Consider the following 43,010-nt stretch of genomic DNA (forward strand, 5'->3'; position numbering starts at 1 on the left):
GAGGTTTTTCATTTTCGGTGGCTAAATAATGGATAAGTAAAACTGCCTTACTTTGACTTTCAAAATCCTTAAACTCATTATTTTCCAATAGATTCAACTTTCTAAAAAGCGCGCTTAAAAAAGGGTGCAATAATACCACGCCGGCATTTTTAAAAAAGCTTGGGGTTTCAATAGTTTCAATTTCTACTTTATTTTCATCCTTTGTATATACAGTAGCATCTAATTGGATTTTAGGGTTCTTTTTTAAAGTACTATATAGAAATGGGTATTGATTTTTCTTAGGTCTTGTTACGTTATTCAATTCCTTGATTACTGGATTAAATTCTGGAAGACCTATCAAATTTTCACATATTTCGGTAGTATTCAGCTTTTTTTCATCAATAATTACTTGTTGGAATACCGACTTCCATAACGCTATTTCTAATTTTCTAAAAGGTTCCTTTTTCTTTAAAAGAAGGGTTTTATAAATGGCCTTAAGTTCTTCAAAAAAGACCAATAAATTGGACTGTGCATATCCGGTATAAAGTTCTGTAATCGATTTAAGCTGCTGTGGATCATGTTGAAGCACTAACCTTTTTAAAGCTGTGGGATGCTTTTCCAATAATTTTTTAAGTGCCAGTACCGCATTTGAATTTAGGGCAAGGGTTTCTAAAACAAACTCTATCCAATCGTCTTTTGGCGGTATGGTATACGATGGTAACATGCCCTTTCTAAGCCAATAAAGCCATATATTAAAATAGTGCTCACTTTTAGTTTTTTGGGAATTGACTTTCCATACATCTTCACTTTCAATACTTCCAGATTGCAACTTTTGTTTTTTATTGATAAGTTCTTCCTTTAAAAGACTTATTACTTTTTCAACTATGTTTTTGGTGTTATTTTCACTAAAAGTTACCTCACCCAAATCCAGTTCCAAAGTATCAAAGCGTAATATTTCATCCTCATTAACCATACTATCAAAAAGTTTATTCAACTCGGGAACCATATCTGCCCACACCATATCACTTACTTTTTGTTGCATGGCATATACATTTTTAGAAGTGTTCACTTATATATTAAAAATCTGTTTCCCTATGAGGTGATGGTTCGCCATATATTTACTTTAACAATGTTGTTAATTGATTTAAAACCTTTGGATTTGCAAGTGTTTTTAATGCGTCGCTATGCCATTCATTATTTAATTCCTTAGTTGAAAGTCCGTACTCACTTAAAACTGCAATACTTTGTTTGATACTTTTTAAATCTTCCTTTTTAATAATTGCTTTTTCATCAAGGGTCAGTTTATCAAACAAATGCCATGTAGCATTTTTTAGCAATACTAAAAATGCATCTACATCATTCCCTTTTTTTAAACTATATTGATTAAAGAAGTTCACTAATTGTACATAACCAGCTATGGTAGGTGTATTTTCTAAAAAGAAAATAGTGCGTTCATAACTTTTAGTTTTAAGCATTTTTTCATCTGATGCTGTTTTAACGTTATCCAAATATGCCGGTTTTCTTTGTCTTACTTGAGCTAATATTTCTTTTTTGGTTGGAGGAGCCTTTTTAGCTTCATTTTTAGTTGAAGAAATGCTACGAGTTAATGTTACTGTTACTGGTTGTGCACTGGTATCGGTTACAACATCTCTTACATCATCATAGTTGTTTTCTACAGGGCAATACTTCCAAAAAATAGTACCTGTAGTGTCGGCAGGTAAACAGCATTCACTAGGATCTTTCACTTCTTCACTTTTGCAATTACAGTCCCCTTGTTCTCCAGGAACTGTGGGACAAGCTTCTTCAGATTGAAGTGTTTTGATGCAGTCTGCTAAACGATACATGGGTGAAGCATTGTTTGGATCGCATAAAGGAGCTTCCATATCCTGCATCCAATCGAGCCATTGCATGTAAGCATCTTCAAATTTGCACATATTACGCGGACTTAACCACAGTATATTAAGCCCAACCAATGCGGGAGATTCCTTGTAAAGTAGCTGCTCAAAAGCCAATCTAGATTCTTGGGTTCTAAACTGTTTAGACCATGAAGGCAATGCAACGGTTGCCCAAAACGAATAGGGATCGCTACCTGGTAAATAATAAATGGTATTATCTTTTTGGGCACATGGATCGTCCTTATCCATATCGGGTTGCCATTCTATATCGCAACAATAATCAGGACAAATAGGCAACAAGCAATTACCAAACCTTTGGTTTGTACCGGGTACAGATTGGTCTTTAAACTCATTTTCCGTTCTAGGTCTCAGCAAGATATGTTCCAGTACATGCATTCCCATATCATTTACACATTCTTTGGTTAATTTTATGGCATCCTTAACTTCTTGTAAACTATCATACTGCTGTGGGTGATAAGCCAATTCTTTACTTTTATCTACAATTTGAAATGAATAAGGGCCATTTTCACCCTTCGAAGTACATTCTACAGAATATAATCCACTGGTTATCAATTCACAAAGTTCTCTAAAGGCATTTAATGCCTCTGTGCAACAACTATAACAATTACTACTAATAAATGGAAAAGGTTCATTGCATGCCTGGTTTCCATCTTCTGCTATCACATCATCACAACCACAAGGCTGTAAACCGTTTTCAGTAATTTTCTTATCATTTTCTTTCCAATAAAGCCTATAACAATAGCCATTATCTGATTTATAAACAGGAAAATAATTAGCTAATTGATTTAAAGCATCAACATCTAAATTGGCTTCCTCTAATATTTTAGAAATTCTTTCATCCTTTAACTTTTCTTTCAAGCATAATTTGATAGCTTCTTTAATTTCAGCTTCAGTTTTTGCAGTTTTAGGACATTCTTTTAAACAAGCTCTAATTATTTCCACTAAAGAACACATGGTATCTCTACTTGAATTATTAGTGTCAATGAAAGATACATTGGTATTAAAATGTGAACTCAAACTTGCATTAGATTCCCCTGCGCCAGATTTGTATGAACCATATTTAGTCCAATCCAATTTTTTTAGAACTTCCATCCATTTTTGCATCTGTTCATCCCTTTGGGCTTCAGAACTGTAGTAACAATTATGATTTACCACAAAATAACTTGGGGAAACAATTTTAAACTTCCAGTACTTTTGGTCACAAACTGGGATGTAATTTTTATCGTTGTCTGCTGCATACACAAATTCTCTTACGCCACCAGGAACACAATTTTTGCAATCATCTTTCTTATCAGGAAAAACATCATTCCAAGCCTCTTCTTCTGTTTGAAATTCGCAAAAACTTTCTGCAAGCACCTCAACCAACCCTACATAAAAGCATCCTTTCTCGCAAAGTATTCGGCAGTTATTTGAACTACCAGCAAGTACATAAAAATGTTGGTATGCTAAAAGGGCTTCTTCATAAGTAGTATAACATTCAACGCTGGTCCATAGTAAACTTCCCAAATGTTTTTTCTCACTACAACAGCCACAAATATCTTCACAGTCACCTACCTCATTTTCAGCACACTCACACAATCCTTTAAGCATACCTGGTTGTGGAATAACTACTTCATATTTAAACGTTGTTTTTTCCTCTTCTTCAATTTTATAAATAGGAAATATATCAGCCAATTTTGTATAATACTCTATAATATCGTGCCCTTGTTCTTTTAACTCTTTTATTTTTTCTTCAGGAATTACGGCTATAAATGACGTTTCATCGCATGCTGAATTGGATTCAGAATTTTTATAGATTTCTTCAATACTAATTTTCCCTTCAGTTCCATATTGGGTAGCATCCGTTGCAAACCCAATAATGTTTAAGAATTCATTTTTATAGGCTTCTTCCGCCGCTTCATAATTATCATATCCCAAATAACTTATCAGTACAAATTCATGGTTTTCGTTATCATTAAAGCATATTTGATAGTGATATTTTTTAGGATCTTTTTTAGGGCAAACCACCATATTTTTAGGTGGGCATTGTTTTAAATTAACGGGGGGCACCAGATCACATATCATGGCTTTTATACGTTCTGCTGATGCTCTTTCTGGGCACTTACGGCTTATAGCTACTGGCGAATTTTTCTTGTAAAAACGCCATTCGAACATGCCGTTTTCATTTTCAGACATTTCACTGGCTACAAATTCTGGGTTCGGTTGTCCTTCATTTGTATATATCGTACTCATATACGCCATAATTGCCGATGCTTTTTCAGCGTCTGCCTTTACATCTTCTTTTTTATATTGAAATGCTATGGGTTGTTTTTCATTGGCGGCATCAAAAAGAGCAAATTCGTAGTCAGCCTCTTTTTTTGAAACTATTAATGAAAAGGTCTGTATTTTTTTAACGAACCCAGTATATGCTTTAGAAGCGCTTTCATAGGTCTTATACGTATCCTTACTAATAAAAATGGGTGAGAACTCACCTTGTGAATTACTGTCACCATATAAAAAGTTATATAATGCTGGAGTAGATTCTACCTTAAATTCGTACAGGTGTTCTTCAAAAACAGGATGGTTGCCTTTTACAGCTTCCGCCACTGCTACCTTATCAAAATCTGCTTTAGATTTTGCTTTGGAAGCGAACTCGGTATCCGATTTTAAAATTTCTTTTTCACCTTCATAAAGCGACCAAACATACCGTCTGGGTTCTTCTTTTATTGCTACAGGAAGTTCGTTGCTTTTAAGAAATTTTGTTACAGAAGTTAATGATCTATTTCTATCCGAAGCTGTTTCAAAATGATCTGGGGGTAAGGCTAAAAAGGAACCGAATTCATCTCTTATAATAAAATTATACTCTGGGTTTCCTTCATCACCAGATAATAGATAATTCTTTTTATTTCCACCAAATTGATAAACCTTATTTATTTCTTTAAGTGCTTCTTTTTTAGAATCATAAACACAGTAACTTACAAAAGGTTGCTGATTAACACCTACGGGAACTTTAAACCCAAACTTATTTTTTATTTTATTGTAATCTGGTTTAGAACTTCTATTATTGAAAATCTTTACGGAATCTTCAATAGCCGTTTCTTTATTAAAATCGGTGGTATTAATTTCGTTTGAAACTGCTATAACGTTGTCTTTTTCACCTTTTAAATAGATTTTAAAAGTATTGTCTTTGCCTTCAATACTTAAATTTTTAGAGGTACTACCCCATGTTTTAGCCTGTCTCCATGCAGCCACTGCTTTATAAGCATCTGGATAAGAATTTACAGAACTAAACAAAATCTTATTGTTTATTTTTAAACTCCAGTTAAGTGCTGTATCATGCTCGGTTACATAAGCATCAAGCGTTTCATTGTTTATTAAATGATCCCATGCTTCCTCATAATCATTAAAAACGGACTTACTTTCTACCTTATCTTTAGATCCTGTATTAAGAAGATGCCATTTCCAACTTATTAATGTATCTATTTTTAAATCGAGTTGGTTAGTATCGAGATAACAATTTTTTCTTTCTATTGGAAGTAATCTGAGCTTATTCTTTTCTTTTGTTGAAGCCGATAGTTTTCGTGAATTGATGGCTTTTATAAATTCATCTCTGGTATCGGTGGCTATTTTTGAAGAAGCCATTTTCGAATTATCGCTTACGGTAACAATGTCGTTTTTATAATTTAGCAACTCCTGATGGTAGTTATATTTAGAAATAACAATATTTTCATCGGCTGCTTGTTCTGAAAATATGCGATGAATTACTGATGAGTTGAAGCCATTCAGATTTTTTTCGAGTTGTTTGTATGTTTCTTCATTGCGAAGTTGGACTAGTAATTTTTCTGCGGCATTGCTTAACGCTTCCCTTGTTTCATAACTTCTATTGCTTCTAAAAAGTATATTTCCTGATGGGTCTTTTAAAAGCAGCTTAAAACATGGTGTGACTTCAAAATTACATAAATTCCGACGCGTATAATTATTAAGTCCGGATAGAAGGGTTGTTCTTTTTTCGAACCCAGAAACGTTATCGGTATTCCATGAAGGTTCCAAATAATTGAATGCTTTTCCTCTATTTCTGCTTACTTCGGCAAATTGGTTTAAATAGGCCGATTGATCGTTTACAGTTTGTTCGTCAAAGTCTTCTTTATTGATTTTTTGACGGTATTTAAGCAAGGTATAGTCTGTAAAATCTTCACCAAATCGTGCTAGAAGATGATCTAAAAACTGTTTTCTTCTGGCTATATATTCGTCCTTATTTTCGGTTAGTTTTTGTATTATGTTTAAATAAGATACAGGATGGTAACTTATTCCAAAATAATGCATATCAGGATCTACACTCTCAGATTTATTAGTAACAAGGTTATAATTTTCCAATATAGACGCAAAAAATGCCACATTATTAGCTTCGTTTTTGGCATCATTTTCAGATTGAAATCTTTTGGTACCCACCAATAAAACATCATTTGGAGATTGAGGGCACAATACGAAAAAGTACCCAAAACGGTCGGACAAAATTTCTATGGTGTAGTTGTCATTAAAAAATGAATCAACCAATTGGTTTATATAAATAGCGCGAATGTTGGAAGAAGAAAAAGTAAACAGGTTTACCAAACCACTTTTACCATTACAATAATTGCCTATGGTTAATTCTGTTCTTGAGTTATTCTTCAACAATTCCAAAGCTTCTTTCCACTGTAAATCATTGGAAACAGTAACAGCAAACTCCAACCCTTCTGTTAAGTTGCTATTTTGTTCATAAAACTTGAGTAATTTATCAATTCCTGGGGCTGTTTCTGTTATTTGAGTGAAATAGGTTTGCTTCTCCTGTAACGTTTTTTCTTGTTCCGGTTTTATTGAAAACAAGGAACCCATGTTTGCCAACTGTGAAGTGTAATTGGCTAAAATCTGGTCATAAAACATGAGGTACCCTTTTAATTGAAGGGCTTGGGTTTTTCTTAATAATGTGGCGTTTTCTGGCAAACCATCATCACCAATACCATACACTACAGGAAAATCGTTTTGTATGGAATAGTAATGATCTAGATCTTCCCGATAGGTGCCAGTTGGTACTTTGGCATCAAGACTATCTGATGGTAATTCGAATTTTTTTGGGAAGGACAGTGTTTTATTAATTTTCGTTTTATCAATTAGTAATAACCCTTCTGAGCTATATAAATCGATGCATGTATTCTCCAAAGAAAAGACAGGTACTTCACCATCACAAATCATGTTTCCTTGAACCCAATCAATAGCATCTACATGCGTTCCTTTTAAACCTTTTATATGTATTTTTTTGATTTTTCGTACGCCTTCAACACTTAGAACCACATGGTACAAATCTGAAAGATGTATCTCTCCTCTTCTCTCTAGCTGCTCAAGCTCATCGGTATCAACAAAACCGTAACTTTCTTTTCTATAAGGTCTTCCTGCAAAAATTTCATCGATAGATTTCCCTTTATCCAACAATCCGTTTAGGGTGTAATAGTTGATTTGAGGCTGAATAAAATTTCGGATTGCCTTGATTATTTCTTTATAAACCACTTCTGGACTAAAACCAGAATTCAGTTCTACTTCGGCGCACACACCAATATCTACAGGCTTTAAAACATTTATTTCAAAAACATCTTCACATAAATTTCTGTATGCTGAAAGTAATTTTTTTACTTCATCAATAAGAACCGCATTGTTTTTAACATCACTTTCCTTTTCAATATAAACGTTGTATAACCCATTAAGTTGAATTTTTAAAAACCCAGGTCTTGGAGGCACTTCATTATCATTATTAAAATTATTACATTTTCTAAATGTGGCATTACCAACCTCATTACAAGAAAGCGTATTGTTGAATGGGTTTACATATAATGATTCATCATTTACAGGTTCCAACCATGCATTTCGAACTCCCGGAAGCTCCAATAATAGTTTTCTATAATCGGTGATGGTTACGGGGTTTATGGTTAATACTTCTAGTGGGGTTAAAAAATTATCATTTCCATGTTGCTCATCTTCATGGGCAATTAAATCTTCAATAGGCAGATTTGTTTTGTAACCAAGATCCATAAGGGCATATACCAAAACCTCAAGTATGGTTATACCGGGATCATGCACATTATGATCGGTCCAAATCTTGCCAGAAAGATTGCCAATATGTTCTAATCCTTCCTTTCTAAGTTCTTTAAAATCCAGAAATTGAGGTAAATCCGGATCGGTCAACTTAATAACGGATGCTTTATTTCCTGATAATTCTGCCATACTGAATTAATTTAGTCTTCATTTAATTAATTACGGGTTCTGGATCTGGTTGAGGTTGCGGGCGTGGTTCTTCACAATCGGCACATGCTTCATCTGATATGGTAACACAAATATCTCCACCTGTAAGTACAGACCTAGCTGTAAGTGGCTTAATAACGGCACCCGTTTGCTCGCAGGGACCTTCTAATTTTATACTATCAATAAAATCTATATAATCTAGCTGTTCCACATACCCAACGATGTCTGAAAAATAGATTACTTGACCAAAAACTATCTTTTCTGAATCGCCCAAAAACCAAGGAGCCAAGAAAAGGGCAATATCTTCTTTTAACTTTTTAGAATAAAAGCTTGACGACTTACCCCTGTACAACCTAACTTTTATTGTTACATCAATATATTCATATCGGGGATTCATAACTTTAATACGCGCAAATGGCGAGGTTCTTTCTTTAAGAAAATCTGCTATTTTTTCAAGTAAACTTACTGGGGCTTTAGGTTCTTGTAAGTTACCTGATTGAAGCTTTGTAAGATCTGGAATTACTGCCACCACGGAATAGCCCGGAGCTACTTCTAGGTCGCGTCTGTAAACATTGGCTGAAAGTCCCATGGTATGGGATATGCATTTTACTTTATATATTTCCGGGAAGCCTTCCAATACTACTTTTTCATAATCTGAAATGGTAATTCCTCTTCCTTTATGTTTTAAATGTTCGCTTACCCGTACATAAAAATGACCCGATGCTTCTGGAAGTCTGCCACCAAAAGAAGGATATAACTGTTCTACTTTTTTTACACTAAAATCGGCTTCTACCAATTTGGCAATACTTTTTGCTTGAAGCGGTTTATCAAGCCTGTTTTTATCACTTAACAAACTAAATCTTGCCGATGTTTTTGCTGCTTGGGTATGTACTCCAATAATTTCTGCAACAGCACTTACGTTTTTAGGAGCTGTAACTTTTATCCAATATAAATTGTCGGGCATGATGGTGTTTCCAATTTTATTAATGGCTTTTGGCACCACAATAGTTACGATGCCCGATATGGTAAAACCATCGGTTTCATCGGAAATAACATCAAAATCGGATAACAATTTTATCCATTTATTATTACTTAAATAATACCAATGTATGTCTGCTCTGTCTTGTTCCGAATCTGCTGTAGCTTCTGCCAATTGAAAGAGTATGGATAAAGTGCCTCCTGGGGTTATATTTTCAATACCTATAAACAAGGTGCCTTCATCATCAAAAAACGGGAACAAAGTTGGGTTTTGTTCTATATCTTCAAATTTAGAGGTGTTTTCGTATGGGTATAGGTGGATGATATCAATGTCTTCTTTAATAGCGTTAGCTGAATAATCAATATATAAGTTTTTTATAATAGGTGTCCAAGGTTCATTAGGGATTAAAGCCTGAAAAGCATCTCCTTTAAGAAAATTAAAAATATTTGACAGTTGTAATGCTTTATCAAAATCTTCAAGTACTTGTTCAACCTTTGAAATTAAATCATTTACTCCATCAGTATCATTAAATAAATCCAATAATTGACTGAAAAAATTAGCAACATCAGTTATAGCTGTTTGTGCAGGCCCGTTGGCTAAGGATGACAATGAATTAAAAATATTTGTTCTTTTACCATTAAAAGTCGCTGCAAAATCTAACACAGCATTAATAACATCGTCAAAATACCCTAATAGATCTGTATTTATAGTATTTCTGATAGTTTCGATATTGGTTTTTACAGAACTTACTGTATCTATCACGTTGGTTTCATTGGTTTCAATAAAATCCAACACTTCATTTACTTTGGTTATCAAATCTTCAGAAACTTCTTTTATCTCATCAATTATGGCATCAATACCTAAGAAATCTAGTATAGGAGTTATGATTGTTTTTTGAGACTCACTTATATAAATGGCATCTGTAAGCTTTTTACCTTGATCTATATAAGCGTAGGCCAACATTTGTCTCGCCAAAACGAAAGGATATTCCTTATGAAGGAAATCTTGATCAGCGAGCGTAAATTTTAAAAATCCATTTAATGAATTCTTATAATTATCAATAGATTGATTATAATCTACATATTTTATAGTGCCGCTATTTTCTATTTCCCATCCATAGATAGCTTTATCACATTCTAATTCACAAAAATCCTCATCAGTTTTGCTAAATAATTCAATTTTTGAAGATGTGTTTAACCATTTTCCATCGTTTAATTTGTCTATTTTAAGTTTAAAAGCATCTTGATCCAATCCAAAATTTTCCAAATTAGGAGGTGATCCCAAATCTTTTACTTTTTTTATATAGGCTTTATAATAATCATTAAAACTTTCTGGTTTGTCTTTCCATTCCAAATTAACCCGAATGCACTTCCACTTTTTAAACAATACCTCTTTGCTGCCAATATAAAAACTGGGGCCTAAAAAGGGATCTGTATCCGCTTCACTACCTTCTTCGTCATTTAATAAATCTACCTGATTCATTGGATTAAAACCTGTTACTTCGGGTCTCATTCCAAATGGAAAAATTTGACTATTTATATCTAATTTACCATCATCATTTTGCACAATCAACTTTTTAACCCCACATACTTTAACATCAATAAATGCATCAATCAATTTTAATTTTTTTAGGAAATTGTATGGAGAAATATATTTATTTACTGATTCAAGTTCATTCTTAATTAAGCAACATTCACTTTGTATGTCGCTATTAGTGTCATGATTAATTTCAAGTGCTTTGTTTAATTCAATTTTAACTAGCGGAAGCGTTTTCTTTAAATCAATCTTTTCCTCTAGCACTTCTTCATTATAAAAAGTTATAGCAGGAACATCTGCTTCCAAGTCAATTTTTAATTCAAACTGCACTTGTCCTGAAGCTGGAAATTCAGCTATTGCAATTGGTGGAACATTAATGGTAATTATAGGTGTTGCTGCAATCCACCCTTCCTCGCCACTAAACCAAACATCGAATAAAGGTACTTTAACCGGTAATGAAGATTGAATACAACTCCCAACTATCTTCCTGTCTCTTTCATCAAAAATTGTTTCACAGCTAATTGTATCTTTTGCACTTAAAAATTCCTCAAGATCGTTAAATTCATAAGGACTTTGTTTTGCTAATAATTGTGCTATAAAATTTTTAGCAGCTACTGATAAAGCGTTTGCACATTCATCTAAAAAATTATTGCTAATAGTATGTGTTATTTGATTTTTTTCGGATAGCTTATCTTTTATATTAGCCAAAACAAAAGAATCTCCTCCGGCTACATCACAATTAAGCAATATTCGAATGCTTCGTTTTCCTTCCTGTAATAATAATACAGGTGATGCCAGCACAAACCCCAATCTCGCTTTTGGATGTTCATCTGCAACATCATTTCCATCTTGAATTAATTTACTATACTTATAACCTAATGTTTTCCAGTTTGCTGGCTCGTCTTTTTTGAATTTTTCTCCTTTACCATCCAATGAATTTGCTATAGGCGCTATATAAAAACCTTCTATAAACGTTTGGCCTGTATTGTCTTTTATAGGATATAATGAGAGTGTTCTTAAATCTTTTATCTGTGCTTTATCCAGAATAATTTCATGGTCTAAACCAAATTGAATGTCCTGTTTGTTTACATCCTTACCATCTTTTAGTAATAAATCTTTGGGCAAAGGATACTCATCCAGATGCTTTGCTACTTCAAATACAATGTGTGCCATATCGGGTACGGCATCCTTAGGAACCATTTTAAGCACTTGTTCATAAAAGAAATCCATGTGGTTTTTCCCCAATTCATTGATATTTCCTTGAAAATGTTTGAACAATTCCAAAAAAGTAAACATTAAAGCTAAATGTGGTTGGTGCTTTTTTTGCAACGATTCTTCAAGCGGATATAAACTTTCTTCAATAAAACCATCGGCAGTTTCAACAATGTCTCTAAAACCGCTCAATATTTGATAAAAAACAGTATTCAATATTTCCGCAGCTTTTAAAAAAGCTTCTTTCTGCCCCTTTTTAACTTTCTGAATACAAACATCTAACGCGTAAATATCATTCACTTTTAATTGCCATGGCTTTGCCATAAAACCATTAAAATCCTTTTTATTAATACATAAAAAAGTTACGGAAGCATTATAAAGACATATAAATGTTTTTAAAGGGGCGACAAATGATGATTTGATAGTGCCCAATAAGGGAATACTGAAACTATTTTGAGCATTTTTAACAGTATTAAACAATGTTGAGGTTGATACTATAAGTTTATTATAAATAAATTCAAATAATGCTTCTAAAGTTTGTTTTGAAGGATTGGTGGTCAATTCATTGCTTAATAGCAAGAATTGGGTTTCTAGATCATCAACCGACGTTTTGCTTAAAATGGCCAATTGAAACGGCAGGCTTTCTTTGAAAAAGGGTGTCCAATTCTTTATTTCTTGGGAAGTTCCGTCTGTATTATAAAAATTAATGTGTCTAGCATAATCGCTAATTAATAACAACCTATCTGCCAATGTTTTGCCATCAATTGGGGCATAATCGGGCATGAGTGCCTGTTTAAGCCTGTTTTTCTGACTTAATCCGCTTCTGTTTTTTAAAGGATGTGATATGTTTGATGTATTTTTCATGGACTTAATAATTCTTTATATCCCTTTATCAGATTCTCTTAAATAAAAATCATACACATAATTATATCTCGTATTTGCTCCTTCAATACGATAATGGACAACAATTTTAAGTAGCCCTTCTATCAGTTCAAATGAAGCTGGATCTGTAATTTCAACCTTTTCAAGTTTTATACGGGGTTCATAATACAAAATGGCTCTTTCAACTAAATCCTTTATAAACCCAATAAAGGAATTATCCATGCTTTCAAATTGATAATCTTTCAGATTGCATCCGTAATCTGGTTGCATCACCCTTTCTCCCAAACTTGTAGACAACAAAATTTCGAGACTTTGTTCTATATCTTTTTCAGCACTTACCGTGCTTACGGTTTTACTTTCTATATCAAAATTTGGCGGAAATGACCATCCTGTTCCTAAATATGCTTTGTCCATTTTTGATTCATTTTAATTAAAATCTCTATCCTCCAATCATAACTGTTGGAAAACCTTGTACTATAACACCACCATGTGCCGTGGTATCCCCTATTCTTGCTGCGGGTTTACCTCCTATAAAAACGGTCCCAGAGCCTTTCACAATAGTATCTGGTGGGCCAACACAAACGCACATATCCCCTATAACTGCTGCTGGTTGCCCGCCAATTAATACTGTTGGTACACTAGGACCGGTAATTGGGCCGCCAACATGTGGTACTGGCCCGTTAAACAATGGGCATGTATGCATATCTGCAATTCTAGCTGCTGGTGGCATATTTATATTTTTTAATTAATATTTACTAAAGAGCCTTTTATTTCGGTAATCCCATCCGATGAGATTTTGGCAGTAGCTCCTTTAACTTCCATACTTGAATCTGCTGAAAGGGCCATTTGCGCTGCACTTAGCGTTAAAGCCATTCCTGCTTTTATATCTATTTTTCCTGTGGCTTCAATTTTTATATCTCCAGGACTCGTCATTTCAATTCCCGAAGGTTTAAAGATGGTTTCATTATCGTTCTGGTCTTTTATGGTTATAGATGTACTGTCTTCATCAAGTTTAATACTATTACCTGCGGGGGTATCAATTGTAATTGTTTTGGTATCATCATTAAAATGTACCCGCATACCAGAACGGGTTACGAACCCTTTTTCATGGTTATCATCTTGAGCGTTTATAGGTGCAGGTTTCGCACTACTATTTAGCATGCCCAATACAATGACCTCTCGGGGATCGTCGTTTAAAAATCCAACTATTACTTCATCGTCTATTTCTGGCAAAAAGAAAGAACCTCTGTTATTTCCTGCATCTAAAGTGGCAATTCTTGCCCATACACCTTTGGCTGAATTATTAATTATGGGCAACCTTACCAAAATTCTGTTTTCACCTTCAGGATCGTCTTGCAACTGTACAACTTTGCCAATCTGTAATCCATTTATTCCCGGAAGCAATCCTGATGCTTTAACATCTACAATATCTTTATGTTCTTTTGAAAAACAATCTGGCTTTAAACCAAATTGCACTTGCGTGTACCAAGAACCATTATAAACATCTTGCCTTACGGCTGATACATAAGCTTTACCTTCAAACCTAGAACCTACCCCCTGTAATTCAATCAATTGCCCTGGTTTTACGTCTCCAAAACCAATAAATTTTGCTCTTCCTTGTATTTTGGATAGCCTGCTTATTTGCATGATTGATTTTGTCCATTCCTGCAATTCTTCTTCTATAGCTTGACCCGTATGCCGTAACTCAAATTTTTCGGGACTTAGAGTTTCTGAAAGTTTTTGACCCGATACATTCCCTGGTTCATTGATAGATACGCTGTCCGTTGTATGGCTAAACATATCCTGACTTGAATAGTCCCATGATTTAGCTTCTACAGATGCCCATTGATTTCTAGCATCCATTTCAGCTTCAAAATCAATAATGGTAGACCCAAATAAAACTGAAATGGCTGGATCGGAATTGGTAACAGGGGCTTTGATATTTATTTTTCCGTCGTCAACTACCACTATTTTCCCGTTTGCTTCTGCTCGTGTTAATAAAAAATCCCAATCGGTGCTATGATGCTGAACCATCTCTAGATGTGAAAGGTTTGTTGCATCAACATCATGTGTTAAAGCGCCATACCTTCCAATAATTTCTTCCATGATTTCACTGTCTTTGAAATTTTCATAGTAGTTATTATGTCTTCCAAGAGTCATTTTCACAGCTTCATCCCTACAATCCAAAATAAGTTCCGTTTCGCCACTTTCTTTTACTTTAATACCGTGTTTGATGATAACCCCCTTAAACAATTGCTTGTTAGTGCTATTACGGCCTATTTTAATACTGATGGTTTTACCTGGCAAAAAGTTTTCTTTTTCACTTATTTCGAAAGATTCATCGGAAGAATCTCCGTCTTTAATTACAATTCTTGCTGTAGGTATTCTGTTAACTTCTTTCAAAATAGAAATTGAAAGCACCTGATAACCGGGATCTACCAATTGATTATCAATAAGTATGTCAAATGTTGCTACATTTTCCGTTTTGTCTGCTACAGGTATTTCTCTTTCTTTCATGTGTTTTTTTGTTTTTTAGAATAAACCCTCTGGGTTATGCGATTTATTTATGGAGGTTTCATGTTGCTGTTTTATCCAATGGTGGAAAAACCAGTTCAACACCTGGTTTAATGGTTCTAAAAGTTGTTAACCCATTAGCCTTAGCTATTTGGGTTACAAACTGTGGGTCTTTGTAAATTTTGCTTGTCATTAAATCCAACCTGTCTCCTCCTTTCACGAGCCTAACGTGTGTAAGATCTGGCGATTGCCTACCTTCTCTGGCTACACGTTCTTTCTGGGCTACATAATTTAAAAAACTGGCACTTACTTTAATTCTTAATGGATCTCCATTAGATTGAAACAACGAATAGTTTAAATCGAGGTTAGACAATATACATGGAAACATAAAATCGCCCCATTGAACCTGCAGAAAGTGTGGTCTATGAATTTCACCGTTCATATTATAAACCGTGTTCATAAAAATTTCTAACTGAGCCTTTACAGAATGATCGTCTCCATTATATTTATAACCTTCAATGGTATTGGTACCATCAAAAATAAAATCGAATTTTAACTCTTCTGGTTTTGTGCCTTTATAGTCCGAATTCGTGCTTTGGTTTCCTTGTCCCTGTTGCTGGTTTAGTTCTACTTTAAAGTTTTGGGTAAAACTTTCTGGATTTATGGGCAAGGAAATAGGGTTTGGACTTATACTGGATTTCGTTTGAAAAGTCTCATCCTCATAAGCATGTATCAATACTTTAATTAATTGGCCTGTTTCTTCCATTATCTTTCTGATTTTTCTTTAAGAATTTCAAAAACCCTATTTACAACTTCATTGATAACCGCTTCCGAACTACCTGAAGAACCGCCATCACCTGAACCCGAACTCCCCGAATTCTTATTATTTACAGTTGCTTTAATTATTAATTCTCTTATTTCTATTGGCATAATTCAAATGTTATCAATTAACTTCTACAAGTTTGAAATAGTTATAATTAAGCTCTAAAGTTTCAATTAAGACTTCGCCTCTTTCCGCATTAAGTTCTCCCACTTTCCAGCTTACCGGCCAAACGTGGGATAGTTCCCATTGAATTAAAACATCATGATTTTCATTTAAAAGCTCCACATTAACCTTACCTACCGGGGTAATAATTAGGTTTTGAAAAGCCTCTTGAAACCATTTTGTAAGACCAGAATCTTTGGGTTTTAGGAGTCCTCTTTTAAGCGTAAGCGTTGTGTATTTGCGCCTTCCAGGAATGTTATGTTCAAACCTGTTTTCGCCTCCTTCCCTAATTGATTCCTTATCTATCTGCACATCCAACCCTGTTACCGATTGAAACTTCATATCGGCTTCATCCTTAGAAGTTGGCAGATTTAGAAACGAGACCCTAAAATGAAAACCAACTATTTGATAATCTGAAGCCATAATATTGATTATTTAGCTTCAAGAATGGTTAATCCTTCATGAACAAGTTCCATAGTTTCAATAGCTACTTCATTGGCATCGGCTTTTAAGTCTGTTGATTGTACTTTACTTGGCCATGCATTTTCCAACACCCAAGTAATGATGGGTTCGTGGCTTTCATTAAGTAATTTAACAGTAACAGAACGTCTGTATCTAGATCCCGTTTGATTTCCTTCTTGGAAATAATAGGTTTTTTGCCATTCCTTAAAGTAATCGAAATCGCCTTCAAACGTTCCTCTTTTAAGCGTGATATTGCTATATTTAGTAAGACCGGGTTGTTTACTTTTATTATACTTTTTGCTGCTTCCCTCTCTATACTCTATCACTTCTGTTTCAAAATCCAGTCCACTAACTTCGGTGAAACCAATTCGAAAATCGCTTCCCCATTCTACCTGAAAGTGAAACTTTGGTAGTGGATAATCTCCTTTTGCTGCCATATTATTTTTTATTTAATTAGTTTTATTTTTTGTTTTACAAAATTGATTACTTGCCACTTTCAGCTGCCTCGGCTGCTTTTATAGCTTCAGTAAGGCTGTTTTTCTGAGATAAAAATTTATCGCTTATTTTCTTACTGTTAATCCAGCTTGTTTCCAAAGATTTGGTCTCATCGATTGCTTTTTCATGATCTTCACCAATTTTAGTGTAATATTTACTAGTATTGATTGGGAATTTAGGCATCGGTTTAGCTTTTTTATCATGGCATGGATATTTAGTAATATCATCGTGGTTGTGTTCTTCTTCTTCTTTTGCTCCACAATGTTCCCCATGCATGTTCTCACCTTTAAAATCTATAAGGATATCATTCAATTTATCCTTTAGTCCATCTTCATCACAGATGTAAGCATCCAAAAGGTCTGCACATTTAAGTGTTTCTATAAGTTTGGTTAAAACGGCGTCCTGCATTTCACAAACCAGAACAATTTTCTGTTCGTAAGCTTCAATGCATTTTATAACTTCTGCTTTATCTTCTTCATCAACACTGGTAAGACATTCTATAATTTTTTTGAAGTCTTTAATTTTATCTTTCAATCCTTTTCTGTTTTCCTCATAAGTGAAAAAGCAATCAAAAATTGTTTTTACAAGACAAATAAGTTTCTCCAAAGCTTCTGTGGTATTTGCTGAATTTTCACAAACTATTTTCACTTGTTCAATAAAAAATTCAAGTTCGTTAACTACAACCTTGGCTTTTTCATCTGCTTTTTTTATGATGTCGTCCCAATTCTTCAGCTTCGTTTCCCAACCTAGTGAGTTCACATATTTTTCTCTGTGTTTTGATGTTATTGCAGCCGCTTCATTGTATTGGTTGCAAACATCTTCCAGTTGTTCTTTCCATTTGTCCAGACAATCCTTAGACCCTGGTTCATCACCTGCTCCATCCTGACAGCAGGTACTATACTTCATGATTTTTGCCATAATTTATACTTTATGTTATTATACAGAGTGTTTAATTTTGATCTACCGATTGACGGTTCTTATCCTTATGCCATCTTTTATCTCTTTCATCTTCGGAATCGTAGTAATTCTTGATGTCTCTACAGAGATCCAAGCATTCACCATCACACTCGACTTCACAAACAAATTTTATAACTGCATCTAAACCTTCAGATTTGGTGTGTTCTGCTTTTTTGTTACAAGTTATTGTGGTAAGCTCTTCAATAATTAAGTTCAATTCTTCTCTGGTAGTTGTTACATCTTTACCTGTAGATATTATATTGGTACCTACACAGTCTTTAAAAGTTTTCATTGCATCTGTTAGCAGTTTGGAAAAATCTTTAAGACTAACGGTATTAGTAAATGTTTGTATTCCAGCAATAGTTACTGCAGATTCAAATGCATTTTGCCCTTTTTCATTGAGTGTTTTGGTTTTATCCATAATATCCTTCAATGCATCGGTTACATCAACTATTTTATCATCTTTTGTTGATTTTCCCGATTTGGGTAAAATTTTATTGGTTATACAATTTTTCATTACACATGCCGCATTATTTGCATCTTCAATTTTAATGCGCATGTCGTTCAAAAGCTTTGAAGAATCCTTAATAAGTTTTTCGATATCATCATCTTTCTTAATGTATTCATCAATACTTTTTTGAATAATCTCTGTTTTTTTATAGTTGCCTATTGCAATAAAACTCATGATGTCCTGATAAATATTGTTGGATTTTTCAGCCTTATCAAGACAGCATATTTTATATCCTTTTGCAATTTCTTTAGACTCCTGCAAAGTGCCATTAGAGATGTACGAGCTATCTGCTGTTTTCTTATCACTCTTAATGACCTTAAGGCTATCACAGATTACCGTTTCGGGGCTTCTTAACCCAGTATTGTCATTACCATTCATATTTGCCATATCTAATATTTTTTATGTTATTATTTACTTGAACAATTATTCAGATAGCATTTTATGGCTAAATTTAAGAATGATAAATTCTGCTGGTCTTACTACTGCCATGCCTATTTCAACTATCATTCTACCTTCCCAAATATCAACCTCATCCATCGTTTCATTTAAGCCCACTTTCACGTAAAAGGCCTGTTCAGGAGTTGTTCCCATAAGCGCTCCAGCTTTCCACTGTTGAACCAAAAAATTGTCGATCATTGATTTAACCCGCGACCATGTGTTTCTATCATTTGGCTCAAAAACGAACTGAATTGTTGCTTTTTTAATAGATTCTTCAGCCATATTAAAGAAGCGTCTAACGGGTACGTATCGCCATTCATTACTATTACCCGCCATGGTACGTGCTCCCCAAACTAAGGCGTTCCCTCTACCAACAAACGATCTGATCACGTTAACTGATTTACCCGCATTCACATCAACATTTAAAGTATCCTGTTGAATATCTGTAATTTTTATTACGGGTTTTATCACATAATCCATATTGACGTTGGCAGGTGCTTTCCATACGCCACGCGAATTATCAACACTGGCATAAATACCTACTATTCCAGGTGATGGTGGCATTTCTAAAGGAAAATTGCGAATGGCATTTTGTGCCTGAAAGTACAAGGCATTGTTGCTTGATTTTAAATCGGCGAGTGTACCACTAAACGACCCTTCAATGGTAACTTTTGCGTCTCCAACACCCTCTCCTCCATAATAAAAATCTAGAATGGTTTCTAAATTTGGAAAATAAGTGGCTCCATATTTTATAGTATCTTCAACTGACGATGTGTTATCACGCATGGTTTGGATATTTGCCAATAAATCGGGTTGTGTTGGGTCTTGCCATATATCCATGACGGTAAAACGGTCTCTTAATTTTTCACACATGGACATAGACGCTCCAAAAAGATTATAAAAATCTACAGAAAGCTCCAACCCTTGGGCATCAGGATACACATACAAGGTAATTTCATCAACCTTTTCAGTAGCGTTGAGTGCGGTTGATAAATCTACAAAAGTTACTAAACCCGAAGCAGGATAGCCACCTGCAGAAACTATCCAACAGGGTCCACCGCCATTAGCAAAAAACATTTGTAATGCATAATGCATATTGAACTTCGATCTGTTTTCTATAGATGCTAAAACAGATGTTGGATTGTTAGGATCCCCAGCTACAGTAACCTTAAGTCCTGTTTCTTCAAAAGGCTTACCAAAAAAACGTTCATACTCCAACATGGAAGTGATGCGTTTAGGCTCATTAAGCAGAGGTTTCCCTCTCTCATCCACAGCTATTTGGGTGTAACCAATAAAAGCAGGAATTGCAGTTTCTACCTGTGCAATTGATGGTGGGAGTTTAGGAATTTCTTCAATATAAACTCCGGGTGTTTTGTAATTCATAATGTCATCTTTTATTATAGTTTATCTTTAATTACTTAACAATCGGTTTGACTGATTGATATTGATTTCTGAGAAAATTTTATCTCTTTCTACTTTTAGGGATGCTATTTTTGGGTGTGGGAGTATTAAGGAGGTACCATTTTGAAATGGAACTAAGGTTTCTGTCAACGCTTTTGGTTTGATTGAAACCAACACTTCAGGTTGTGGCTGCGCTTGAAGGTGAGAGGATGTTGCTACTAATTCTGAAACTGAAAAGTCACTGTTTTTAGTGTACCTCCAATACGTTTTTCTATTTTTTAACCTTAATTCAAAAATGGGATGTAATACTTTATTATTGGCAACGTCAATTTTGGTTTTAAGTAATCCCGTAGCATCGAGAATGCTAAAAGGGGAATTTAATTCATCAAAGCGAATATCAATGATACCCAAATAATCCTTTGAGTAAATATCATTGTTTAGATAAATGGAATGTGACACTTCGAGTCCGCCATTAAGTTTGATTTTCAGCAGGTAGTATCCTGATGGAATATCGGCTGAGTTGGGATTATTTTCATCCACTTTAGTAAAATTAAAAAGTACATGTTCTATAGGGGTGAGACTAGTTTTATTTATAACTTTTATTGGATTGCTGGTTAAATCTTCTAAAACAGCATCCAGTTGGGTAATATTAAGGTCTTTCTTTAATACAAACTGAAAATTTTGGGGTAACAATATTCTGTCGGCATCCGTCATAAATCGTTTATCATCCATATCTTCCCAATGGGTTGGATCGCTTCCATCCGTACTTTGTAATGCCTGTCTTATGGTGCCGCCAAAATTTACAATGGCACCCATTTCATAAGTCAATCCGTTTTGATGTGTATTGGCAGGAGTTGCTATGGGTAGCGATTTGTAAGGCGGTATGGTAGTTTCATCAAACTCAATTTTACCTTTATTGGTAAAATAGAAAATGGCGGGAAATGCAGGCTTAAAACTTGTATTTGTTATGCTTTTAAAAAATGGAATATGTGCCTTTAAAGCAAACGTAAGGTTGGTATCGCTTTTTGGCACATACATAGGTTTGTATCTTATTTCTCCAGCTTGATCAACAACATCTACCTCAGTACCCACAATAAAGCCTAAAGCTGTTTTTTTAAATATCAATTTATTTTCACTCAATCGAAGTTTGGTGTTTCCTACGGCCTCAATTTCAAAAATAGTGTTGACATCATATAAATAGTTGCTCAGTTTTTTTACAAGCAAATCCTTCTTGAAAACTTCATTGTTATCAAAAAAAGAAACTCCATCTACAGCAGTTAAAAAATAATCGTGTAGAATTTGAATCTCGAATAACCTTTTAAAAACCGTGCTTCCCATTTATCAATAGTTTAATTAGAATTTTCTGTTCTTTCTATTTCTTCAATTAATGGCGCTTCATCTGATGTGTTTTCATGTATTTTCACCAGTCTTACTTTATACATTGAAAAAGGAACTTGCTTGCCTCCCAACGATCCCCACAAATGGTTTATTTGTTCAAATGTTAAAGTGTACAACTCTATGTTAAGCCTCAATTCATCTTTAATTTCTTGAGGTATATTATTATCGCTTGATATGGTTGTAAAAGGTGAGTTTTTAACCGAAAAGGTTTTTTTCGCTTGAAAAAACTGTATAACAAGCGAAAGCCTGTGTAAGGCAAATTCATAGGCATCCTGTAAATCTTGACCCAATGTTGCAGATATGAGTATATAAAGATTCAAAAAAACCGGGGGTTCTATATACCTAACACCTGAAATGGTTTTTGAGGTATGTCTGCCATTCTTTAAAGTACTCTCTTCTTCTGTGTTTACTAGGGTTATTACAATTTTATTATTTAAATCCTGCCCTTCGCTTTCCATTAAGGCTATGTTATGCAAAATAATATCATCCTCTGTAATAGAATCAGTGGGTCTTTTATTTTGAAAGACATAGTGACTCAGTTCGTCTCTTAATAATTTTAGAGCTAACCCAATCATGTTAAAAATAATTTTAGAAATCTTGGTTAATAGGCTTTTTAATTGTGCCTTTTTCCAATGCTATGAATCTCTAGGAGGAGCAACAAGGTTGAAAAAAAAAAGAGACGAAACAATCCCCGTTTTTGGGGATTTATATTTTTATTTGAATAGAAAGTGCCCTGAATTAATAATCACAGAAAAATTAAAGCAGATGCTTTTTTTATGAGGTGCGCCGTATTTTTTACCTGAAATTTTTCGATAAGATTTTTACGATGTGAAATGGCAGTATGGTTGCTAATATAAAGTTTGCTAGCTATTTCTTTTGATGAGTAACCATCTGCTATCAACTGTAAAACTTCTTTCTCTCTGGGTGAAATAGTAAGCGCTAGGTGTTGTTTAGAGCAATCATGGTTCAATTTATTGCTTAGCGCCTCTAAACAATGGTCAACTTTTTCATTTTCAGAAATATCAAAAAAATAGTTGATTGCAAGGTTATGATACTCCAATTGTTGCAGAAAAACCTCATGTTTCAAATAAATTGATTGCCCATTGCCATCAATAATATGATATTTTAGCGCTAACAATTCTTGATGGTATGGTGGCTTGAAAGAATTAGACAATTGGTTTTTAGTAATAGCCAATTCATTTGGTTCAATAAGTGAGTACCAAAAATCCCATCCGTCTAAGATGAAGTTATTATAATTTTTCCCTAAAATTTTTTGAAATTTCGAGTTACAATACAGAAAGTGCCCTTTGTCTACAACATAGATGGCAATCATCAAATTATTTGAACATTCACAAGCTTTTAATACACCAGAAAGCTTGGAAACTAAAGAACTGTTTCCTTTGAAGTAAGATACTTGAATGTTACCATTTAGAAGGTTCATAATCGTCTGATTGGAACATCTAAAGTAGTTAATTTTCAGTAATTTACAAATTTATCTTGTAAGAAATATTAAATATTTTTTACAGTAGTATGGTTACATCTATATTCCAGCCAACAATGATAAAATAATAATTCAAGCCCTTTTTTGGAACGTTTATTTTTTGTATTTTCTACGGTTATAGGTGTTTCTTTTTTTTATGTGTTAACTCATAAAAAAATCGAACCGAAGTTCGATTTTAAGTTTTAAAGATTTATTTTTCCTTGATCCATAAGGTCTGGTTCGTTGCCCGTTATGGCGCCCACACCAATTTTTACCAAAGTGACTAATTTATTGCTTTTTGGATCCCAATAAAATGCTTCCGTTGGTTTAACTGAAATGGCAGTAATGTTGGGGTCATGTTTACCTTCAAACCAGGTGTCATCGGCTTTACCATACAATTCCTCAATAACAGATTTATCTGTACTAATAATTGCTTGCCCGTACACGTTTAAGAATTGCATAGCGCTTTTATCAACATATATTAAATGCACATGGGCATCTTTTATTATGTTTTGGTTGTGTGTACTGTTTTTGTTACTTAAAAACCAAATAACTCCTTCTTCATCAACCTTTTTAGTACTCATAGGGATCATGTGTAAAGGCATGGTTCCTAAACCTGTGGCCATCATGGTAAAATCAATAGCTTCTGCCATGTCCTTTATTTTCTTTTTAGCTTCGTCGTTATATAAATTTTCTTTGCTCATAATTATCTTTTTTGTGTTTTTTCAAAGTTACTTATCGAAGGAGTTAATGGGTAATTCAATCGGTTAAATTAATAACTCAAAAGGGAAGGTGGATTGTTGAAACTCCTTACTATAACTGAAAATGTGATAATTATGAATAATTATTTATTGAAAGTTTGGCGTAAAAATTATAATTTAGCTTAACTGTGAAGATAAACTATTGAATCAAATTAATATTCTAAACCTTGAAGCAAGCTAAAAATATAGAGTTTTTTAAAATTTAATGATATGAAAATAAAATTTATAATTGCCTTAGTTCTTTTGCTTACACCAGTAATTTCAATTGCTCAAAAAAAAATTAAAACAAGTATCTTTCAAGACGAAAATTCGGCAACAACTGAAATTAAGTTAAAAACTGCTAAATCGAATTTAGATAATGCATTTGAGGCCTATAATGAAAATAAATTAGAAAAAGCCAAATACTTTATTGACCAATCTCAGCGACAAGATGTTAAGCTAGGTGATTTTTATTTTTTATTAGGTGCCTACATGTATCGAACGAAAGAATTTAAGGCAGCTAATAGATATTGGAAAATTTCGCATAAAGAAGGTGGCTGTTGGGAATGCAAAGAGTTACTTGATAACATAGAAAACGATAAAATTATAGAAAAATTAATAAATGAAAAGGTAATTAATTATCTTAATGAAAAATAATAACCCTTGCTTCCAATAATGCATAAATACAATTACGGCGGATTTTTCCACTTCCTAATCCACTCGGAAATGCCATCGAGAATTCTTAAACATAAAAAGTGATTTTAATCCCGTACAACTCAAAAAATCACTTTATAAACTTTCTCTTTTTACTGCCTTCTCAAATTACATATTCAACCAAAACGTCATTGCGAGGAACGAAGCAATCTTAATAAAAAGAAACTAAAAGTTTGTTACACCTCATATTAAACAGATTACTTCGTCTTATTTCCTCGTAACGACATACAATAATTCTTTCAAAAAAATCAAAACAAAATCATTTTAACGGATTTATTAGTATTTAATCTATTGTTTTAGTATTTTGGCACTCTTATTGGAAGACCAGCCAAATAAACCAAACATAGAGACCATGATGAGAACATTACTTTCTACATTACTAATAGCTTGCATCCTATCTTGCAGCACCAGTAAACAAATTGAAAAATCGTTAAGCTCTGGTAATTACGACCAAGCTATTTACGATGCCCTTGGAAAATTACGCACCAATAAAGACAAAAAAGGAAAAGCCGATTTTATTGCGATGCTTCAAGAAGCCTACAATAAAGCGAACGAACGCGATTTAACCAATATCAATTTCCTTAAAAAAGACAACAACCCCGAAAATTATTTACGTATTTATGATATGTACGTGCGTTTAAACAAGCGCCAAGAACTTATAAAGCCCTTATTGCCACTTGCTATAAATGGCAAAACGGTAAAGTTTGATATTAAAGATTATTCCAGCGACATCATCAAATTTAAAAACGATGCGTCTTTACAAATTTACAACAATGCATCAGCGCTTTTAAAATCGAATAACAAATTGGATGCTAGACAAGCCTTCAACATGTTTAAAGATATTGAAGACATCAACCCCAATTATAAAGATGTACGCAACCTTATAGAAATAGCACACAACAAAGGCATTGATTTTGTTTTGGTTGATATGATTAACGATACCCGAAAAACCATTCCAACACGTTTGGAAGACGATTTGCTTAACTTTAGCACGTATGGACTTAACAATTTATGGACGGTTTACCACAACAACCCCGTAGATAAAACACAATACGATTACAACATGCGTGTTAATTTAAGAGAAATCAACCTATCGCCAGAGCAAATTAAGGAACGCCAAATTATTAAAGAAAAACAAGTAGTTGATGGGAAACAAAATTTATTGGACTCTAAAGGAAATGTGGTTAAAGACAGTCTTGGTAAAGCGATACAAGTAGATAAACTAATTACTGTACGTTGCGAATACTACGAAAGTACCCAATTTAAATCGGCACAAGTAACAGGAAATGTGGAGTATATTGACCTTAAAAACAAACAATTGGTTGACGCTTTTCCAATAAGCAGTGAATTTGTGTTTCAACATATTTTTGCAACCTCACGTGGTGATAGACGCGCTTTAGAAACCACCTTGTTACCATTTTTGAATAACAGACAAGTACCTTTCCCTAGTGAAGAACAAATGATTTACGACACAGGTGAAGATTTAAAAGCCCAACTTAAAAAGGTTATAAACTCTTATAACCCGAGGTAAACGGCAACAACAAATATTATTTTTTGTCCGTTCGAGCGCAGTCGAGAACTTTTAGGTACTAACAAAGTATTAGGTCTCGACTGCGTTCGACCTGACAGAAACCTAAAAAACCTTTAAAATTATTTAGAGTTTTTTTTTATTTAATCAAATCTAAAAAGGCACCTCACACCCAACGGTAAGCAGCTCTTTAGTAATAGGATGCGTAAAGGTAATACGTTCGGCGTGTAAGTGGAGTCGGTTGGCTTTGGTGCCATATAAATCATCACCCACAATAGGGGTTTTTAGTCCTTCGCTGTGGGCTGCATGTACACGTAGTTGGTGGGTACGCCCCGTAATGGGGTAAAAATATACACGGGTTTGTCCGTTTTCAGTAGAAATAACCTCGTAGGTGGTGGTAGCTGGTTTCCCGTGGGTATCGCATACCAATTGCTGTGGGCGGTTATCTAAATCAACGCGCAATGGTAGGTTTATAATGCCTTTGGTGTTGGGCAATATGCCATCTAACAACGCTACATACCGCTTTTTCACGCTGCGCTCTATAAACTGCTTTTGCAAGTTTTTGTAAACCCTATTACTCTTCGCCACCAACAATAAGCCCGACGTAGACATGTCCAACCGATGCAATAACAAAGGGCCGGTAGCATTGGGCAAGTATGCTTTCATTCTACTCAACACCGATTCGTTGATGCTTTTCCCCGGCACCGATAGAAATTCGTGGGGCTTGTTTACCAATAGCAAATGCGCGTCTTCGTATACAATCTCTAATTCTTGGTTAAAAACAATTTGGGATTCAATGGGGTTGGCATCAACCAACAAACCCTGCATCATATGCCCCAAAATAGGTTCACACTTGCTTCTACATGAAGGGTAAAACTGTTGGTGTTTCCGCACTTCAGATTTTGGAGAAGCACCCCACCAAAATTCTGCCATACAAACGGGCTTCAAATGGTTCTCGTAGGCATACTGAAACAGTTTGGGTGCAGCGCATTCCCCCGAACCCGCAGGCGGAATGGGAGATGTGGTATCTTTAAAAATATCGAGTAAATCTTTTGTATCACCTTCGGCATTTAAAAATTGGTACTGTTGGTGAATACGTTGTTGCAACGACGCCGATAAAGTAGCACGTTGTGTTTTTAAAGTTTGTATGGTTTCATTAAAACCACTTAAAACGGTTTCCAGCTTATTAATTTGGGTTTCGCCTTCTTGTTTTAAATGCTTCAATCGCAATTGATACCCGATACTTTGCTTGTTTAAAGTTTCAATAAACTCCGAATAAGCTTCAGCGGACATATTCAGTTTTGCACTTTCCCGTTGCTGGTTTCTATGTTGCTTTGCTGCTTTAACTTCGGCTTTAAGAATGCTTAATGCTTCCACGAAAGCGATATTACTATTTTCAACATCTGCTTTAGCCTTTAGATAGTCTGGCGCATTTTCCAACCGTTCAATCTCTGTATTGATGCTGTTCAATTTCGTCTCCCCTTTTTTGTAAAAACCTGCTTCATTTAACGTGTTATAAACGGTAGGCACAAAACCTTTTACATCGTTACTATCGGCCAATTTTCCCGAAAAGGCTGCTAAATAGCCCAATTGTTCTTTAGCAGTTTTCACTACCATAACGCCAAACATTTTTCCTATTACCAAACCTGTTTGGTCAGGGTTCAATCCGAAATTATGTATGAAATCGGTTTGTGTTTCTAAATAGGTTTGAAGCTGTTTTGCCGCTAATACACTTAACGGATGTGGCTCGTAATAAAACGGAAAAGTAAATGTTTCGGGCAACGGAATACCGAACGTATTTTCTAATGGATGAAAAAATGAATAACCAAAATTAAACATACTTACCAGAGGAAATGTGCTTTAAATGTGCCGTTGGCAAATTATAAATATACACGTAGGTTTTAATAGGTTCGGTTTCGTTTAAATAGGCATCAATAAGGGTTCGTGTGTATTCGTTTGCATGTTCGCCGGTATCGCCAATACCTTCATAATCATCCAACACTTGAAAGGTTTTTTCTGGATTGATGATTTTGAAAATGTGCCCATACACTTTATCATTTGGTTGATCGCTTAAAACAGCACCCGGATACCACGAAATTTCATAAAGATTCCCTTGAAAGTAACCAGAACCAACAAACTCTGAATTTCGTTCTAAAAACTTCGACATATAGCTTTCAAAGTCTTTTAATAAGGTACCGTACACAAATAAATACTCGGACATCTTACTTTAGAATTTAAATATAATTACTTAAATCCAGACTATTAATTCCGCCATGGCTTTCGTAAGCTACCGTTTCCCCATTTTTTACGACCAACAACTGTGGCGATTCGTGCATGACTTGAAATTTATTTGCAATTTCATTGGAAATCTCACGGTAATTCAACAAATCTAGAAAATAGATGTCCAAATGGTTTTCGGTAAGATAAAAATCTGCCTCAAACTGTTTCAACACCATACGGCTGATGCCACAACGGGTAGAATGTTTAAAAATAACCTGTGTTTTAGTATTGGATTTGGTTTCTATTTCCTGTAATTGCTCCATTTTGGTTAATGGAATCCAGGGCAATGTTTTAGTTTCCTTTGAATCAGAAGAACTGCTAAATAATTTGTTAAATAATCCCATAAATTGTATCTTAAAATAAATAAGTCGAAATCATTTTTAAATCTTACAAACTGACTAAAAGTCATTAAAAATCAGTATTTAACCGACATTTTGTCTTTAGAATCTCACTGGTAAGATTATTGACTTATACAAGTTGTAAAAGTAAAACAATAAAAAATAGATTCCTCTTTGGAATACATAAAAAACATAGATATGAACTTAAATAATTATACAATTAAATCGCAAGAAGCCATACAGCAAGCACAACAAATTGCTCAAGGTTTCGGGCATCAGCAAATTGAAAACGAACACCTTTTTAAAGGTATTTTTGAAGTTGATGAAAACGTACTGCCATTCATTTTAAAAAAATTGAATGTAAACATCAACATACTAGAACAGGCTTTAGACAAACAAATTGAAAGTTTTTCCAAAGTTATTGGTAGTGAGTTGATGCTGTCTCGTGAAGCAGGAAAAACACTTAACGAAGCTGCTATTATTGCTAAAAAAATGAAGGATGATTATGTTTCAATAGAACATTTAATCATTGCTATTTTTAAATCGAACAGCAAAATAGCGCAGATGCTAAAAGACCAAGGTGTTACCGAAAAAGCACTTACAGCAAGCATCAATGAATTACGAAAAGGCGAAAATGTAACTTCCCAAAGTCAAGAAGAAACCTATAATTCGTTAAACAAATATGCAAAAAACCTGAACCAACTTGCCAAAGACGGTAAGTTAGACCCGGTCATTGGACGTGATGAAGAAATTAGACGCATCCTTCAAATTTTATCGCGTAGAACCAAAAACAATCCCATTTTAGTCGGTGAACCCGGAACAGGTAAAACGGCTATTGCAGAAGGTTTAGCACATAGAATTATTGATGGCGACATCCCTGAAAACTTAAAAGAAAAGCAAATTTTCGCTTTAGATATGGGTGCCTTAATTGCAGGCGCCAAATACAAAGGTGAGTTTGAAGAGCGTTTGAAAGCCGTTATTAAAGAAGTAACAACCAGCGAAGGCGACATTGTACTTTTTATTGACGAAATACATACCCTGGTTGGTGCTGGTGGCGGACAAGGCGCTATGGATGCTGCTAATATCCTAAAACCCGCATTGGCAAGAGGCGAACTACGTGCTATTGGAGCAACCACTTTGGATGAGTACCAAAAATATTTTGAAAAAGACAAAGCATTAGAGCGTCGTTTCCAAAAAGTAATGGTAGATGAGCCCGATACTGAAAGTGCCATTTCCATTTTACGCGGTATTAAGGAAAAATATGAAACACACCATAAAGTGCGCATTAAAGATGAAGCTATTATTGGTGCTGTAGAATTATCGCAACGCTACATAACAAACCGTTTTTTACCAGACAAGGCTATCGATTTAATGGATGAAGCTGCTTCAAAATTGCGCATGGAAATCAACTCCAAGCCCGAAGAATTGGATGTTTTAGATAGAAAAATAATGCAATTGGAAATCGAAATAGAAGCCATTAAACGTGAGAAAGATGAAAACAAGCTGAAAACGCTTCGTTCCGATTTGGCGAACATCAAAGAGCAACGCAATGAAATAAACGCCAAATGGAAAAGCGAAAAAGAAGTGGTGGAAAACATTCAAAATACCAAACAGGCTATTGAAAATTTCAAACTAGAAGCTGAAAAAGCCGAACGTGATGGCGATTACGGCAAAGTTGCCGAATTGCGCTATGGAAAAATAAAAGAAGCCCAAGCAGAATTGGAAACCTTCCAAAAGCAACTTAAAGAGCAATCTGAAAACTCTTTAATTAAAGAAGAGGTTACCTATGATGATATTGCTGAAGTAGTGGCAAAATGGACCGGAATTCCTGTTACGAAAATGCTTCAAAGCGAACGTGAAAAGTTATTGAAATTAGAAGATGAATTACACAAACGCGTGGTAGGACAAGAAGAGGCTATTGAAGCAGTAAGTGATGCGGTTCGCAGAAGTCGTGCAGGGTTGCAAAACCCTAAAAAACCCATTGGAACCTTCCTGTTTTTAGGAACCACCGGGGTTGGTAAAACCGAATTGGCCAAAGCTTTAGCTGAATATTTGTTTGATGATGAAAACGCCATGACCCGTATTGACATGAGCGAATACCAAGAACGCCATGCCGTAAGTAGATTGGTTGGTGCGCCTCCTGGATATATAGGTTATGATGAAGGCGGACAATTAACCGAAGCTGTACGTAGAAAACCGTATTCTGTAGTGCTGTTGGATGAAATTGAAAAAGCACATCCTGATACTTTCAATATCTTATTACAAGTATTGGACGAGGGACATTTAACAGACAACAAAGGACGTGTGGCCGATTTTAAAAACACCATCATCATCATGACTTCCAACTTAGGAAGCCAGATTATACAAGAACGTTTTGAAGCTACTAAAGACATAGATTCGGCTATTGAAGCAGCCAAAATAGAAGTTTTGGGTCTTTTAAAACAAAGTGTTCGACCAGAGTTTTTAAACCGTATAGACGACACAATCATGTTCACGCCTTTAAGCAAAAAGAATATTATAGCCATTGTTAAATTACAACTTAAAGGCATCACAAAAATGATAGCACAACAAGGCATTACATTTGATGCCACAGAAGAAGCGGTAGCTTATTTAGCCGATAAGGGATACAACCCCGAATATGGCGCGCGACCTGTAAAACGCGTTATTCAGAAAGACGTCTTAAATGCCTTGAGCAAAGAAATTTTAGCAGGTAAGGTAACAACAGATAGCATTATACTTTTAGATGCCTTTGATGATAAATTAGTTTTTAGAAACCAAAGTGATTTAGTGACTGAAAACATATAAATACTGTAACAAAGCAACACAGAAACAGTCTAATAGTTGGTTGGTTAGGATAAGCAACATGATTCTCAATTTGAGATGATTGTTGCTTTTATTTTTCCTCCCTAACAACCGGCTTCCATTTAACGATTTTATAATATTTTGATTCTAAATAAGTTAATAAGTAAGTTAACAAAAGTTGTTTTAAAATCGATGAACGGTCAATTAATATAGATGAAATTACCTAATTTAGCACCATTGTATGTTCCCAAAGCATTACAATAATTCAACCAAATTCTGTTATTATACAAGAATTAAACCCAAAAAAACCTACTTATAACAATGGACATATCCAAATTTATTGATTACACACTATTAAAAGCAACAACATCAGAACGCGACGTTATAAACCTATGTAATGAAGCTAAACTAAACGGTTTTTATGCCGTTTGTATCAACACTGCTTATGTAGCATTAGCAAAACAACTATTAGAAAACACAGGTATCAAAATAGCTTCGGTTATCGGGTTCCCTTTAGGAGCCACATCTACTGCCGCTAAGGTTTATGAAGCCAAAAAAGCCCTTGAAGATGGGGCTGATGAAATTGAAATGGTAATGAACTTAGGATTTCTTAAGAGCAGAAATTTCGTATTGGTATTAAAAGATATCATCGATGTGAAATTAGGCATCAAAGACACACCTTTAAAGGTGATACTAGAAATTTCCGAATTAAGCAAAAACGAAATAATCAAAGCTTGTTCTATTTGTTTGGATGCTAAAGTTGACGTTATCAAAACCTCTAGTGGATTTTCAAAAAGCGGCGCCACTTTAACCGCCACAAAAATCATTAAAAAAACCATAAAAGATCAAGCTCAAATAATGGTTTCTGGTGGTATTGAAGACTTTGAAACCGCACTAAAATACCTAGAAGCTGGTGCCGACAGAATTGGAACTTCAAAAAACATAAACCCAGTAAGCAACAGTATCCAAAACAGAAATGCCAAGGTTTACAAAAAGTACCTAGAAGCTAATCAAATACAAAATAGTTTAGAAATCCAATATTACAATAGGTAATTACCAAATTAGTTTTATATTCATATTCTAAGTAAGCTTAGAATGGAATCATTTTAACATAAATATTAAAAACAATAAAATTGCTTATTTGTTTAATTGTCAGAGATAATTTCAAAGAATAGTTAATACATTTGTAATACTTGTATTAACTATTCTTTAAATTTAAACTACATCATGGCACCATTGAGTAGCTATATAGACCATACCCTTTTAAAAGCTACTGCTACAAAAAACGATATTATCCAACTTTGCAAAGAAGCAAAAGAGCATCAATTTCATGCTGTTTGCATCAATTCTTGCTACGCAGCATTGGCTAAGGAACAGCTAAAAAATAGCGGCGTTAAGGTTTGCTGCGTTATTGGGTTTCCGCTAGGCGCGATGAGTACCGAAGCTAAAATATTTGAAACCAAGCAAGCATTATTTGATGGTGCCGATGAAATTGATATGGTTTTAAACATAGGCTTACTAAAAAGTAAAGATTTTGCTGCCGTTTGGAAAGATATTGAAGCTGTAAAAAAATGCATACCAAACAACATTTTAAAAGTCATTTTAGAAACCTGCTACCTTGATGAACCCGAAATAATTAAAGCCAGTGAATTAGCTATACAAAGCGGGGCCGATTTTATAAAAACCTCTACGGGATTTGGAACCAGAGGCGCTACCATACATGACGTAAAGCTAATGAAACATGTTGCTGATGGAAAAGCAAAAATTAAAGCTTCCGGAGGCATAAAGGACTACGGAACGGCTATGCAGTATATTAATTTAGGTGTTGAACGCTTAGGCACTTCTTCTGGAATAGCTATAATTACAGGCCAACCTTCAACAGAGAGTTATTGAATAACTATTTTTAACCGTCTAAAAATCTAACTTTCTAAACATCTAACCAATGAGCGTACACATAGAAGCAAAAAAAGGAGACATAGCAGAAACAATCTTATTACCAGGAGACCCATTACGAGCCAAATGGATTGCCGAAACATTTTTTGAAAACCCTGTGTGTTTCAATAAAATTAGAGGCATGTTGGGATACACAGGCACCTACAATAACCAAAAAGTTTCTGTTATGGGAACTGGCATGGGCGTGCCTTCCATATCCATTTATGCACATGAATTGATTACCGAATATGGAGTAAAAAATTTAATTCGTGTAGGCAGCGCAGGTTCCTACCAAGCCCATATAAAAATTAGGGATATTGTTTTAGCCATGGCAGCATCTTCAAATTCCGGTGTTAACGAACTGCGTTTTGGTGGCGCCGATTACGCTCCTACGGCCAATTTTGAATTATTTCAAAAAGCGGTAGAAGCTGCAAAATCTAAAGATATCCATATTAAAGCTGGAAACGTATTTACATCGGATGAGTTTTATGCTGATGATTTTGAATCATACAAAAAATGGTCGAAATTCGGGGTGTTATGTGTAGAAATGGAAACAGCTGGCTTATATACGGTAGCAGCTAAACATAATGTAAATGCACTGTCTATTTTAACGATTTCGGATTCTTTGGTAACTGGAGAACGCACCACCTCAAAAGAACGGGAAACCACCTTTAAAGGCATGATTGAGGTAGCCTTAGAGTTAGCTTAATAAGAAAACTTCCCATTTACGCTTTACAAACAGCTTCTAATTAACGATTATATTTTTAAGCTCAATTTTGGAAAGCAAGCTTAAGCCTCCAGTTTCAAATAAATCATCAAGGCTTTCTAACAAAACATTGTCGTTTATGGGTTTGTAATTATTGTAATCTACAAACCGTATCCCTTTAATATAACGCTCATTGTAAGCCTCCCGAAAGCGCAAACCCAAACCATCATCCTCGTTATAAGAATAGGCTAAATAATCAACTTTAAATGTTTCTACATGTATCCAGTAGATAAAAATATCATCAAAATCTTCTCCACCACCTTCTTCGTTAAATGTCACTTTAATTTTGTAATACTCTTTTCCTGCCAATTTTGAAATTCCCATATACGCTTTATTTACAGCGCTTCCATCCAATCCGTATGGCAATACAGAAAAATAATGTACTGAATTTACAGAGGCCGAATATCTAGAAACCATACTATCAGGAACCTTAACAACACGATCGATTATAACACGCTCAAACCTCTTGTTAGTTAATAAATCAGTTATAGAATCAGAAACCCTAGGTAATACAAAACCCTTACTATATCGCTTTGCAAAATAATGTTTGTCCCTAAAATCAAATTCAATGTTAGAATTTTTAACCAAATTGCCACCTGAAACTTCAATAGACTTAGCAACAATGGCATTGGCATCTTTAAGTTCTTTTTCACAACTAAACACAGAGATGGTGGTAAGCACAAATAACAATATATATTTTTTAAGCATGATGAAATTTTATTAGTCTGTCGTAAATATAAATAGATACTTAAACTAATATTTAGAATTAAGTTTAAAACGTATTGTTTTACCTGTAAACTTTTGCGCCAATACATTAATAGCCGATTCTTTAAGCTGAAGCACCCTAGGGTAACCGCCCGTGGTTTGGCAATCGCGCATTAAAACTATGAGCTTTCCTGAAGGTGTTAATTGAACCGTTCCAGGAAGCACCGCCGATGTAATGATAGGCTCCAAATTATTTTCCAAGGGTTCTGAAAGTTGATACGCCATTCGGTTATTTTCTTTGGAAATAGTGAATTCATTTTGAAGCAGAAATTTTTGTTGATTAGCCGATAGCAAATCAAATTCCGGACCCTTAAAAACTTCAATATCATTGGTTTTAAAATGTTTAATATCCACTTTAACCAAGGAGTTATTATCATTTGAAAATGAGTAATTTGAAATTATTTTTAATTCATCATTTTTAATTAATTGAAACACATCTGTAACACCTTTATACATACTTCTACTTCCCATAATTTCTTCAGTTTTAAAACCACCCGAAACAGCCAAATAAGTCCGAAAACCTTTATTTAGTTTTCCAAAAGAAAGCACATCGCCCACTGTTACTTTCACGCTTTTATGAAGCTGAATAGAAACCTCATTTAGCTTGGGCGACATGTCTGCTCCAGCTACACAAATACAAGTATCACAATGAAATTGAAGCTTCGCCCCCGTCATGGTCATTTCAATAACCGCATCATTCGCCTCATTAGCCAAAATAAGGTTTGCCAAAGTTGCAGAATACATGTCCATAGCGCCAGAATACGGAACACCATATTGCTGAAATCCTATTCGTCCTAAATCTTGAATGGTAGAATAAAACCCTGGAGCCAATACCTTAACCATGAATTCCCTCACTTTCTAACTGATAAACACCTGCATCTACCAATCCCTTAATATTTTCATATTCACTTAACGTAATGGGCTGAAAAACGATACAGTCGCCTGCTTTAGCAAAACAAGGAATTTCTGCTTTGGGATTAAAAAATTCAATAGGCGAATTTCCAATAATATTCCATCCGCCCGGACTCGCCGATGGGTATACACCTGTTTGATTACCGCCAATAGCCACCGCGCCTTTTTCTATTTGTAAACGGGGAGTAGATTTTCTTGGCACATGAAGCGACTCATCTAAACCGCCCAAATATAAAAACCCAGGTAAAAAACCTATAAAATAAACCGTATAAATTGCCTTGGAATGTCGCTTAATAATGCTTTCTTTTGAGAGTTTTTTTTCTTTGGAAATCGCTTCCAAATCAACCCCAAACATAGCATCATAACACACTGGGATTTTCCATAAAACTGACACCCTGTCACTATCTGGTTCCACCAATTTATATAAATTCTCAAGCAAAAGGACTTCATTTTCAAAATTCCTACAAATGAAATTATAAGTTATTAATAACGAGTTGTATGCAGATTTTAATTCAATAATAGATTTAATCTTATTTCTTTCAATAACCTTCTTAAATTGAATAATATCGTTCAGGATTTCATTATCAATTATCGCTGGCCATTCTACCAAAATTGAACGTTCACCTAACGGCTTATATGTAAGTTTAAAAGCCATAAAACTAGATTATTTTAATGGCTTTGGCTCCTAAATTCTCATATAGTTTTTTAAGCAATACAGCTGCTTGAAGATTATCACCATGCACACAATATGTTTCTGCTTTTATTTCAACTTCTGCCCCTGTAATCGTTCTTACTTTTCGGTTATTAATCATGTAAAATACATGTTCAAACATGGCATCGGCATCATGAATTAATGCATTTTTTTCGGTACGGGATACCAAGGTTAAGTCGTCATTATAATTTCTATCAGCAAACACTTCGTAAGTAATGGGGATATTATTTTGAAGTGCTAAGGTTTCAATAACTGAATTATAAGGCACATAAAGTTTTACTGGAAGTGCGATACTCTTCATAACTTCAACAATAGTTGTAGCAATCCTAACATCTGTAATCGCCATGTTATATAAGGCACCATGGGGTTTTACATGATGCAAAATGGTGTTTTCTTCCTGGATAACGGCCATTAAATCACTTATCTGTTCTTTCAAGGAAGTATATAACGCCACACAAGGCATTTCCATGGGTTTTCTGCCAAAATTTTCAAAATCTGGGAAGGAAGGGTGCGCACCAATTTTTACTCGGTGGTTTTTTGCTAATTTAACCACCTTTCGCATGGTTGTGGCGTTACCTGCATGTCCGCCACAAGCTATGTTGCACGATGATACATACGGCAATAACAATGATTCGTTGCCAATACCTTCACCTACATCTACATTTATATCAATACTTTGGGTTTGCACAGATTTTGTTTTTATGTCATTTAGAAGTGGTATTTAAAGCATAAATAGCGAAACTACCTAACCAGTGGCCTCCTTCATAACTATCTTCAAAAATACTAGGTAATGAGTAATTTATATGGGCATAGGCCATATTTTTTAAATGATAGTACTCCGGAAGTCCTTCAGCTATTTTAATTAAATTCCATGCACGGGAAAAATTGACACCATCTAAATGTACCAATTGCCCATCGGTTCTATCTGAAACTTTTCCTGTTTCCAATATAAAGCTTTTATTTTTTAGTTGTGGTAAAAATTCGATTAACCAAAGTTTAAACTCTTCCTTTGGCAATAATCGTTTCATTAACGCCGCTTCTTCCAAACAAGGCGATAAAAAATCACTTCCACTAGGCTCCCAACCCATCGGGCAGTTTTCATCTTTTAAAAAGAAAAATTTAGCACGTTCCATAATGGCGTTTTTAAGTGGTTCATTATTTAATGTTTCCGCATAATCATATGCAAAAGATAAACCAAAAGCTGTGTTGGTATGTGTTCCCACCCGAAGCGGATAATTTAACTTTGGTAAAAATTCGATGTATTTATCAACTATCAAGTTGGCTAAAGGCTGTAAATTGGTTTCTAAAGTTCTGGCAATAGGCGTATCCCAAGTATGAAGTTCTTCAAACAACTTTAATAACCATGCCCAACCATAAGTACGTTCAAACGTTTTGTTATGCTCCCCTAAAAAATAGGCAACCTCAACTTCTATATTTTCTTTGGAAATGTTTTTAAGCAAGCGCTGCTCTATAGCGTTCCTGTTCTCTAAATTTGGAAACTGCTTCAATAAACTCACCAAGCTCCAGTGTCCATGAACAGCCGAATGCCAATCATAACAGCCATAAAAAGCTGGATGTAATGTTTGCGGCGACTTTAAATCGGAATCACCTCCTAAAGTTTGAGACAACTTGTTTGGATATTCAACATTTATGCAATTTAAAGGCAATTGCGCTAAACGGTTGGCTTGTTGTAAATCGATTTTTGGAATTGTTTCCACTTTGATTTCAATATTAGGTGCAAAAGTTTCGGTTTCTTGCTTTTCTTTTTTTCCAGGGTTGCAGCAACATAAAAAAGCTGCTAAAATTACAATAAGGCTGTTTTTCATAATTTGAATTTAACCATAACGAAGGGTTAATGATAGATTTAAAAATTTTATACTTTATAAAAAAAATAAAGAATGGCAACGGATAACAAGCCAATAATGGCCCAATCAATAAGCCTTCTAAGTTTATTAATTTCCCATTTAGGTTTGATGAAAGACTATTAACATATAGCAATTGGAGTGTAGATACTGAAATAATATTTTCTTCAACTGGCATTGGAATACAAAATTAACTGAACACAAGATAAGATAAAGCGCTTATAAAACAATGTTTATACTTAAAATATGCCATTCCCTGTAATTGGGAACAGTTGCAAGCTGCATTTAGTTTACTTCGGTTTAAAGAAAAAACCGATATAAAAATTTGATGTTCGAAGCGAAGAAACTTAATAACACAGCACTCAATTTCCAATTTTTTGTAGTGCCCACTGTCTACCAAGAAGATCTGTACCGGTTATATTACCGTTTGGCTCCGTGTGTAGGCTTACACTTCCCTGATCTGGCACCGATCCATTCATAAGAGTAACCATCACACTGTAGGTTAACAAGTTATTGAACGCATTATACCCCCAGGTACCACTAATTTGTGAAAATCCATCTATGCTTTGCTGTGTGCCGCTTAACGCGCCCCCAACATTGAAATAGAGGTTTAAATAAGCTATTTGCTGCCCAAATTGATAAATATAAATGTTCCAAGACCCAGGCATGTAGATGCTATTTTGCTTAGGCGGAGGTGGTGCTTGTTGGGTTGGTGGACTCGTGTTGATGTGTGTTTTAAAATTATTAGTGACTTTTAATTGCTTATTCTGTATAAAGGCATGAATTTGTTCTGCCATTTTCCAAGTTTGTCCAGCACCAAACCAACTAAAATTATAGAAATACATTAATTGTTCAACACCATCATAATTACCTGAAATACCCATGTAGTTGAACGTGAAACCCGGATTGATATCTTGTGGATAGTAATCCAATAAATCAATATCCTTTATGGTGATTTTAAAATTACCAGCAAATTCTATACGGTCTGAAAAAACTTGAAGTACTCCAGATTGTTCAGAGTTATCTACAATGCTTTTTGCTTGATTAACATGTCGCATTTTCACATCTTGAAAGGTTGCTAAAAGTTTTGGAAGTGTGGATGGATTATTGGGTTCGGGAATGGGCGGTTTAGGTGCTGGTTTTTTTAATTTTTCAACAACTACACGTATAGTTTTAGACCCGCCGCCATTTTTATCTTTCACACTAATACTGCCACGGTTCATGCCCTCTTTTGGAGATAATTTTAGTTTCAAATAGGTTTCATGTTTTTCAATTTCAATCCAATCACAATTACAGGTTGCAGTCCAATCTAAATCACCACTTCCTTCATTAAACACATCAACAATTTCATCAAGTAGTTTTTCATCTCGTTCAACACCAAGAAGGTCAATTCTTTGTTCAGAAACATTCAATCTAGGATTACCATCGCCCAAATTCATTGTTCTATGTTCACCTTTTTTCTTAATTGGATTTATTGGAAGTGAAATTTTTCGTTTACAAAGCGGCAGATCTCCAGAGGTATCTCCAAATTTGCGTTGTGGCCGTTGCTTTGATTCTTCATAGATTTTTGGGAAAATATATTCGTAAACTTCATTAATACTTACATACCCATCATCATTCGCATCAATACTATCCGTTAAAAGCGCTTCGGAAAGGTACTTTGTAAACGGACTTGGGCTGTCTGGTGCATCTGTATCACTGGACAACTCAACCGAACTAGAACTGGTAAGTACAAACCTGCCTTCCCCCTGTAACGATTGCGGTAAATCCCCTCCTTTAAACCCTCCACTATGGCAACAATCGAGAATAATAATGTGCTTATTGGACTGGCAATTTTCAAACAAAATATTAAGGGTGTAATCGGGCACTGTGGTGGAAATCAGGGAGTCTTTCTTTGAGTTTTTGGCACATAGAAACAATCTACTCATTCTATCTTGCACCCCATGGCCACTGTAATAAAACAGTACTTGATCTTTATTTGTTAAGTTAGCGAAAAACTGATCTAAAGCCAATAGAATTTCTCCTGATGTTTTGTTTATAAGCGTTGTAACATTATCTTCTTCAAACAACCCTTTGTCTGGATTGCAAAGTGCCTGTTTTAGCAATTTAACATCATTTTCAGGCCCATTAAGTTTTAACAACTCATGCGGATCCTCGGGAAATTCACTGTTTCCCACAAGTATGGCTTTGTAGGTAACACTCATATCATGTTGCTTTTTCTACCGCTTTCTGAAGAAACTCCTTCAGGGTATTTTTATCTATGCCTTTAGCATCGGCAGTAAATGAAACTTGTTTTCCATTAATGTTTGCCGATAATTCAATTTTAGTAGATCTATCTCTAGCCAACCACGCTTTAACCACCTCTACTATCCCTGTTATTACTGCAGGCCCTAAAGTGATGATCAAGGTTTCAAGACCACCCTTCTTCCCCTCCACTGGCTCTGTTCTTTTTTCTACTTTGGTAGCTTTCCCCTGTAAATCACGAACTAATAAGTTTTTTTGTTGTGCCCAGCGAGAATCATTTTCGTCAAAAAAATCTGAAGTTGGTTTTAGAATAATTTCTATCTGTTGGTCATTCATAATACTAGTTTTTTATGGCTGTATTCCAAAGTTATAGAATTTATTTCAAATATCTGAGCTAATTTTTAGGGATTTTTAAATGTATTTACGTGTTTTTTAAGGTCTTAGGCTACATGTTTATTTCTTTATTCTTATCGCTATTTTTTAAAGAAAAACCTTAAATCAGTAATTTTTATATTTTTTTGACGCAACTATTTCAGCATATCAACATCTTTAAAGTGAATTAAAAAAATATTTGAATTATGAAAAAAACAATTTTATTGGTAAAAAGTTTAATGTTAGTAGGTGTTTTAGCTTTGAGTTGCGACAATGATAATGGTCCTGATTGCCCCAATGCGCTTACAGGTGAATTAACCACCACCGAAACCGCTTTTACAGGAAATTGGACATTGAAAAGTATTGTTGCAGAGGAAGAAGTTGATTTAACCGATGACGATGTAGACAACCCTTCTACTGATATTTATGCACAAAGCTCTGACTGTTTTAATGATTTGGTTTACAATTTTGGAACTAACCGAACTTACACTTTAAAGCAAGGTGAAAATGCCACAGATTGTAATGAAATAGAGATTAATGGTACCTGGGCTTTAAACAGTGGCACTTTAAGCTTGGTAGCCAGTTGTAGTATTGAGTCCATTGCATTGGATTTTAATGATGACGACACCGAGTTTTCATATACCACCACCCTGCGTTTTAAAGATGTGAATGACCTAATTATTGATAGCGATGTTGTTTTCACTTACGAAAAGAATATTCCTTAATAATCTACTTTTATTATAGAATCTTGTAAAAAAGAACGAAGCTAAACTTCGTTCTTTTTTTTATGTGTTATTTTGATAGCTTAAGCTCTTTTGGATTGGGTTATTTTTTAAATGCCACGAGAAGGAAGATTTCTCATTATTAACGGTACGAGCGGGACGCTCGCACTAGCAGAAGCGTTTTTTAGATTTGTTAAAAACTTGCTAACAATGTTTATAACTCTCCTTTTCATAATTGAAGGAATTAAAGTAAATTTGTGGAGTAGTTATACTACAACAAAAAAGCACTTCTAATTGAAGTGCATTTTATTAGTCAAGGAAAAGGTTATACAAATTTATTCTAATTATTTTGATGGCTTCCAAAACCATTAAAAAGAATAATAGTAGTATATCTGACTAAGTGTCCAAAGCTTAGTCTCCTATTTAAAGGCGTCAATGTTCACAGCATTGGCGTTTTTTTTTACGAATCTAAACCACATTAAAACTGTTTGCTGTTTCAAGTGATTTGTTGTATGGTACAAATTTAAACTATTTGTTCCTTTTTGAATACAACACATCGAATTATTTTGAGCGCATAAATTTAATGCTTAAGTAGCTAAATTACAAATACTTATAATATATTTATTAAAAATTGTTAATAAAAAATATGAAAAAGCTGCAGGATAGTAACATCTAAACGATATCAAATTAATACCAATTTAATATCAATACATAATTGGTAGTTCACCTTGTCAACCATAAAATTTAAGGAACTTTATTAAAATTTGAATATCACATCATAAAATTCACCTGCTACCGCGAGCGCAATGTCATTAAGTTAAGCTTCTATTCAATTGATTATCAATGGTTTATTGTTGTTTTTATGGCATTGTTTTCGTATATTACATTGATAATCAAATACATATGACCTTGAAAAAAAACTACTGT

Annotated in this window: 34 protein-coding genes (1 of these 34 cut by a window edge); 7 read left to right on the forward strand and 27 right to left on the reverse strand. The window is 34.5% G+C overall.

Translation table 11 applies throughout. The annotated features are described in order from the left end of the window. The 17 genes from J8H85_RS10115 to J8H85_RS10195 all read right to left on the reverse strand — a co-directional run. A protein-coding gene (locus J8H85_RS10115) for a contractile injection system tape measure protein (protein ID WP_317194995.1) crosses the window boundary here: on the reverse strand, positions 1-1,048 show its 5' portion. It extends 335 nt beyond the left edge of the window; 1,048 of the gene's 1,383 nt are visible here — the first part of the coding sequence; its start codon is at positions 1,046-1,048; the stop codon falls past the left edge of the window. A gap of 49 nt (positions 1,049-1,097) precedes the next feature. Continuing rightward, positions 1,098-8,126: a hypothetical protein gene (locus tag J8H85_RS10120; protein WP_209655081.1), complete on the reverse strand. Its 7,029-nt coding sequence runs from the start codon at positions 8,124-8,126 to the stop codon at positions 1,098-1,100. Positions 8,127-8,148: 22 nt separating this feature from the next. Further along, on the reverse strand, positions 8,149-12,735 hold the full coding sequence (locus tag J8H85_RS10125; protein ID WP_209655082.1) for a baseplate J/gp47 family protein: 4,587 nt from the start codon (positions 12,733-12,735) through the stop codon (positions 8,149-8,151). Between the two features lie 15 nt (positions 12,736-12,750). Continuing rightward, complete coding sequence (locus tag J8H85_RS10130) at positions 12,751-13,167, reverse strand: GPW/gp25 family protein (protein ID WP_209655083.1); 417 nt, start codon at positions 13,165-13,167, stop codon at positions 12,751-12,753. A 25-nt stretch (positions 13,168-13,192) separates the two neighbouring features. Then, positions 13,193-13,483, reverse strand: a complete 291-nt coding sequence (locus tag J8H85_RS10135) for a PAAR domain-containing protein (RefSeq protein WP_209655084.1) — start codon at positions 13,481-13,483, stop codon at positions 13,193-13,195. Positions 13,484-13,494: 11 nt separating this feature from the next. Continuing rightward, a complete protein-coding gene (vgrG, locus tag J8H85_RS10140; RefSeq protein ID WP_209655085.1) occupies positions 13,495-15,270 on the reverse strand; it encodes a type VI secretion system tip protein VgrG in 1,776 nt (591 codons plus the stop codon). Between the two features lie 58 nt (positions 15,271-15,328). Continuing rightward, positions 15,329-16,033, reverse strand: a complete 705-nt coding sequence (locus tag J8H85_RS10145) for a CIS tube protein (RefSeq protein ID WP_209655086.1) — start codon at positions 16,031-16,033, stop codon at positions 15,329-15,331. After that, positions 16,033-16,197 (reverse strand): DUF5908 family protein, encoded by a 165-nt coding sequence (locus tag J8H85_RS10150; protein WP_209655087.1) that lies wholly within the window; start codon positions 16,195-16,197, stop codon positions 16,033-16,035. The genes J8H85_RS10145 and J8H85_RS10150 overlap by 1 nt, the downstream gene beginning before the upstream one ends. A gap of 13 nt (positions 16,198-16,210) precedes the next feature. Beyond that, positions 16,211-16,675 carry a phage tail protein gene (locus tag J8H85_RS10155; protein ID WP_209655088.1) on the reverse strand — a complete coding sequence of 155 codons (465 nt, stop codon included), beginning with the start codon at positions 16,673-16,675 and terminating at the stop codon, positions 16,211-16,213. A gap of 8 nt (positions 16,676-16,683) precedes the next feature. Next, positions 16,684-17,151 carry a phage tail protein gene (locus J8H85_RS10160; RefSeq protein WP_209655089.1) on the reverse strand — a complete coding sequence of 156 codons (468 nt, stop codon included), beginning with the start codon at positions 17,149-17,151 and terminating at the stop codon, positions 16,684-16,686. Between the two features lie 46 nt (positions 17,152-17,197). Further along, positions 17,198-18,127 (reverse strand): hypothetical protein, encoded by a 930-nt coding sequence (locus tag J8H85_RS10165; RefSeq protein ID WP_209655090.1) that lies wholly within the window; start codon positions 18,125-18,127, stop codon positions 17,198-17,200. Between the two features lie 31 nt (positions 18,128-18,158). Next, positions 18,159-19,064: a hypothetical protein gene (locus J8H85_RS10170; RefSeq protein WP_209655091.1), complete on the reverse strand. Its 906-nt coding sequence runs from the start codon at positions 19,062-19,064 to the stop codon at positions 18,159-18,161. 36 nt (positions 19,065-19,100) lie between these two features. Next, positions 19,101-20,498 (reverse strand): phage tail sheath family protein, encoded by a 1,398-nt coding sequence (locus J8H85_RS10175; protein WP_209655092.1) that lies wholly within the window; start codon positions 20,496-20,498, stop codon positions 19,101-19,103. A 27-nt stretch (positions 20,499-20,525) separates the two neighbouring features. Beyond that, positions 20,526-21,854 (reverse strand): hypothetical protein, encoded by a 1,329-nt coding sequence (locus J8H85_RS10180; RefSeq protein WP_209655093.1) that lies wholly within the window; start codon positions 21,852-21,854, stop codon positions 20,526-20,528. Between the two features lie 11 nt (positions 21,855-21,865). Next, positions 21,866-22,489, reverse strand: coding sequence for a DUF4255 domain-containing protein (locus J8H85_RS10185; RefSeq protein ID WP_209655094.1), 624 nt, complete (start codon positions 22,487-22,489; stop codon positions 21,866-21,868). 170 nt (positions 22,490-22,659) lie between these two features. Further along, positions 22,660-23,355, reverse strand: a complete 696-nt coding sequence (locus J8H85_RS10190; protein ID WP_209655095.1) for a response regulator transcription factor — start codon at positions 23,353-23,355, stop codon at positions 22,660-22,662. 242 nt (positions 23,356-23,597) lie between these two features. Beyond that, the gene (locus J8H85_RS10195) at positions 23,598-24,098 is read right to left on the reverse strand and encodes a pyridoxamine 5'-phosphate oxidase family protein (protein ID WP_209655096.1); all 501 of its coding nucleotides are present in this window, start codon (positions 24,096-24,098) and stop codon (positions 23,598-23,600) included. Positions 24,099-24,365: 267 nt separating this feature from the next. Here J8H85_RS10195 and J8H85_RS10200 point away from each other — a divergent pair, with 267 nt between their 5' ends. Both J8H85_RS10200 and J8H85_RS10205 read left to right on the forward strand, forming a co-directional pair. Continuing rightward, a complete protein-coding gene (locus tag J8H85_RS10200) occupies positions 24,366-24,791 on the forward strand; it encodes a hypothetical protein (RefSeq protein ID WP_209655097.1) in 426 nt (141 codons plus the stop codon). A gap of 409 nt (positions 24,792-25,200) precedes the next feature. Further along, a complete protein-coding gene (locus J8H85_RS10205) occupies positions 25,201-26,379 on the forward strand; it encodes a hypothetical protein (RefSeq protein ID WP_209655098.1) in 1,179 nt (392 codons plus the stop codon). A 150-nt stretch (positions 26,380-26,529) separates the two neighbouring features. Here the strand turns inward: J8H85_RS10205 and J8H85_RS10210 are convergent, their stop codons facing one another. Genes J8H85_RS10210 through ytxJ form a run of 3 tightly spaced genes read right to left on the reverse strand, consistent with a single transcriptional unit; the run spans position 26,530 to position 29,000 of the window. Further along, complete coding sequence (locus J8H85_RS10210) at positions 26,530-28,215, reverse strand: RluA family pseudouridine synthase (protein ID WP_209655099.1); 1,686 nt, start codon at positions 28,213-28,215, stop codon at positions 26,530-26,532. Then, positions 28,208-28,597, reverse strand: a complete 390-nt coding sequence (locus J8H85_RS10215; protein ID WP_209655100.1) for a gamma-glutamylcyclotransferase family protein — start codon at positions 28,595-28,597, stop codon at positions 28,208-28,210. Before J8H85_RS10215 ends, J8H85_RS10210 begins: the two co-directional genes overlap by 8 nt. Positions 28,598-28,610: 13 nt before the next feature. After that, complete coding sequence (ytxJ, locus tag J8H85_RS10220) at positions 28,611-29,000, reverse strand: bacillithiol system redox-active protein YtxJ (protein ID WP_209655101.1); 390 nt, start codon at positions 28,998-29,000, stop codon at positions 28,611-28,613. 192 nt (positions 29,001-29,192) lie between these two features. Here ytxJ and clpB point away from each other — a divergent pair, with 192 nt between their 5' ends. The 4 genes from clpB to deoD all read left to right on the forward strand — a co-directional run bounded on the left by clpB (position 29,193) and on the right by deoD (position 34,437). Further along, the gene (clpB, locus tag J8H85_RS10225) at positions 29,193-31,799 is read left to right on the forward strand and encodes an ATP-dependent chaperone ClpB (protein WP_209655102.1); all 2,607 of its coding nucleotides are present in this window, start codon (positions 29,193-29,195) and stop codon (positions 31,797-31,799) included. 318 nt (positions 31,800-32,117) lie between these two features. Continuing rightward, a complete protein-coding gene (gene deoC / locus J8H85_RS10230; RefSeq protein ID WP_209655103.1) occupies positions 32,118-32,849 on the forward strand; it encodes a deoxyribose-phosphate aldolase in 732 nt (243 codons plus the stop codon). 174 nt (positions 32,850-33,023) lie between these two features. Beyond that, positions 33,024-33,689: a deoxyribose-phosphate aldolase gene (gene deoC, locus J8H85_RS10235; protein WP_209655104.1), complete on the forward strand. Its 666-nt coding sequence runs from the start codon at positions 33,024-33,026 to the stop codon at positions 33,687-33,689. 49 nt (positions 33,690-33,738) lie between these two features. Next, entirely contained in the window at positions 33,739-34,437 is a 699-nt protein-coding gene (gene deoD / locus J8H85_RS10240) for a purine-nucleoside phosphorylase (protein ID WP_209655105.1), read from the forward strand. A gap of 36 nt (positions 34,438-34,473) precedes the next feature. Here deoD and J8H85_RS10245 read toward each other — a convergent pair whose 3' ends face one another. From J8H85_RS10245 to J8H85_RS10275, 7 genes are all read right to left on the reverse strand, one after another. Continuing rightward, positions 34,474-35,202 (reverse strand): DUF6503 family protein, encoded by a 729-nt coding sequence (locus J8H85_RS10245; RefSeq protein ID WP_209655106.1) that lies wholly within the window; start codon positions 35,200-35,202, stop codon positions 34,474-34,476. A gap of 45 nt (positions 35,203-35,247) precedes the next feature. Then, a complete protein-coding gene (locus J8H85_RS10250) occupies positions 35,248-36,102 on the reverse strand; it encodes a 5-oxoprolinase subunit C family protein (protein ID WP_209655107.1) in 855 nt (284 codons plus the stop codon). After that, positions 36,095-36,826, reverse strand: a complete 732-nt coding sequence (gene pxpB / locus J8H85_RS10255; protein ID WP_209655108.1) for a 5-oxoprolinase subunit PxpB — start codon at positions 36,824-36,826, stop codon at positions 36,095-36,097. The genes J8H85_RS10250 and pxpB overlap by 8 nt, the downstream gene beginning before the upstream one ends. A 4-nt stretch (positions 36,827-36,830) precedes the next feature. Further along, the gene (pxpA, locus tag J8H85_RS10260; protein WP_209655109.1) at positions 36,831-37,571 is read right to left on the reverse strand and encodes a 5-oxoprolinase subunit PxpA; all 741 of its coding nucleotides are present in this window, start codon (positions 37,569-37,571) and stop codon (positions 36,831-36,833) included. A 16-nt stretch (positions 37,572-37,587) separates the two neighbouring features. Continuing rightward, positions 37,588-38,709 carry a DUF2891 domain-containing protein gene (locus tag J8H85_RS10265; RefSeq protein ID WP_209655110.1) on the reverse strand — a complete coding sequence of 374 codons (1,122 nt, stop codon included), beginning with the start codon at positions 38,707-38,709 and terminating at the stop codon, positions 37,588-37,590. 398 nt (positions 38,710-39,107) lie between these two features. Further along, positions 39,108-40,949, reverse strand: coding sequence for a caspase family protein (locus J8H85_RS10270; protein WP_209655111.1), 1,842 nt, complete (start codon positions 40,947-40,949; stop codon positions 39,108-39,110). Between the two features lies 1 nt (position 40,950). Next, positions 40,951-41,325 (reverse strand): effector-associated constant component EACC1, encoded by a 375-nt coding sequence (locus J8H85_RS10275; protein ID WP_209655112.1) that lies wholly within the window; start codon positions 41,323-41,325, stop codon positions 40,951-40,953. 242 nt (positions 41,326-41,567) lie between these two features. Here J8H85_RS10275 and J8H85_RS10280 point away from each other — a divergent pair, with 242 nt between their 5' ends. Continuing rightward, complete coding sequence (locus J8H85_RS10280) at positions 41,568-42,086, forward strand: DUF5004 domain-containing protein (protein WP_209655113.1); 519 nt, start codon at positions 41,568-41,570, stop codon at positions 42,084-42,086. Positions 42,087-43,010: the final 924 nt, after the last annotated feature.

This window comes from Mariniflexile gromovii, assembly GCF_017814435.1.
In the GTDB taxonomy this organism is placed as follows: Bacteria; Bacteroidota; Bacteroidia; order Flavobacteriales; family Flavobacteriaceae; genus Mariniflexile; species Mariniflexile gromovii.

Coding starts and splice junctions, on each gene's coding strand:
- J8H85_RS10245 (WP_209655106.1), bottom strand. CDS start 35,202: ATGCTTAAAAAATATATATTGTTATTTGTGCTTACCACCATCTCTGTG.
- pxpB (WP_209655108.1), bottom strand. CDS start 36,826: ATGGCTTTTAAACTTACATATAAGCCGTTAGGTGAACGTTCAATTTTG.
- clpB (WP_209655102.1), top strand. CDS start 29,193: ATGAACTTAAATAATTATACAATTAAATCGCAAGAAGCCATACAGCAA.
- J8H85_RS10280 (WP_209655113.1), top strand. CDS start 41,568: ATGAAAAAAACAATTTTATTGGTAAAAAGTTTAATGTTAGTAGGTGTT.
- ytxJ (WP_209655101.1), bottom strand. CDS start 29,000: ATGGGATTATTTAACAAATTATTTAGCAGTTCTTCTGATTCAAAGGAA.
- J8H85_RS10165 (WP_209655090.1), bottom strand. CDS start 18,127: ATGGCAAAAATCATGAAGTATAGTACCTGCTGTCAGGATGGAGCAGGT.
- J8H85_RS10195 (WP_209655096.1), bottom strand. CDS start 24,098: ATGAGCAAAGAAAATTTATATAACGACGAAGCTAAAAAGAAAATAAAG.
- J8H85_RS10265 (WP_209655110.1), bottom strand. CDS start 38,709: ATGAAAAACAGCCTTATTGTAATTTTAGCAGCTTTTTTATGTTGCTGC.
- deoD (WP_209655105.1), top strand. CDS start 33,739: ATGAGCGTACACATAGAAGCAAAAAAAGGAGACATAGCAGAAACAATC.
- J8H85_RS10215 (WP_209655100.1), bottom strand. CDS start 28,597: ATGTCCGAGTATTTATTTGTGTACGGTACCTTATTAAAAGACTTTGAA.
- J8H85_RS10270 (WP_209655111.1), bottom strand. CDS start 40,949: ATGAGTGTTACCTACAAAGCCATACTTGTGGGAAACAGTGAATTTCCC.
- J8H85_RS10135 (WP_209655084.1), bottom strand. CDS start 13,483: ATGCCACCAGCAGCTAGAATTGCAGATATGCATACATGCCCATTGTTT.
- J8H85_RS10250 (WP_209655107.1), bottom strand. CDS start 36,102: ATGGTTAAGGTATTGGCTCCAGGGTTTTATTCTACCATTCAAGATTTA.
- J8H85_RS10125 (WP_209655082.1), bottom strand. CDS start 12,735: ATGAAAAATACATCAAACATATCACATCCTTTAAAAAACAGAAGCGGA.
- J8H85_RS10185 (WP_209655094.1), bottom strand. CDS start 22,489: ATGATTGGGTTAGCTCTAAAATTATTAAGAGACGAACTGAGTCACTAT.
- J8H85_RS10275 (WP_209655112.1), bottom strand. CDS start 41,325: ATGAATGACCAACAGATAGAAATTATTCTAAAACCAACTTCAGATTTT.
- deoC (WP_209655104.1), top strand. CDS start 33,024: ATGGCACCATTGAGTAGCTATATAGACCATACCCTTTTAAAAGCTACT.
- J8H85_RS10200 (WP_209655097.1), top strand. CDS start 24,366: ATGAAAATAAAATTTATAATTGCCTTAGTTCTTTTGCTTACACCAGTA.
- J8H85_RS10145 (WP_209655086.1), bottom strand. CDS start 16,033: ATGGAAGAAACAGGCCAATTAATTAAAGTATTGATACATGCTTATGAG.
- J8H85_RS10190 (WP_209655095.1), bottom strand. CDS start 23,355: ATGAACCTTCTAAATGGTAACATTCAAGTATCTTACTTCAAAGGAAAC.
- J8H85_RS10155 (WP_209655088.1), bottom strand. CDS start 16,675: ATGGCTTCAGATTATCAAATAGTTGGTTTTCATTTTAGGGTCTCGTTT.
- J8H85_RS10160 (WP_209655089.1), bottom strand. CDS start 17,151: ATGGCAGCAAAAGGAGATTATCCACTACCAAAGTTTCACTTTCAGGTA.
- J8H85_RS10180 (WP_209655093.1), bottom strand. CDS start 21,854: ATGGGAAGCACGGTTTTTAAAAGGTTATTCGAGATTCAAATTCTACAC.
- deoC (WP_209655103.1), top strand. CDS start 32,118: ATGGACATATCCAAATTTATTGATTACACACTATTAAAAGCAACAACA.
- J8H85_RS10210 (WP_209655099.1), bottom strand. CDS start 28,215: ATGTTTAATTTTGGTTATTCATTTTTTCATCCATTAGAAAATACGTTC.
- J8H85_RS10150 (WP_209655087.1), bottom strand. CDS start 16,197: ATGCCAATAGAAATAAGAGAATTAATAATTAAAGCAACTGTAAATAAT.
- J8H85_RS10170 (WP_209655091.1), bottom strand. CDS start 19,064: ATGGCAAATATGAATGGTAATGACAATACTGGGTTAAGAAGCCCCGAA.
- J8H85_RS10175 (WP_209655092.1), bottom strand. CDS start 20,498: ATGAATTACAAAACACCCGGAGTTTATATTGAAGAAATTCCTAAACTC.
- J8H85_RS10120 (WP_209655081.1), bottom strand. CDS start 8,126: ATGGCAGAATTATCAGGAAATAAAGCATCCGTTATTAAGTTGACCGAT.
- J8H85_RS10130 (WP_209655083.1), bottom strand. CDS start 13,167: ATGGACAAAGCATATTTAGGAACAGGATGGTCATTTCCGCCAAATTTT.
- vgrG (WP_209655085.1), bottom strand. CDS start 15,270: ATGAAAGAAAGAGAAATACCTGTAGCAGACAAAACGGAAAATGTAGCA.
- J8H85_RS10205 (WP_209655098.1), top strand. CDS start 25,201: ATGATGAGAACATTACTTTCTACATTACTAATAGCTTGCATCCTATCT.